Annotated in this window: 50 protein-coding genes; 20 read left to right on the forward strand and 30 right to left on the reverse strand. The window is 72.8% G+C overall.

The window, feature by feature from the left end:
- The 4 genes from ORI94_RS02240 to ORI94_RS02255 form a co-directional block, all read right to left on the reverse strand.
- A partial coding sequence (locus tag ORI94_RS02240) for an NAD-dependent epimerase/dehydratase family protein (protein WP_323056020.1) occupies positions 1-130 on the reverse strand: 130 nt, incomplete at its 3' end.
- Between the two features lie 142 nt (positions 131-272).
- Positions 273-1,310 (reverse strand): glutamine synthetase, encoded by a 1,038-nt coding sequence (gene glnII / locus ORI94_RS02245; RefSeq protein ID WP_266071982.1) that lies wholly within the window; start codon positions 1,308-1,310, stop codon positions 273-275.
- A 414-nt stretch (positions 1,311-1,724) separates the two neighbouring features.
- Positions 1,725-2,399 carry a hypothetical protein gene (locus ORI94_RS02250; protein ID WP_266071983.1) on the reverse strand — a complete coding sequence of 225 codons (675 nt, stop codon included), beginning with the start codon at positions 2,397-2,399 and terminating at the stop codon, positions 1,725-1,727.
- A gap of 113 nt (positions 2,400-2,512) precedes the next feature.
- Positions 2,513-2,872 carry an arsenate reductase family protein gene (locus tag ORI94_RS02255; RefSeq protein ID WP_266071984.1) on the reverse strand — a complete coding sequence of 120 codons (360 nt, stop codon included), beginning with the start codon at positions 2,870-2,872 and terminating at the stop codon, positions 2,513-2,515.
- A gap of 230 nt (positions 2,873-3,102) precedes the next feature.
- Between ORI94_RS02255 and ORI94_RS02260 the strand changes: the two genes are divergently transcribed.
- Positions 3,103-3,411 carry a hypothetical protein gene (locus ORI94_RS02260; RefSeq protein ID WP_266071985.1) on the forward strand — a complete coding sequence of 103 codons (309 nt, stop codon included), beginning with the start codon at positions 3,103-3,105 and terminating at the stop codon, positions 3,409-3,411.
- A 57-nt stretch (positions 3,412-3,468) separates the two neighbouring features.
- On the opposite strand, the gene ORI94_RS02265 is transcribed toward ORI94_RS02260, so the two are convergent.
- Positions 3,469-3,729, reverse strand: coding sequence for a hypothetical protein (locus tag ORI94_RS02265; protein ID WP_266071986.1), 261 nt, complete (start codon positions 3,727-3,729; stop codon positions 3,469-3,471).
- A 116-nt stretch (positions 3,730-3,845) separates the two neighbouring features.
- Here ORI94_RS02265 and ORI94_RS02270 point away from each other — a divergent pair, with 116 nt between their 5' ends.
- Entirely contained in the window at positions 3,846-4,313 is a 468-nt protein-coding gene (locus ORI94_RS02270; protein ID WP_266071987.1) for an ankyrin repeat domain-containing protein, read from the forward strand.
- A 56-nt stretch (positions 4,314-4,369) separates the two neighbouring features.
- Here the strand turns inward: ORI94_RS02270 and glnA are convergent, their stop codons facing one another.
- The gene (glnA, locus tag ORI94_RS02275) at positions 4,370-5,779 is read right to left on the reverse strand and encodes a type I glutamate--ammonia ligase (protein WP_042173482.1); all 1,410 of its coding nucleotides are present in this window, start codon (positions 5,777-5,779) and stop codon (positions 4,370-4,372) included.
- 265 nt (positions 5,780-6,044) lie between these two features.
- On the opposite strand from glnA, the gene ORI94_RS02280 reads away from it, so the two are divergent.
- The gene (locus ORI94_RS02280) at positions 6,045-6,515 is read left to right on the forward strand and encodes an RDD family protein (RefSeq protein ID WP_266071989.1); all 471 of its coding nucleotides are present in this window, start codon (positions 6,045-6,047) and stop codon (positions 6,513-6,515) included.
- Between the two features lie 96 nt (positions 6,516-6,611).
- On the opposite strand, the gene ORI94_RS02285 is transcribed toward ORI94_RS02280, so the two are convergent.
- The 4 genes from ORI94_RS02285 to lipB form a co-directional block, all read right to left on the reverse strand.
- On the reverse strand, positions 6,612-7,313 hold the full coding sequence (locus tag ORI94_RS02285; RefSeq protein WP_266071990.1) for a DUF4191 domain-containing protein: 702 nt from the start codon (positions 7,311-7,313) through the stop codon (positions 6,612-6,614).
- A gap of 55 nt (positions 7,314-7,368) precedes the next feature.
- A complete protein-coding gene (locus ORI94_RS02290) occupies positions 7,369-7,572 on the reverse strand; it encodes a hypothetical protein (RefSeq protein WP_266071991.1) in 204 nt (67 codons plus the stop codon).
- Between the two features lie 285 nt (positions 7,573-7,857).
- Positions 7,858-8,823 (reverse strand): lipoyl synthase, encoded by a 966-nt coding sequence (gene lipA, locus ORI94_RS02295; protein ID WP_266071992.1) that lies wholly within the window; start codon positions 8,821-8,823, stop codon positions 7,858-7,860.
- Positions 8,824-8,963: 140 nt separating this feature from the next.
- A complete protein-coding gene (gene lipB / locus ORI94_RS02300) occupies positions 8,964-9,761 on the reverse strand; it encodes a lipoyl(octanoyl) transferase LipB (RefSeq protein WP_266071993.1) in 798 nt (265 codons plus the stop codon).
- 370 nt (positions 9,762-10,131) lie between these two features.
- On the opposite strand from lipB, the gene ORI94_RS02305 reads away from it, so the two are divergent.
- Positions 10,132-11,610, forward strand: coding sequence for a regulator (locus ORI94_RS02305; RefSeq protein ID WP_266072515.1), 1,479 nt, complete (start codon positions 10,132-10,134; stop codon positions 11,608-11,610).
- 50 nt (positions 11,611-11,660) lie between these two features.
- Here ORI94_RS02305 and ORI94_RS02310 read toward each other — a convergent pair whose 3' ends face one another.
- From ORI94_RS02310 to ORI94_RS02320, 3 genes are all read right to left on the reverse strand, one after another.
- Positions 11,661-13,055 carry an NAD(P)/FAD-dependent oxidoreductase gene (locus ORI94_RS02310; RefSeq protein WP_266071994.1) on the reverse strand — a complete coding sequence of 465 codons (1,395 nt, stop codon included), beginning with the start codon at positions 13,053-13,055 and terminating at the stop codon, positions 11,661-11,663.
- Positions 13,056-13,799: 744 nt separating this feature from the next.
- Complete coding sequence (locus ORI94_RS02315) at positions 13,800-14,702, reverse strand: TIGR01777 family oxidoreductase (protein ID WP_266071995.1); 903 nt, start codon at positions 14,700-14,702, stop codon at positions 13,800-13,802.
- A gap of 47 nt (positions 14,703-14,749) precedes the next feature.
- Positions 14,750-15,934 carry a MarP family serine protease gene (locus ORI94_RS02320; protein ID WP_266071996.1) on the reverse strand — a complete coding sequence of 395 codons (1,185 nt, stop codon included), beginning with the start codon at positions 15,932-15,934 and terminating at the stop codon, positions 14,750-14,752.
- Positions 15,935-16,218: 284 nt separating this feature from the next.
- Here ORI94_RS02320 and ORI94_RS02325 point away from each other — a divergent pair, with 284 nt between their 5' ends.
- On the forward strand, positions 16,219-17,046 hold the full coding sequence (locus ORI94_RS02325; RefSeq protein WP_266072517.1) for a peptidoglycan recognition protein: 828 nt from the start codon (positions 16,219-16,221) through the stop codon (positions 17,044-17,046).
- On the opposite strand, the gene ORI94_RS02330 is transcribed toward ORI94_RS02325, so the two are convergent.
- The 7 genes from ORI94_RS02330 to ORI94_RS02360 form a co-directional block, all read right to left on the reverse strand.
- Positions 17,013-17,531 carry a DUF4240 domain-containing protein gene (locus tag ORI94_RS02330; protein ID WP_266072519.1) on the reverse strand — a complete coding sequence of 173 codons (519 nt, stop codon included), beginning with the start codon at positions 17,529-17,531 and terminating at the stop codon, positions 17,013-17,015. The genes ORI94_RS02325 and ORI94_RS02330 overlap by 34 nt on opposite strands.
- Positions 17,532-17,575: 44 nt before the next feature.
- Positions 17,576-18,574, reverse strand: coding sequence for a helix-turn-helix transcriptional regulator (locus ORI94_RS02335; protein ID WP_266071997.1), 999 nt, complete (start codon positions 18,572-18,574; stop codon positions 17,576-17,578).
- A 103-nt stretch (positions 18,575-18,677) separates the two neighbouring features.
- The gene (gene aceE / locus ORI94_RS02340) at positions 18,678-21,380 is read right to left on the reverse strand and encodes a pyruvate dehydrogenase (acetyl-transferring), homodimeric type (RefSeq protein WP_266071998.1); all 2,703 of its coding nucleotides are present in this window, start codon (positions 21,378-21,380) and stop codon (positions 18,678-18,680) included.
- Between the two features lie 268 nt (positions 21,381-21,648).
- Positions 21,649-22,272, reverse strand: a complete 624-nt coding sequence (locus ORI94_RS02345) for a GntR family transcriptional regulator (RefSeq protein WP_266071999.1) — start codon at positions 22,270-22,272, stop codon at positions 21,649-21,651.
- A 497-nt stretch (positions 22,273-22,769) separates the two neighbouring features.
- Positions 22,770-24,632 (reverse strand): 2-oxoglutarate dehydrogenase, E2 component, dihydrolipoamide succinyltransferase, encoded by a 1,863-nt coding sequence (gene sucB, locus ORI94_RS02350; RefSeq protein ID WP_266072000.1) that lies wholly within the window; start codon positions 24,630-24,632, stop codon positions 22,770-22,772.
- Positions 24,633-24,692: 60 nt separating this feature from the next.
- On the reverse strand, positions 24,693-26,081 hold the full coding sequence (gene lpdA, locus ORI94_RS02355) for a dihydrolipoyl dehydrogenase (RefSeq protein WP_266072001.1): 1,389 nt from the start codon (positions 26,079-26,081) through the stop codon (positions 24,693-24,695).
- A gap of 495 nt (positions 26,082-26,576) precedes the next feature.
- A complete protein-coding gene (locus ORI94_RS02360; RefSeq protein ID WP_266072002.1) occupies positions 26,577-28,124 on the reverse strand; it encodes a leucyl aminopeptidase in 1,548 nt (515 codons plus the stop codon).
- 314 nt (positions 28,125-28,438) lie between these two features.
- On the opposite strand from ORI94_RS02360, the gene ORI94_RS02365 reads away from it, so the two are divergent.
- Positions 28,439-29,281, forward strand: a complete 843-nt coding sequence (locus ORI94_RS02365; protein WP_266072003.1) for an endo alpha-1,4 polygalactosaminidase — start codon at positions 28,439-28,441, stop codon at positions 29,279-29,281.
- Between the two features lie 39 nt (positions 29,282-29,320).
- Here the strand turns inward: ORI94_RS02365 and ORI94_RS02370 are convergent, their stop codons facing one another.
- On the reverse strand, positions 29,321-30,157 hold the full coding sequence (locus ORI94_RS02370) for an adenosylcobinamide-GDP ribazoletransferase (RefSeq protein WP_266072004.1): 837 nt from the start codon (positions 30,155-30,157) through the stop codon (positions 29,321-29,323).
- Positions 30,158-30,172: 15 nt separating this feature from the next.
- Here ORI94_RS02370 and ORI94_RS02375 point away from each other — a divergent pair, with 15 nt between their 5' ends.
- Complete coding sequence (locus ORI94_RS02375; RefSeq protein WP_266072005.1) at positions 30,173-30,937, forward strand: hypothetical protein; 765 nt, start codon at positions 30,173-30,175, stop codon at positions 30,935-30,937.
- Positions 30,938-31,233: 296 nt separating this feature from the next.
- Here ORI94_RS02375 and cobT read toward each other — a convergent pair whose 3' ends face one another.
- Positions 31,234-32,478 carry a nicotinate-nucleotide--dimethylbenzimidazole phosphoribosyltransferase gene (gene cobT / locus ORI94_RS02380; RefSeq protein WP_266072006.1) on the reverse strand — a complete coding sequence of 415 codons (1,245 nt, stop codon included), beginning with the start codon at positions 32,476-32,478 and terminating at the stop codon, positions 31,234-31,236.
- A 216-nt stretch (positions 32,479-32,694) separates the two neighbouring features.
- Between cobT and ORI94_RS02385 the strand changes: the two genes are divergently transcribed.
- Complete coding sequence (locus ORI94_RS02385; RefSeq protein ID WP_266072007.1) at positions 32,695-33,846, forward strand: class I SAM-dependent methyltransferase; 1,152 nt, start codon at positions 32,695-32,697, stop codon at positions 33,844-33,846.
- Between the two features lie 39 nt (positions 33,847-33,885).
- Here the strand turns inward: ORI94_RS02385 and ORI94_RS02390 are convergent, their stop codons facing one another.
- Entirely contained in the window at positions 33,886-35,085 is a 1,200-nt protein-coding gene (locus ORI94_RS02390) for a bifunctional adenosylcobinamide kinase/adenosylcobinamide-phosphate guanylyltransferase (protein WP_266072008.1), read from the reverse strand.
- Between the two features lie 162 nt (positions 35,086-35,247).
- Between ORI94_RS02390 and ORI94_RS02395 the strand changes: the two genes are divergently transcribed.
- A complete protein-coding gene (locus ORI94_RS02395) occupies positions 35,248-35,460 on the forward strand; it encodes a hypothetical protein (protein ID WP_266072009.1) in 213 nt (70 codons plus the stop codon).
- 94 nt (positions 35,461-35,554) lie between these two features.
- Here the strand turns inward: ORI94_RS02395 and ORI94_RS02400 are convergent, their stop codons facing one another.
- Positions 35,555-36,274, reverse strand: a complete 720-nt coding sequence (locus ORI94_RS02400) for a class I SAM-dependent methyltransferase (protein WP_266072521.1) — start codon at positions 36,272-36,274, stop codon at positions 35,555-35,557.
- 128 nt (positions 36,275-36,402) lie between these two features.
- Positions 36,403-37,077 (reverse strand): DUF3043 domain-containing protein, encoded by a 675-nt coding sequence (locus tag ORI94_RS02405; RefSeq protein WP_266072523.1) that lies wholly within the window; start codon positions 37,075-37,077, stop codon positions 36,403-36,405.
- Between the two features lie 215 nt (positions 37,078-37,292).
- Between ORI94_RS02405 and ORI94_RS02410 the strand changes: the two genes are divergently transcribed.
- The 5 genes from ORI94_RS02410 to ORI94_RS02430 all read left to right on the forward strand — a co-directional run bounded on the left by ORI94_RS02410 (position 37,293) and on the right by ORI94_RS02430 (position 43,935).
- On the forward strand, positions 37,293-38,087 hold the full coding sequence (locus ORI94_RS02410; protein ID WP_078878471.1) for a PspA/IM30 family protein: 795 nt from the start codon (positions 37,293-37,295) through the stop codon (positions 38,085-38,087).
- A gap of 69 nt (positions 38,088-38,156) precedes the next feature.
- Complete coding sequence (gene pspAA / locus ORI94_RS02415) at positions 38,157-38,438, forward strand: PspA-associated protein PspAA (protein WP_266072010.1); 282 nt, start codon at positions 38,157-38,159, stop codon at positions 38,436-38,438.
- A 103-nt stretch (positions 38,439-38,541) separates the two neighbouring features.
- Positions 38,542-39,813: a sensor histidine kinase gene (locus ORI94_RS02420; protein WP_266072011.1), complete on the forward strand. Its 1,272-nt coding sequence runs from the start codon at positions 38,542-38,544 to the stop codon at positions 39,811-39,813.
- 52 nt (positions 39,814-39,865) lie between these two features.
- Positions 39,866-40,552 (forward strand): response regulator, encoded by a 687-nt coding sequence (locus ORI94_RS02425; RefSeq protein WP_266072012.1) that lies wholly within the window; start codon positions 39,866-39,868, stop codon positions 40,550-40,552.
- 224 nt (positions 40,553-40,776) lie between these two features.
- A complete protein-coding gene (locus tag ORI94_RS02430; RefSeq protein WP_266072013.1) occupies positions 40,777-43,935 on the forward strand; it encodes an efflux RND transporter permease subunit in 3,159 nt (1,052 codons plus the stop codon).
- A gap of 82 nt (positions 43,936-44,017) precedes the next feature.
- On the opposite strand, the gene nadA is transcribed toward ORI94_RS02430, so the two are convergent.
- Positions 44,018-45,202, reverse strand: coding sequence for a quinolinate synthase NadA (gene nadA, locus ORI94_RS02435; RefSeq protein WP_266072015.1), 1,185 nt, complete (start codon positions 45,200-45,202; stop codon positions 44,018-44,020).
- 327 nt (positions 45,203-45,529) lie between these two features.
- Between nadA and ORI94_RS02440 the strand changes: the two genes are divergently transcribed.
- Positions 45,530-45,886, forward strand: coding sequence for a HesB/IscA family protein (locus ORI94_RS02440; protein WP_042173429.1), 357 nt, complete (start codon positions 45,530-45,532; stop codon positions 45,884-45,886).
- Between the two features lie 108 nt (positions 45,887-45,994).
- Here the strand turns inward: ORI94_RS02440 and ORI94_RS02445 are convergent, their stop codons facing one another.
- On the reverse strand, positions 45,995-48,580 hold the full coding sequence (locus ORI94_RS02445; protein ID WP_266072016.1) for a hypothetical protein: 2,586 nt from the start codon (positions 48,578-48,580) through the stop codon (positions 45,995-45,997).
- Between the two features lie 167 nt (positions 48,581-48,747).
- Positions 48,748-48,957 (reverse strand): hypothetical protein, encoded by a 210-nt coding sequence (locus tag ORI94_RS02450; protein ID WP_266072017.1) that lies wholly within the window; start codon positions 48,955-48,957, stop codon positions 48,748-48,750.
- A 130-nt stretch (positions 48,958-49,087) separates the two neighbouring features.
- Here ORI94_RS02450 and ORI94_RS02455 point away from each other — a divergent pair, with 130 nt between their 5' ends.
- The gene (locus ORI94_RS02455) at positions 49,088-50,062 is read left to right on the forward strand and encodes a carbohydrate kinase family protein (RefSeq protein ID WP_266072018.1); all 975 of its coding nucleotides are present in this window, start codon (positions 49,088-49,090) and stop codon (positions 50,060-50,062) included.
- A 297-nt stretch (positions 50,063-50,359) separates the two neighbouring features.
- On the opposite strand, the gene ORI94_RS02460 is transcribed toward ORI94_RS02455, so the two are convergent.
- Positions 50,360-51,778 (reverse strand): cysteine desulfurase/sulfurtransferase TusA family protein, encoded by a 1,419-nt coding sequence (locus ORI94_RS02460; RefSeq protein ID WP_266072019.1) that lies wholly within the window; start codon positions 51,776-51,778, stop codon positions 50,360-50,362.
- Positions 51,779-52,121: 343 nt separating this feature from the next.
- Between ORI94_RS02460 and coxB the strand changes: the two genes are divergently transcribed.
- From coxB to ORI94_RS02480, 4 genes are all read left to right on the forward strand, one after another.
- Entirely contained in the window at positions 52,122-53,114 is a 993-nt protein-coding gene (gene coxB, locus ORI94_RS02465; RefSeq protein ID WP_416237758.1) for a cytochrome c oxidase subunit II, read from the forward strand.
- Positions 53,111-54,847 carry a cytochrome c oxidase subunit I gene (ctaD, locus tag ORI94_RS02470; protein WP_266072020.1) on the forward strand — a complete coding sequence of 579 codons (1,737 nt, stop codon included), beginning with the start codon at positions 53,111-53,113 and terminating at the stop codon, positions 54,845-54,847. The genes coxB and ctaD overlap by 4 nt, the downstream gene beginning before the upstream one ends.
- The gene (locus tag ORI94_RS02475) at positions 54,844-55,242 is read left to right on the forward strand and encodes a cytochrome c oxidase subunit 4 (protein ID WP_266072021.1); all 399 of its coding nucleotides are present in this window, start codon (positions 54,844-54,846) and stop codon (positions 55,240-55,242) included. Before ctaD ends, ORI94_RS02475 begins: the two co-directional genes overlap by 4 nt.
- 176 nt (positions 55,243-55,418) lie before the next feature.
- A complete protein-coding gene (locus ORI94_RS02480) occupies positions 55,419-56,678 on the forward strand; it encodes a L,D-transpeptidase (RefSeq protein ID WP_266072022.1) in 1,260 nt (419 codons plus the stop codon).
- Between the two features lie 29 nt (positions 56,679-56,707).
- Here the strand turns inward: ORI94_RS02480 and ORI94_RS02485 are convergent, their stop codons facing one another.
- Positions 56,708-57,109, reverse strand: a complete 402-nt coding sequence (locus ORI94_RS02485) for a hypothetical protein (RefSeq protein ID WP_266072023.1) — start codon at positions 57,107-57,109, stop codon at positions 56,708-56,710.
- Between the last annotated feature and the right edge of the window lie 39 nt (positions 57,110-57,148).

Below are 57,148 nucleotides of genomic sequence, written 5' to 3' on the forward strand. Positions count from 1 at the left end.
GCGACCGCACGCCCACCACGGCCGCGTGCCGCCCCCGGTGGAAGACGGTCACCTCCCAGCCCCGCCCCAGTGCCGCCTCGACGACGGCCCGTCCCACGAACTCCGTACCACCCAGCACCAGAAGTCTCATACGCCGGACTCTGCCGGAGCGTGCGGAGCGGGGGAACAGTGATCTGCCGAGGGCAGAGGACCCGGGACCGGCGACGAAGCGAGGGGTACCCGTCCGACGGGTACCCCTCGCTTCACCGGCGGGTGCCGGGCTGTGGGACGGCTCAGACCTGGCCGGCCTTCTCCAGCGCGGTGCAGCACGTGTCGACGATCAGACGCGTCACCAGGTACGGGTCGACGTTGGCGTTCGGGCGGCGGTCCTCGATGTAGCCCCTGCCGTCCCTCTCGACCTGCCACGGGATGCGCACCGAGGCGCCGCGGTCGGAGACGCCGTAGGAGTACTCGTTCCACGGCGCGGTCTCGTGCAGGCCGGTGAGGCGGTCGTCGATGCCGGCGCCGTAGTTCTTGACGTGGTCGAGCGGCTTGGAGCCCTCCCCGAGCGACTCGCACGCGGTGATGATCGCGTCGTAGCCCTCGCGCATCGCCTTGGTGGAGAAGTTGGTGTGCGCGCCCGCACCGTTCCAGTCGCCCTTGACCGGCTTGGGGTCCAGGGTGGCGGAGACGTCGAAGTCCTCGGCGGTGCGGTAGAGCAGCCAGCGGGCCACCCACAGCTGGTCGGAGACCTCCAGCGGCGCCAGGGGGCCGACCTGGAACTCCCACTGGCCCGGCATGACCTCGGCGTTGATGCCGGAGATGCCCAGGCCCGCCTTCAGGCAGTTCTCCAGGTGCGCCTCGACGACGTCGCGGCCGAAGATCTCGTCCGAGCCGACACCGCAGTAGTAGCCGCCCTGCGCGGCCGGGAAGCCGCCCTCGGGGAAGCCGAGAGGGCGGGCACCCTTGAAGAAGGTGTACTCCTGCTCGATGCCGAAGACCGGCTCCTGCGTGGCGAACCGCTCGGCCACCTCGGCCAGGGCGGCCCGGGTGTTGGACTCGTGCGGCGTCATGTCCGTGTTCAGGACCTCGCACAGGACCAGGACGTCGTCACCGCCGCGGAGGGGGTCGGGGCAGACGAAGACCGGCTTCAGCACGCGGTCCGAGGCGTGGCCCTCGGCCTGGTTGGTGGACGACCCGTCGAAGCCCCAGACCGGCAGCCCGGCGACCGCGGTCGTCTTCTCGGAGTCCGCCAGGATCTTGGTCTTGGAACGCAGCTTGGCCGTCGGTTCCGTGCCGTCGATCCAGATGTACTCAGCCTTGAAGCTCACGGTCCACTTCCTTCGGGGCGGGTCGGGGCGCATGTGCGGGTGCTGCACGCTGCGGCGTTGCGCCACGCCGGCAGCGGGGTGCCGGGGCGCCCCGCTCGCGATGACACGCAGCCTGTCAACAGGCGATTTCCCGGCCATTGCCCGAATGTGAACCTCGTGTTACCGGCGACCGTCGTGCCCCGGACCGCGCGGTGAGCACGGCGTGGCGGGCACGACTCGCATGCGACGGGATCACGCGACGGGGCCGTACACGACAGGGAGCCCTCCCCGGCTCCCGACGGCGGTCGAGCGGGGAGGGCTCCCACCCCGGGCGCGACCGGGCCGGGGCGCGCTGCGGCGCGCCCCGCCCCCGAACGTGGTCTGCGCCGCAGGGGGTCCTGCGGGTGCTTCCGGGTTCCGGGGCCGGCCCGGGGCTCAGCCCACCTTCTCGATGAGGGCCCGGCGGATCAGGAACTTGCCGGGCTCCCGGACCTGCTCGAAGGCCGCGTCGTTGAGCAGGGCGCAACTGCCGGACACCCCGGTGACCTCGACGGTCGTGGACTTGTTGTTGTCCAGGTTGGTGACCTTGAGCCGCGTCCCGGCCGGGAACCGGCCGCTGGACGCCGCCGGGGCCCCGTCCTCGCCGGAGAGGGTGACCGTGGAGCCGTTGCACACCTGCTCGCCGGAGGCGGCGGCGCCGTCACCGCCCGGGTTCTGCGCGGCGCCGTCCCCGCCGGCCTGTTCGTCCGGGGCGGGCTGTGCGGGCTGCTCGGGCCGGGCGGGCTGGGAGTCCTGAGCCGACTCCCCCACCGTGCACCCGGACGCTTCCTGCTTGAGCTCGATCTCGGCGATGACCGCTTCGCGGTTGGCGATCCGGGCCTCGGACTGGGCGTCGGGACTGGCCCGCTGGCCCTCGATGAACCTCTGGTTGTTGCCGAGCGCGGTGGCGAGGCCCTGGCAGACCGTCGAATCGGCCGCCGACTTGGTGGTGGGCGTCTGGGAGGCGTTCGACGTGCTCGCCATGACGAAGGCGCCGCCGCCCGCCACCGTCACCGCGCTCACCAGCAGCGCGAGCTTCTTCCTGGGGCCGAGCGTTCTCCTGCGCGACATGCGCGTCTCCTGAGAGGTAGGGGAGCGTACGCCGCTACGTACGGGATCCCGAACGGAGTTGCTCAGTGTCCCGGCCGACTCTCCGAAGTGGCCTGCGTCACAAGGGGTGGTGCTCAGCGGGACAGGACGCCCCGTACCGCCTCGTCGGTGCGGGCCACGACCGCCGTGCCGTCCTCGGCGGTGATGATCGGCCGCTGGATCAGCCGGGGATGCTCGGAGAGCGCCGCGATCCAGCGCTCGCGCGATCCGTCGTCCCGCGGCCACTGCCCGAGCCCGAGCTCCTTGGCGGCGGCCTCCTGGGTGCGGGTGATGTCCCACGGCTCAAGACCGAGCCGCTCCAGCACCTCCCGGATCTCGTCCGGGCCCGGTACGTCCTCCAGGTAACGGCGGACGGTGTAGTCGGCACCCTCGGCGTCCAGCAGGCTGACGGCGCTGCGGCACTTGGAACAGGCCGGATTGATCCAGATCTCCATCCGCCCACGGTACGCCCGGCCCGGTTCTGTTCGATTTATCACCGGCCTCACGCGCCCCTTGCGAACCGGATGTTCCGCAGCCGCGATGTGCCATCTCACCTGGTCGTTCGGCGGCTGTTCCAGGTTCCCCGGATGTCGGTGCCGGGCAGTAAACTGGAAGCAGTGTTCGAGGGTGTTGCCGGGGCCGGCGTGGATCCGGTGGACACCCTGACCGCGACAGGAGGATGCCTGTGCCCGCTGCCGCACTCAAGCCGATGCCCATCCAGTCCACGGCGAAGCGTGCCGTCCCGCTCGAAACGCCCTGCGTGCCCGCGGCGAAGCGACCGCTGCCACCGGGCCGCCCGCGGGAGTGGTACGTGACGCACAACCGCCGCCTCAAGGCGATGAGGCTCGCCATCGCCCTGCTCGACTCCGGCGTCTACCTCCCCGACCAGGCCCGCAACGAGACGATCCGCGGCGCGGCCCACCTGATCGGTGTACACCCCCCGTCGGACACGACCTGCCACATGGTCCGGGCGTTCATGCGCTACAACCGCTGAACCGGTCCCGGAAGGAACCGGGCGCCCCGGCCCTCGGGGCGCCCGGCCGCTCCGCGGTCAGTACGGGCGGAAGTCGACGTAGCCGAGGAAGACGATCACTGCGGCGACGCAGCCGAGGACCACGACGGTGGAGACCCAGGACGACGACGAGCGGCGGGACGCCCCGTGCTCGGGTTCGCCGCGGAACGGGACCGGTCCGGGAGGGTCGTCCTTCCAGCGCGCGGCGAGCATGCGGGCGCGGGCCGACGGCTCCTTGTACTCGGCCGTGTCCGCCCACTTGATGTCGAACTCCCGCTCCTCGTCGTTCCTCTCGGGCATCCCCGCGACCCCTCTCGAACAGCAGTGTCAGCTTCAATCATCCCTCGCGGGGCCCGCAGGGGAAAGTGACTTCCGGCCGCAGCCGTGCACGGACGCATGCGAATACGCTCGCCCCGATGAACAGACGAAAGCAGAAGAAGCTCTCCGGGCGGCTGGTCGAGGCGGCACTGTGCGCGGAGGCCGGTACGGTGCGAGCCCTCGTGCGAGCAGGCGCCGACCCCGGCGGAACCAACGCCCACGGCACCACCCCGCTGTACGCGGCCGCCGTCGGCGGGGCCACGGAGATCGTCACCTGCCTGCTGGACGCAGGGGCGTGCCCGGACGCGGAAAGCCGTGACGAGACGGAGGGGACCCCTCTGTGTGCGGCCGCTGCCTGGGGCCATGCCGACGTGGTACGTCTCCTCCTCGCCCATGGCGCCGACCCCGGTCTCCGCGAGGACGACGGCGAGGGCCGCTCGCCCCTCGAGTGGGCCGGGAGCGGGCACCACACGGAGACGGTCGCACTTCTTCTCGCCGCGGGCGCGCGGAGCCCGGACGGGACGACGAGGGCCGCCACCCCGGCAGGCAGGCAGCGGCCCTCGTAGTGTTTCCGGCGTGCGGACGGAGAAGGCGCCGGCGGTGGGTGCCCGGCCGCCGCCGTTTACACGTCGAAGTACAGCTCGAACTCGTGCGGGTGCGGGCGCAGGGCCAGCGGGGCGATCTCGGTCGTGCGCTTCAGGTCGATCCACGTCTCGATCAGGTCCGGCGTGAAGACGTCGCCCTGGAGGAGGAACTCGTGGTCGGCCTCGAGGCGGTCGAGGACGGCGCCGAGCGAGGTCGGGACCTGCGCCACGTTGGCGTGCTCCTCGGGGGCCAGCTCGTAGAGGTCCTTGTCGATCGGCTCGGCCGGCTCGATCTTGTTCTTGATGCCGTCCAGGCCCGCGAGCAGCAGCGCCGAGAACGCCAGGTACGGGTTGCCGGAGGCGTCCGGGGCGCGGAACTCGACGCGCTTGGCCTTCGGGTTCGAGCCGGTGATCGGGATGCGCATCGCGGCGGAACGGTTGCGCTGCGAGTACACCAGGTTCACCGGGGCCTCGAAGCCCGGCACCAGGCGGTGGTACGAGTTCACCGTCGGGTTGGTGAAGGCCAGCAGCGACGGGGCGTGCTTGAGGATGCCGCCGATGTAGTAGCGGGCCATGTCCGACAGGCCGGCGTAGCCCTGCTCGTCGTAGAACAGCGGGGATCCGCCCGTCCACAGCGACTGGTGGACGTGCATGCCCGAGCCGTTGTCACCGAAGATCGGCTTCGGCATGAAGGTCGCGGTCTTGCCGTTGCGCCAGGCGACGTTCTTCACGATGTACTTGAAGAGCTGCAGGTCGTCGGCGGCCGCGAGCAGGGTGTTGAACTTGTAGTTGATCTCGGCCTGGCCGGCCGTGCCCACCTCGTGGTGCTGGCGCTCGACCTTCAGGCCGGCCCGGTCCAGCTCCAGGGAGATCTCGGCGCGCAGGTCGGCGAAGTGGTCGACCGGCGGGACCGGGAAGTAGCCGCCCTTGTAGCGGACCTTGTAGCCGCGGTTGTCCTCCAGCGCACCGGTGTTCCAGGCGCCCGCCTCGGAGTCGATGTGGTAGAAGGACTCGTTCGCCGAGGTGCTGAAGCGCACGCTGTCGAACACGTAGAACTCGGCCTCGGGACCGAAGAAGGCGGTGTCCGCGATGCCGGTGGAGGCGAGGTAGGCCTCTGCCTTCTTGGCGACGTTGCGCGGGTCGCGGGAGTACTGCTCGCCCGTGATCGGGTCGTGGATGAAGAAGTTGACGTTCAGCGTCTTGTCGCGGCGGAACGGGTCGACCCTGGCGGTCGTCAGGTCCGCGCGCAGCGCCATGTCGGACTCGTGGATGGCCTGGAAACCGCGGATCGAGGATCCGTCGAAGGCCAGTTCCTCATCGGGGTCGAACGCCTCAACAGGCACCGTGAAGTGCTGCATCACGCCCGGGAGGTCGCAGAAGCGGACGTCGACGAACTTGACGTCCTCGTCCGCGATGAACTTCTTGGCCTCGTCGGCGTTCTGGAACATCCAGCTCCTCCTACTCCCGACCGTCCCGCCGGGGTGGTAGATCGTTCGTGCGGCCAGTGCGGGCGGCCCACGCTGCCCCCGACCCTAGGGACGGGTGGTTTCTCGGGCGTGACCCATTTGTTTCGCACAAGTTAACCGGCTCATCTCTCACGGTAGACCCGGTGACGTTCCGCCGTCGCACCGCCGTCCTCCCCGGCCGGCCCCGGTCCCTGCCCGGTCCACCCCGCCCTCCGCCGGTCGTGCGGGGGCGCAGTACCGTGGTCGGGTGGACAACAGGCAGGCAATCGGATCGTGGCTCTCCGGGCCGCGCGCGGCCATGGAAGACGCCGGCGCCGACTTCGGGTACCGGGGGGAGCAGCTGGGGCTGCCGGAGGACGGACCGGGCTCCATCGCCCGCCCGGGGCGCAGGATCGGCGCCCTGGTCGTCGACTGGGCGCTGTGCGTCCTGATCGCATACGGCCTCATCACCGACGGCTACAACGGGCAGGCGACCAGCAACTGGGCGCTCCTGGTGTTCTTCGTCCTGAGCGTCCTGACCGTCGGCACGGTGGGGTTCACCCCCGGAAAGCGGCTCTTCGGCCTGCGCGTCGTCGCCGTCGGCAGCGGCCGGGTCCAGCCGGTGCGCGGCCTGGTCCGCTCGGCGCTGCTCTGCCTGGCCGTCCCCGCCCTGGTCTGGGACCGCGACGGCCGCGGCCTGCACGACCGGCTCGCCCGCACGGTCGAGGTACGCGTCTGACATACCGGCCGGCACGACGGCCGCACGACGAAGGAGGGGCGCCCGGAATCATTCCGGGCGCCCCTCCTTCGTCGCGCAAGCGCCGTGTACGGGGTCTCAGCGGGTCTTCGGGCCGCCCTTCGGGAGCTTCATGCCCTTGGGCATCGGGCCCTTCGGGAGAGGCATGTTGCTCATCAGGTCACCGAGGGCGCGCAGCCGGTCGTTGGTCGCGGTGACCTGCGGGCCCGTGAGCACGCGAGGCAGCTTGAGCATGGTCGTGCGCAGCTTCTTCAGCTCGACCTGGCCCTCGCCCGTGCCCACGACCATGTCGTGCACCGGGACGTCCGCGACGATGCGGTTCATCCGCTTCTTCTCGGCGGCGAGCAGGCTCTTCACCCGGTTCGGGTTGCCCTCGGCGATCAGCACGATGCCGGCCTTGCCGACCGCGCGGTGCACCACGTCCTGGTTGCGGTTCATCGCCACGGCGGGAGTCGTGCTCCAGCCCCGGCCGACGTTGTCCAGTACGGCCGCGGCAGCGCCCGGCTGTCCCTCCATCTGCCCGAAGGCCGCCCGCTCGGCCCTGCGCCCGAACACGATCGCCATCGCGAGGAAGGCGAGCAGGAAGCCCAGGATGCCGAGATAGATGGGGTGACCGATCAAGAAACCGATCGCGAGGAAGACACCGAAGGTGACGATTCCGACAGCCGCGAGTACAAGACCGATCTTTTTGTCGGCCCTGCGGGTCATCTTGTAGGTCAGAGCGATCTGCTTCAGTCGCCCGGGGTTCGCAGCGTCCGCTGCGGTTTCCTTCCTCGCCATGCGATGAAGTCTACGTGTCCCCAGGAGCGGGGACGACGGCAGTGTCCGTGAGGGTTCAGAGGCTGATGACGGTCGGGGACTGGTCGAGCACGCGCTGCGCCTCGACCCGGTCCCTGGCGCGGCGGCGGTCCTCCAGCACGGAGGTCCAGGCGTTGCGGCGGGCGGTGCGCTGGCCGCCGCTCATCAGGAGCGACTCGACGGCGCGCAGGGCGGTGCCGAAAGACGGGATGGCGGTGGCGCGGACGGGCGCGGCCTGCATCGTGGAGGTCCCCCTCGAAACATCATTCGGATACGGGAGTACGTGGCGTGATTCCAGGGTCACTGATTGGTGTTACCAGGGCGTGACCCGCCGGTCAAACGGACATGAAGCCGGGATTCAGGCTCCGTGAAAGCCGACGCGGCCCCGGCGTACGCCCTCATCTGCGAGGACGGCAGGGACCGCGTTCTCTCGGCCATTACTTGTCAGTAGTATCTTGTGCTCAGATTCACACGCATGCCTCACACGTGCCCGGCCCCGCCCCGGAGCGGGCGGGGTGGCACCGTGTCAGACGGCCTGCGCCGCGATGTACGTACCGCGCTTCTCGACCGCCATCCGGTACAGGCGGCCGGCACGGTACGAGGAGCGGACCAGCGGACCGGACATCACACCGGAGAAGCCGATCTGCTCGGCCTCCTCCTTCAGCTCCACGAACTCGTGCGGCTTCACCCAGCGGTCGACGGGGTGGTGGCGCACCGACGGGCGCAGGTACTGCGTGATGGTGACGAGCTCGCAGCCGGCGTCGTGCAGCTGCCTCAGCGCCTCACCGACCTCCTCGCGGGTCTCGCCCATGCCGAGGATCAGGTTCGACTTGGTGACCAGGCCGTTGTCCCGGGCGGCGGTGATGACCTTCAGGGAGCGGTCGTAGCGGAAGCCGGGGCGGATCCGCTTGAAGATGCGGGGCACGGTCTCGACGTTGTGCGCGAACACCTCGGGGCGGGAGGAGAAGACCTCCTCCAGCTGCTCCGGGACGGCGTTGAAGTCCGGGGCCAGCAGCTCGACCTTGGTGCGGCCGGTCTCGCGCGCGGCGGTCTGCGCGTGGATCTGGCGCACCGTCTCGGCGTACAGCCAGGCGCCGCCGTCCTCCAGGTCGTCGCGGGCGACGCCGGTGATGGTGGCGTAGTTCAGGTCCATGGTGACCACGGACTCGCCCACACGGCGCGGCTCGTCACGGTCGAGGGCCTCGGGCCTGCCGGTGTCGATCTGGCAGAAGTCGCAGCGCCGGGTGCACTGGTCGCCGCCGATGAGGAAGGTCGCCTCGCGGTCCTCCCAGCACTCGTAGATGTTCGGGCAGCCGGCTTCCTGGCAGACCGTGTGCAGACCCTCGCTCTTCACGAGGTTCTGCATCTTCGTGTACTCGGGCCCCATTTTCGCCCGCGTCTTGATCCACTCGGGCTTGCGCTCGATGGGGGTCTGGCTGTTGCGGACCTCCAGGCGCAGCATCTTGCGTCCGTCGGGTGCGACTGCGGACACATCGGCTCCCTAGCTTCGATTCTTCGGCGTACACCAGGGTACGCCCGTGTTTGTTGGGCCTGCCGGTCAGGCCAACCTCCGAGAGGCGGGGCCCATTCCCGGGCGCGAGGTCAGGGCCTCGGGCCCGGGAACGGGCCGGATCAGGCGCTCGCGCGGACGATCTCCCGGGGCTTGGGGTCGGCGTGCTCCAGGATGTCCCGCAGGTGGCGCTCGACGACCGGGAGCACCTCCTCGATCGTGATGTCGCGGCCCAGTTCGGCCGCGAGGGAGGTGACGCCCGCGTCGCGGATGCCGCACGGGATGATCCGGTCGAACCACTTGTTGTCCGGCTGCACGTTGTACGAGAAACCGTGCATGGTGACGCCCTTGGCCACCCGGATGCCGATGGCCGCGAGCTTGCGGTCCTCGCGGCGCTGCCCGGCGTTGGAGGGCGCGTACTCGGGGCCGTTCAGCCGCGGGTCGAACTCCTCGTCGGTCAGACGGGGGTCGAAGTCCAGGGAGAGGCCACCGGGTGCCGGGCGCTGATCGACCGGGTCGCCCAGCACCCACACCCCGCTGCGGCCCTCGAGGCGGGTGGCCGCCACGCCGAACTCCGCGGAGGCGCGGATCAGTGCCTCCTCCAGGCGCCGCACGTGCGCCACCACGTCCACCGGGCGGGGCAGCTTCTGGATCGGGTAGCCCACCAGCTGGCCGGGGCCGTGCCAGGTGATCTTGCCGCCGCGGTCCACGTCGATGACCGGGGTCCCGTCCAGGGGGCGCTCGCTGTCCTGGGTGCGCCGGCCGGCCGTGTAGACCGGGGGGTGCTCCAGCAGGATCACGGTGTCGGGCACCTCGTCGGCGAACCGCGCCGCGTGCACCCGGCGCTGTTCGTCCCAGGCCACCTGGTAGTCGACGGCCTCGGTCCCGAAACCCATTCGGACGAACCGCAACTCACTCACGGGCGAGCGCCTCCCAGGCAGTAGTAAGGAGCAGGAAAAAGCGGTAAGGCGGTGGGGCGTGAGATGCCGTAAGGCACGAAACGCACCCAAGCCACTGTACGACCGTACGGGCGTTCGCTGTTCCGGCGCCCTCGGGGCGCCGGCTGCGTCCGGCGCCGGTCCTCCGGCCGCTGTCCGGCGTCAGCCGCCGGCCGTCAGCCGCGACGTCAATCCTCACACGATCGGATGAATGCCGGTCGAAGGCTGCGACCGGGTGTTTACCCTCCGCTACATTCGCGCCGTCCAGCAGGCCATAAGAGCTGCTCATGGGCTGCTCATGGGCAATCCGGGCACCACCACGTCCGCCGGAAGGCAGGCGACCGCACCGCAGATGTCGGAACGACCCGCGCAGCGCACCCCCAACCGCCAGCTCGCCGCGCTCATCGCAGAAGCGGGGTTCTCCAACGCGGGACTCGCCCGTCGCGTGGACCAGCTCGGTCTCGAACACGGGCTCGACCTGAGATACGACAAGACCTCCGTCACCCGCTGGCTGCGCGGGCAACAGCCCAGAGGCACCACACCCGCGCTCATCGCCGAGGTCTTCACCCGGCGCCTCGGCCGCCGGCTCACCGCCCAGGACCTCGGCCTGGACGCCTGCGCCCCCGTCTACGCGGGGCTGGAGTTCGCCGCCTCCCCCGACGAGGCCGTCGACATCGTCAGCGGCCTGTGGCGCAAGGACTCCGGCAGCCACGCCGAGCTGCGCAAGATCGCCTTCACCTCGGCGGGGCTCGTCGTACCGAGCCGGGACTGGCTCATCGGCCGGGCCGACGAGAAGGTGGCCCGCGCCGAGCCGCCGGTCCGCGTCCCCGCCCAGATCCGCCCGGCGGGCGGACCGGCGGGCAAAGCGGCGGGGCGGCAGTCCGCGTTCGGCGTCCGCCGCCGGTACGCCGCCGAACGCGGCCCCGGCCAGCGGGTCACCGGCGGCGACATCGCCGCCCTGCGCTCGGTCGGCGAGCTGTTCCGCACCCTCGACGACGCCTACGGCGGCGGCCACGCCCGCCAGGCGCTGGTGCGCTACCTGGAGCACGAGTGCGAGCCGATGCTGCGCGGCAGCTACGGCGAACAGACCGGCCGCCGCCTGTTCGCCGCCGCCGCCGACCTGACCCGGCTGGCCGGCTGGACGTCGTACGACATCGGCGCGCACGGGCTCGCCCAGCGCTACTTCGTCCAGGCGCTCCGCCTCTCCCAGGCGGCCGCCGACCGGACCTACGGCGCGTACGTCCTGGTCACCATGAGCAGGCAGGCCGTCTACCTCGGCCACGGCCGGGAGGCCGTACAGCTGGCGCGCGTGGCCCAGCAGGGCGCGGGCGGCTCCACCCCGCCCCTGGTGCAGGCCCTGCTGCACGCCGTCGAGGCGCGCGGGCACGGGGTGCTCGGCGAGGTCCGGGCCTGCACCGCCGCCCTGGTACGCGCCGAACGCGCCCTGGAGAGCGCCCGGCCCGGCGACGAGGTCCCGCACTGGGTGCGCTTCTTCGACGAGGCCCAGCTCGCCGACGAGTTCGGCCACTGCCACCGGGACCTCCAGCAGTTCCGGGCCGCCGCCCAGCACGCGGAGCGCTCGCTGCAGCTGCGCGCCCCCGGTTACGCCCGCAGCCGCCTGTTCTGCCGTGTCGTCCTCGCCACCGCCCGCCTGGGCCTCGGCGAGCTCGACCAGGCCTGCCTCCTCGCCGCCGAGGCGGCCGGCCAGGCCGCCGAGATGCGCTCGGTACGGGCGGTGGAGTACGTCCGCGACTTCGAACGCCGCCTGGAGCCCTACCGCGACGCGGCCCCGGCCCGCGTCTACCGGGACAGGATCGCGGCGTACGGCTGAGCGCCGGGGGTGCCGGCGGGCGGTGTGCCGGGCACCGCCCGCCGGGACGGTCAGGCAGCCCGGGCCGCGGGGAGGGGATCGGCCGTGTGCAGGGGGCGGTCCGCGCCCAGGTCCGCCAGGATCGCGGCCGAGGCACGGCGGCCCGAGTGCAGGGCGCCCTGCACGGTGCTGGTGTCGCGGTGGTCGCCGCACACGTACAGGCCCGCCAGCAGCCGTACCGGGCGGCGCAGATCGTGCGGTGGGGGCGTCGCCGGCACGGCGTCGGCGGTGTGGTGGACCGCCAGGGTCTCCCAGCGTGCCGTCGACATGCCGTACAGCCTGGACAGGTGCACGCGCACGCCCGTGTCGACCTGCGCCCCGGGCGGTCCCAGGACCGTGGACGACACGAGCGTGCGGCCGGCCGGGGCCCGGGACGGGTCGACCCGGCTGACCACCGCCGTGTGCGCCACCGGGCCGCCCCGGTCGGCGTCCAGGAGCAGCGAGGCCCCGGTCTGCGGCGGCTCGTCGGTCGCGTGGTGCACCACCGTCACGGGATGGAAGTCCGGCACCCGCAGGCCCGGCAGCAACTGCGCGGCGGCGCGCGCGTCCGTCGCGATCAGCACCGCGCGGCAGCGGAACTCGCCGTGCTCGGCGGTGGTCACCGACGTCGTCGAGACGGAGGTGACCCGGACACCGGTGTGCAGCGTGCCCGGCGGCAGGCTCCGGGCCAGCAGTTCCGGGAGTGCCTCCGCGCCGCCCTCCGGCAGGCACAGCCGCCCGGACGCGAAGGCGCGCAGCGCGAGATCCGCGCACCGGCTGGACGTGGTGAGGTCCGGGTCGCACAGCAGCGCGGAGAGCAGCGGACGGAGGAAGCCGTCGACGGTACGGGCCGGCAGGCCGCGGGCCGCCAGCGCCTCGGCCGCGGTCAGCTCCGGCCGGGCCAGCAGCCGCTCCACCGGGGTACCCGCGAGCCGGGTGAACGCGGCACCCAGCCGGGCCTGGTCGACGGCGGTGCCCAGCGGGGCACCGGCCCGGCTCCGGGGAGCGGAGACCTGCCGCCCGGGGACGGCCACCGGCCTCCTGGGCGCCGCCCCCGGGCGGGGGGCGCTTGCGAGGGCGCGCACCGCATGGAGCGCGCCCTTTGCACCCCTCGCGCCGATGGGCAGGCCCGCGCGGTGGTGCCGTCCGTCGCTGTGCAGCAGGACCCCGGGTGCGAACGGGCGCAGCACGAGCCCGTCCAGGCCCGCGGCCGGCCGCAGTTCGGGATACGCCGTGGACAGCAACTGCCCGGTTCTGTCGAGCCGGAAGCCGTCGATCTTCTCCGTGGCCATCCGGCCGCCCACCGCGGGGGCGGCCTCCAGGACCACGGTGGTGACTCCTGCACTGGTCAGTCGTCGCGCCGCGGAGAGTCCGGCGGTCCCGGCCCCCACGACGACGACGTCCGCCTGGTACGCGGGCTCAAGCACGTGCCCCTCCTCGAGGTTGCGCGGACGCTGGAGACGTCATGCCTCCAACAGGCCCCAGGAATAACCGAGTTCTGCTCGAGGTTAGGACCGGGAAGGCGCGTGGGGAGTCGCGCATCGACAGGGGCACGGGCGCACGCCGGTCGCATGCGGCCTCCGGACGTGCCCCTCACGGCCACCGAGGCCGCCCCGAGCCCCGGCCGTCCCACGCCCACGGCACCGGGTCCCCTCGGTACCGCACCCCAATCCGGCCACCCCAACCCGGTCGCCCCCGCCCGGCCGTCCGCGCCCGGCGCTTTCCGCCCGGTGTCCTCAGCCCGGCGCCCAGCACCCGGTGTCCTCAGCCCGGCGTCCGGCGTCCGGCGCTCGGTGTCCTCAGCCCGGCGCCCAGCACCCGGTGTCCTCAGCCCGGTGTCCTCAGCCCGGCGTCCGGCGCTCGGCGTCCGGCGTCCGGTGTCCTCAGCCCGGCGTCCGGCGTCCGGCGCTCGGTGTCCTCAGCCCGGCGCCCAGCACCCGGTGTCCTCAGCCCGGTGTCCTCAGCCCGGTGTCCGGCGCTCGGTGTCCGGCGCTCGGTGTCCGGCGTCCGGTGTCCTCAGCCCGGCGCTCGACGTCCGGCACCCGACGTCCTCACCCCGGTGCTCGGCGTCCTCCGTCCGGCGTCCGGTTGCCGATGTCCTCCGCACGGCTGCCCGGCGCTGTCTCCCTCCGAAGGGCGTCGACGCCGGCACCCGCCGGGCCCCCGCCCCGTCACAGGGCCGCGCGGATCGTCCCCTCGATGTCCGGGAACGCGAACCGGAACCCCGACTCCAGCAGCCGCGTCGGCAGCACCCGGGCGCTGCCCAGCACGTCCTGGGCCATCTCGCCGAGCACCCTCCGCAGCACCGGCGCCGGTACCGCGAGCACCGTCGGCCGACGCAGCACGCGCCCCATCGCCTCGGTGATCTCACGGTTGGTCGCCGGGTGCGGCGCGGTCAGGTTGAACGGCCCGGAGAGCCCGTCGGTGTCGAGCAGATGGCGCAGGGCGGCCACCTCGTCGTGCAGGGCGATGTACGACCAGTACTGGCGCCCGTCGCCCAGCCGTCCGCCCAGCCCGGCCCGGAACAGCGGGAAGAGCCTGCCCCACGCACCGCCCCCGCGGGCCACCACGAGCCCCGTCCGGGCGAACACCGTCCGCACGCCCGCCTCCCGGGCCGGTGCCGCGGCGGCCTCCCACTCGACGCACAGCTCCGGCAGGAAACCCGAGCCCGCCGGCGCGCTCTCGTCGACCGCCCGGTCACCGGTCTCGCCGTAGTAGCCGATGGCGCTGCCGTTGACGAACACCCGCGGCCGTACGTCCCGCTCCAGACCGGCGACCGCCTCGGCGAGCGCCGCCGTGCCCCGCACCCGGCCGGTGCGGATCCGCTCCTTGTACTCGGGTGTCCAGCGGCGGTCGCCCACCCCGGCACCGGCGAGATTGACCACGGCGTCGCACCCGGCGAGCCCGGCCGCGTCCACGGACCCCCGTTCCGGGTCCCACCGCACCTCGTCCTCGGTGCGGGGTGTCCTGCGCACCAGGCGCACCACCGTGTGCCCGTCGGCGGTCAGGGACCGTACGAGTGCGCCGCCGATGAGGCCGGACGCACCGGCCACCGCGATTCGGGAAGATTCCATGGGTCCATCCTGCCCCGCGGCCCGGACACCACGGCGGACCCGCCGCCCTACGACGTCACGAGCTCCCCGGTGCCCACCGGTGCCGTCGCGTCGGCCGCGCGCTCCGCGTCCTCGGCGACCTCGGCCGCGGTCAGGACGTAGCCGGTCTCCGTGTCCGAGGTGGACCGGGCGAACACCACGCCGAAGACCCGGCCGTCGGTGGTCAGCAGCGGTCCGCCGGAGTTTCCGGGGCGCACGGTGGAGCGGATGGAGTAGATCTCGCGGGTGACGACCCGGTCGCCGTAGATGTTCTGCCCCCTCGCCTGCACCCGGTTCGCGACCGTCGCCGCCTGGAGGTTCAGGTCGCCGTCCTGCGGGTAGCCCGCGACGACCGCCGAGTCGCCGCGGCCGGCGTCCTCGACGAACCGCAGGACGGGCGCCCGCAGTTCGGGCACGTACAGCACGGCCACGTCCTTCTGCGGGTCGAACAGCACCACCCGGGCCGCGTACGCCCGCCCGACGCCGCCGACCCGCACGGTCGGCTCGTCGATGCCGGCGACCACATGGGCGTTGGTCATCACGCGCTCCGCCGCGTACACGAAGCCGCTGCCCTCGCGGCCCTGGAGACCCGCGACGCCCTCGATCTTCACCGTGCTCCGCTGGGCGGCCCGGGTGGCGGCCGCGGTGACGCTGTCGCCGGAGGGCTCGGCGACCTCGGCCGTCGACTCGTTCTCGAACGGGTTGAAGACCCGCGGGAAGCCCGCCTCGGTCAGCGCGGAGGTGGCCCGTGAGAACCAGGCGGGAGTGGTGTCCGGCATCACCTCGTGGACCGCGCCGAGCAGGCGCGAGTCCCGGATCGCGGAAGTGATCAGCGGGGACGAGGAGGCGCCGAGGACGGACGCGAGCACCCAGGCCACGATCAGCACGGCCACCGAGTTGGCCGCCGCCCCGCCGATCCCGTCCGCCACCCGCAGCGGCCCCCGGTCCAGCTCCCGCCGCAGCCTGAGCGCCACCCGGCCCGCCGCCTCATGGCCCACGGCCGCCGGCAGCAGCACCGTGAGCAGGGCCGTCACCGTCGCCCCGGTCGTCCCCGGGGTCACCAGCTCCATCACCCAGGGCAGAATCCACACGCCGACGACCGCACCGCCCACGAAACCGGCCAGCGACACGCAGCCGGCCAGCAGGCCGCGCCGGTAGCCGGACGCCGCATAGGCCAGGACGACCAGCACCAGCAGGATGTCGAGCAGGTCCACGCACGCCGCCTTTCTCTCGGGCCCTCTCCCCCGTGGGGGAGGGGCCCGGTGATCAGCCACGCGCGAGTGACCACCGGGAAGCGGCCGCACGCGCGGGTACCCGGAAGAACGCCGGAGACCCGGACGATGGTTCCACCGGTCGGCACGGCCGCGTCGCGGGGCGGCCCGGTCCGCCCCAAAGTGAAGCCATGCGTGCCCTCACGAGACCGAGGGGAGCGCGGCTGCGCCGTGCTTCCCGGATACCCGGCGGAGCCGGCCGCACGGGCCTGCCCGGAGCCGTCAGAGTGCTGCTCGGCTGTCTGCCGGGCGTCGCCGCGGCGGTCGCCCTGGTGCTGTGCGCGTACGGCGTCGAACGGGCCGCGGAACCCTCGTCCGCCGCGGTCACCGCCCGCAAGGCGGCCGCCCACACGGCGCCCAGGCCGCCCATCGTGTCGAGAGCGGCCTGGGTGGGCGACGCCGGCCGCGAACAGCCGCCCCCGCGCTACGACGACGAGGTCGTCGCCGTCTTCGTCCACCACACCGACTCGCCCAACGACTACGACTGCGCCGAGGCCCCCACCCACATCCGCAACGTCTACGAAGGGCAGACCAGCGCCCGGGAGTGGGACGACATCGGCTACAACTTCGTCGTCGACCGGTGCGGCACCATCTACGAAGGCCGCGCCGGCGGCACCGACCGCCCCGTCACCGGGGCCCACACGCAGGGCTTCAACCACCGCACCACGGGCATCGCCGCGCTCGGCACCTTCACCGCCGGGGTGCCCGTGCCGCACGCGATGGAGCGCGCGATCGCCGAGCTGGCCGCCTGGAAGCTCGGCCTGTCCGGCACCGACCCGCGATCCGACGTCCGGCTGGTCTCCAGCAACGGCCGCAGCAGGTACGCGGCCGGCACCACCGCCATGCTGCCCGCCCTCGCGGGCCACACCGACGGCTTCATGACCAGCTGTCCGGGCGCCGCCCTGCAGGCCCGCCTGCCGAAGATCAGGGAGAGGGCGGCGGAACTCCAGAGCCGCCGGCCGGGTGCCGGACACCGGCAGGAGGAACAGGAGGAGGCTCAGGGCCGGGCTCAGGGCCGGGCTCAGGGCCGGAACCGGTCCCAGAGGCGGGGATAGCGTTCGGCGAGCCGGGTGTCGTCCTCGAAGTCGACCGGCGTGCCCTCGGGCTCGACCGGGCCGGCGGGGAGGTCCAGGTCGGGGGCCATGATGCCGGTGAGCTGCTCGTACGCCTCGTCCGCCGCGTAGCCGAGCTCCTCGCCGTCGCCGTCGATCTCCTCGTCGAAGTCGTCCAGCAGACCGGCCAGGGAATCCGGGTCGTGCAGCGCGCCCTCGAAGACCTCTCGGCCCTGGCCGATCAGCCAGCACCGGAAGAAGTCGAAGGCGTCGTCGCTCGCCCCGTCGAGGAGCACCCAGGCGGCGCCCCACAGGTCCCAGCGGTAGGCGCGGTGGTAGCGGGACTCGAAGTGCCGGGCGAAGTCGAGGACCGCCTCCGGGTCCAGCCGCGCGAGCCGCTCCACGAGCAGGTCGGCCTGCTCCTCCGGATCGCCCTCGGCGTCCTCGCGGGCGGTGTCGACCAGCTCCCAGAACTCCGTCTCGTCCATCACGCGTCAAGCATCGGCCCTGGAACCACCGGACGCACCCCGGATCACGCGGACCGCTCCGGCCCGTACAGCAGGGCCAGCCGTACGGCCTGGGCGGCGAACCACTCCCGCAGCGACGCCGGCGCCAGCACCTCCGCCTCGGGGCCCAGCGCCGTGAGCTGGGTGCGGGCGACCTCCTCGGACTCCACCGGCAGGGTCACCGTCACCCATCCGTCACCGCCCCCCTCACCGTCGGCTCCGGCCGCCTCGGCCAGTGCCTCCCGGGCGGCCACCGGGTCCACGGCGTGCGGCAGCGCGCGCATCCCCTCGGGCGACAGCCGTACCACCACCTCCGTCCGCAGGATCGAGCGCGCGAACTGTTCCGCCCGCTCCTCCCAGAACGCGGGCAGGTCGAACTCCGGGTCGCGCTCGAAGCGTTCCGTGCCCGCTCCGACCAGCGCGAACCGGTCGACGCGGTACACCCGGAAAGTCCCGTGCCCCGGCACCCGCGCGCACAGGTACCAGACACCCGCCTTGAGCACGAGCCCGTACGGCTCCAGCTCCCGCTCCACCTCGGTGGCCCCGCGCCGGTAGCGCGCGACGACCCGGCGGTCGTCCCACACCGCGTCCGCCACGGTCGGCAGCAGCTCGGGCGCCGGCACCTCGCAGAACCAGTTCGGGGCGTCCAGATGGAAGCGCTGGGCCGCCGTCCGCGGAGCGTCCCGCAGGGACGGCAGCAGTGCCGCCGACACCTTCAGCCGGGCCGCGGAGGCCGTGTCCTGCAGCCCCATCTCGCGCAGCGCGCCCGGCACCCCGGACAGGAACAGCGCCTCCGCCTCACCGCGGGCCAGCCCCGTCAGCCTGGTCCGGTAGCCGCCGACCAGCCTGTACCCGCCGGTCCGTCCCCGGTCCGCGTACACCGGCACCCCGGCCTCGGACAGGGCCTGCGCGTCCCGGGTGACGGTCCGCTCCGACACCTCCAGCTCGCGCGCCAGCTCGGCGGCGGTCATGGAGGGCCGGGACTGGAGCAGCAGCACCATCTTGATCAGCCGGGCAGCGCGCATGGCGCCCATGATGCAGCAGGAGGCCCCCGCCGCGGCGGGGGCCTCCTGCCGTCGAACCCGAGGAACCCCTTGGTCCTACGGAGTCCTGCAGGTCCTGCAGTTCCTACAGGCCGTACTTCTCGCGCGCTTCCTTCACGGCCGTCACCTGTACCTCGCCGCGCCGGGCGAGCTGTGCCAGCGCCGCGACGACGACGGACTCGGCGTCGATCCCGAAGTGGCGGCGGGCCGCCTCGCGGGTCTCGGAGAGGCCGAAGCCGTCGGCGCCCAGCGAGGTGTAGTCCTGCTCGACCCACTGCGCGATCTGGTCGGGGACCTGGCGCATGTAGTCGGAGACCGCCAGCACCGGACCCTCGGCACCCTGGAGTGCCTGCCGGACGTACGGCACCCGCTCCTCGCCGCGCAGCAGCGCCTCGTCCGCCTCCATGGCGTCCCGGCGCAGCTCGGTCCACGACGTCGCCGACCACACGTCGGCCGCCACGCCCCACTCCTCGGCGAGCATCCGCTGGGCCTTCAGCGCCCAGTGGATCGCCGTACCGGAACCGAGCAGCTGGATCCGCGCCGCGTCGGCCGCGGGGGCGAGCCCGGCCGACTCCGCCGTGTTGAAGCGGTACAGGCCCTTGAGGATGCCCTCGTCGATCCCGGCGGCCGACGGCTTGGCCGGCTGCGGGAGAGGCTCGTTGTAGACCGTCAGGTAGTAGAAGACGTTCTGGTCCTCGCCCGGGGCCGCCTCGCCGTACATCCGGCGCAGACCGTCCTTGACGATGATGGCGATCTCGTACGCGAAGGCCGGGTCGTAGCTCAGCGCGGCCGGGTTGGTCGCCGCGATGACCGGCGAGTGGCCGTCGGCGTGCTGCAGGCCCTCACCGGTGAGCGTGGTGCGGCCGGCGGTGGCACCGACGAGGAAACCGCGGCCGAGCTGGTCGCCGAGCTGCCACATCTGGTCGGCCGTGCGCTGCCAGCCGAACATCGAGTAGAAGATGTAGAACGGGATCATCGCCTCGCCGTGCGTCGCGTACGACGTGGAGGCGGCGATGAAGTCGGCCATGGAACCGGCCTCGGTGATCCCCTCGTTGAGGATCTGCCCGTTCTCGGCCTCCTTGTAGTACATCAGCTGGTCGCGGTCGACCGGCTCGTACGTCTGGCCCTTGGGCGAGTAGATGCCGAGCGACGGGAAGAGCGACTCCATGCCGAAGGTGCGCGCCTCGTCGGGGACGATCGGCACCCAGCGTCTGCCGGTCTCCTTGTCGCGGACCAGGTCCTTGACCAGGCGGACGAAGGCCATGGTGGTGGCCACGTTCTGCGAGCCGGAGCCCTTGTCGAAGGCGGCGAACGCCTTGTCCGCCGGGGCCGGCAGCGGGGCGACGGGGTGCACACGGCGGGCCGGGGCCGGACCGCCGAGGGCCGCGCGCCGCTCCTGGAGGTAACGGACCTCGGGGGAGTCGGCGCCCGGGTGGCCGTAGGGGACCACGCCGTCGACGAAGTCGCTGTCCTTGATCGGCAGTTCGAGGCGGTCGCGCATCGCCTTGAACTCGTCCACCGACAGCTTCTTCATCTGGTGGTTGGCGTTCTTCGACGCGAAGCCCTCGCCGAGCGTGTGGCCCTTGACCGTCTGGGCCAGGATCACGGTCGGCGCGCCCGTGTGGGAGAGCGCGGCGCGGTAGGCGGCGTAGACCTTGCGGGCCTCGTGGCCGCCGCGCGAGAGGTGGAAGCACTCGACGATCTTGTCGTCGCTCAGCAGCTTCGCCATCTCGACGAGCGCCGGGTCCTTGCCGAAGAAGTCCTCGCGGATGTAGGCGGCGTCGCGGGTCTGGTACGTCTGGACCTGCGCGTCGGGCACCTCGCGCAGGCGGCGGACCAGCGCGCCGGTGGTGTCCAGCCGGAACAGCTCGTCCCAGGCGGTGCCCCACAGGCTCTTGACCACGTTCCAGCCGGCGCCGCGGAACTGGGCCTCCAGCTCCTGCACGATCTTGAAGTTGGCGCGGACCGGGCCGTCGAGCCGCTGCAGGTTGCAGTTGATGACGAAGGTCAGGTTGTCCAGGCCCTCGCGGGAGGCGAGGGTGAGCGCGGTGGTGGACTCCGGCTCGTCCATCTCGCCGTCGCCGAGGAACGCCCACACGTGGGAGTTCGACAGGTCCTTGATGCCGCGGCTGGTCAGATAGCGGTTGAACCGCGCCTGGTAGATCGCGGAGATCGGGCCGAGGCCCATCGAGACCGTGGGGAACTCCCACAGCCACGGCAGGCGCCGCGGATGCGGGTAGGACGGCAGCCCGTCGCCGCCGGCCTCGCGGCGGAAGTTGTCGAGGTGCCCCTCGGTCAGCCTGCCGTCGAGGAAGGCGCGGGCGTAGATGCCGGGGGAGGCGTGGCCCTGGATGTAGAGCTGGTCGCCGGAGCCGTCACCCTCCTTGCCGCGGAAGAAGTGGTTGAAGCCGGTCTCGTAGAGCCAGGCCGCGGAGGCGAAGGTGGCGATGTGGCCGCCGACGCCGTACTTGCTGCCGCGGGTCACCATCGCCGCCGCGTTCCAGCGGTTCCACGCGGTGATGCGGGACTCCATCGCCTCGTCGCCGTCCACGGCGGGCTCGGCGGCGGTGGGGATGGTGTTGACGTAGTCGGTCTCGAGAAGCTGCGGCAGCGCCACGCCGGCGCCCTCGGCGCGCTCCAGCGTACGGCGCATCAGGTACGCGGCCCGGTGCGGTCCGGCGGCCTTGGCGACGGCGTCGAGGGAGGCCTGCCATTCGGCGGTCTCCTCGGGGTCGCGGTCCGGGAGCTGGTCCAGCTCGCTCGGCTGGATGGCCTTGGGGTCGGTCATGTCGCCGCCTTCCTCAGTCGAAGGGGGTTCCCTCATCGGTAAGGGTTCGGGGGTGCCCTTGGTCTTTGGCAGGACAGGGCTGGGGCTCTGGTGGAGAGCCCGCAGGCGACCATAACCCGCTGATCGATGATCGATCAAAGGGTTCAGGTGAAAATCTCTTGATTTCAAGAAAGTCGGCACGCGGTGCCCGGGCAAGTGGCACCGAGTGACGCGAAGGAGGCGGTGTTCTCGCAGGTGGGCAAGGGTCTCCGGAGCTCCCTCGACGGGCTCACGCCCGGGGCGCGCACCCCAGCACGTGGGCCTTCACGATCTCCGCGATCCGGGGGTCACGGCGGCGGAACGCGGCCACCAGGTCCTGGTGCTCCTCCGCGTACGACTGCTGGACCGTGCCCAGCCAGCGGATGGACAGGGCGGTGAAGACCTCGATGCCCAGGCCCTCCCAGGTGTGCAGCAGCACCGAGTTGCCGGCCGCGCGGACCAGCTCGCGGTGGAAGGCGACCGTGTGCCGCACCTGGCCCGTGCCGTCGGCGACGCGGTCGGCCTCGTACAGCGCGGCGACGTGCGGCTCCAGCGCCGAGCAGTCCTCCGCCAGCCGCTCCGCGGCCAGTTCCGCGGCGATCGCCTCGAGACCGGCCCGCACCGGGTAGCTCTCCTCCAGGTCGGTGGCCGAGAGGTTCCGCACCCGGACGCCCTTGTTGGGCGCCGACTCGATCAGCCGCAGCGACTCCAGCTCGCGCAGCGCCTCCCGCACCGGCGTCTGGCTGACCTCGAGCTCCGTCGCGATCCGTCGCTCCACGATCCGCTCGCCCGGCTGCCAGCGCCCGCTGATGATCCCTTCCAGGATGTGCTCGCGGATCTGCTCGCGCAGCGAGTGGACGACGGGCGCGGTCATGAGGGCTCCTTGAACAGGACTCGTGAATCCGAGACAGCCGCCCGACGGGCCCCGTCGAGGGGCGGCGGACGGGCGACGGACAGGACCCTTGAGGGCGATTGACCCTTAGACAATACGGCTGTGACACCGTCCGGGAGGGGCGCACAGGGCGCTTTCAACCAGGTGAGACGAGGCTTACACAGCGCACACGCCCCAGCCCGCTACGGATGCGCCCGGACCCGCCCGGCCCGCGCGACAGGGCCCGCCGATCCCGCCCGGCCCGCGCGAACCGGCCCGCCCGGTTCGCTGCAGCGGGCCCGCCTGCCGGGCCGGCGCCCCCGAGGCCGGCGTCACCCGAGCTCCCACGGCTCGAGCCGCCCGGATGCGAAGCGCGGCGTACCGGGCACCGCTCACCAAGCCCGGGCACCGAGCTCCGCACACGACGGTGCCCCCGCCCGGAGACTTCCGGACGGGGGCACCGGTGACCGGGGTCGGCGCCCCGGTTCAGCGGCCGTGGATCACAGGCCGAGCTCGACCTCGAACTCGCCCGCCTCCAGGATCGCCTTGACCGAGTTCAGGTAACGGGCCGCGTCGGCGCCGTCCACCAGACGGTGGTCGTAGGAGAGGGTCAGGTACGTCATGTCGCGGACGCCGATGACCGTGCCCTCCTCCGTCTCGATGACGGCCGGGCGCTTGACCGTGGCACCGATGCCGAGGATCGCGACCTGGCCCGGAGGCACGATGATCGTGTCGAACAGCGCGCCGCGCGAACCGGTGTTGCTGATGGTGAAGGTCCCGCCGGACAGCTCGTCCGGAGTGATCTTGCTCGCCCGGACCTTGCCCGCGAGGTCGGCCGTGGCCTTGGAGATACCGGCGATGTTGAGGTCACCGGCGTTCTTGATGACCGGGGTCATCAGGCCCTTCTCGGAGTCCACCGCGATACCGATGTGCTCGGTGTCGAAGTAGGTGATGGTCCCCTCGGCCTCGTTGATCCGGGCGTTGACGGCCGGGTGGGCCTTCAGCGCCTGGGCCGCGGCCTTGACGAAGAACGGCATCGGGGAGAGCTTGACGCCCTCACGGGCCGCGAACGCGTCCTTGGCCCGCGTGCGCAGCTTCATCAGCCGCGTGACGTCGACCTCGACGACCGAGGACAGCTGCGCCTGCTCGCGCAGCGCCTTGACCATGTTGTCGCCGATGACCTTGCGGATCCGCGGCATCTTCACGGTCTGACCGCGCAGCGGCGACGCCTCGAGGACCGGGCCCCGCTTGGCGGCCGGGGCGGCCTGCGGCGCGGGAGCCGCCGCCGGGGCGGCCTTCGCGGCCTCGGCCGCGGCGACCACGTCCTGCTTGCGGATCCGGCCGCCGACGCCGGTGCCCTTGACCGTGGACAGGTCGACGCCGTGCTCGGCGGCGAGCTTGCGCACCAGCGGGGTCACGTAGGCGCCCTCGTCGGTCGGCTGGGCGGCGGCGGGAGCCGCGGCCGGAGCCGCCGGCGCGGGGGCCGGGGCAGCCGGCTGCGGAGCCGGAGCGGCCTGCTGCGGGGCGGGGGCAGGTGCCGGAGCGGCCTGCTGCGGCGCCGGAGCCGGAGCCGGGGCGGGCTCGGGCTCGGGCTGCGCCGGGGTGGGCTCCGGCGCCGGCTCGGGCTGCGCCGGGGCGGGCTCCGGCTCGGGCTGCGCCGGGGCGGCCGGAGCCTGCTCGGCAGCCACCGGAGCGGCTCCCGGAGCGCCGATGACGGCGAGCTTGGCGCCCACCTCGGCGGTCTCGTCCTCGCCGACCGTGATCTCCAGCAGCACACCCGAGGTGGGCGCCGGGATCTCGGTGTCGACCTTGTCGGTGGAGACCTCGAGCAGCGGCTCGTCGGCCTCGACGCTGTCACCGACCGACTTCAGCCAGCGGGTGACGGTGCCCTCGGTGACGGACTCGCCGAGCGCGGGCAGGACCACGTCGGTGCCCTCGGCGGAGCCGCCGCCGGCGGCGGCCTCGGGGGTGGGAGCGGGCGCCGGGGCGGCCTGCTCGGTGGACGGGGCGGCCTGGGCCGGCTCGGGAGCCGGTGCGGCGGGCTGTTCGGCCTGCGGGGCCGGCTCGGCGGGCTGCTCGGCGGCGGGCGCCTCGGCCGCCGCCGGGGTGGCGTCGGCCGCGCCGGTGCCGTCGTCGATCAGGGCCAGCTCGGCACCGACCTCGACGGTCTCGTCCTCGGCGACCTTGATGGAGGACAGCACGCCGGCGGCCGGAGAGGGGATCTCGGTGTCGACCTTGTCGGTGGAGACCTCGAGCAGCGGCTCGTCGGCCTCGACGCGCTCGCCCTCGGCCTTCAGCCAGCGGGTGACAGTGCCCTCGGTGACGCTCTCGCCGAGCGCCGGAAGGGTTACGGAAACCGCCATGGTTTCGGTTGCTCCTTAGAAGTGCGGAAGTCTGTGTCGTCGCGCCCGTGACCGAAGAGGTCAGTCGTGGGAGTGGAGGGGCTTGCCCGCGAGGGCAAGGTGGGCCTCGCCGAGCGCCTCGTTCTGCGTCGGGTGGGCGTGGACCAGCTGGGCGACCTCGGCAGGCAGCGCCTCCCAGTTGTAGATCAGCTGTGCTTCGCCGACCTGCTCGCCCATACGGTCGCCGACCATGTGGACGCCGACCACCGCACCGTCCTTGACCTGGACGAGCTTGATCTCGCCCGTGGTCTTGAGGATCTTGCTCTTGCCGTTGCCCGCCAGGTTGTACTTCAGGGCGACGACCTTGTCCGCACCGTAGATCTCCTTGGCCTTGGCCTCGGTGATGCCGACGGAGGCGACCTCGGGGTGGCAGTACGTCACCCGGGGCACGCCGTCGTAGTCGACCGGGACGGTCTTCAGACCGGCCAGCCGCTCCGCCACCAGCATGCCCTCGGCGAAGCCGACGTGCGCGAGCTGGAGCGTCGGGACGAGGTCACCGACCGCGGAGACGGTCGGGACGTTGGTCCGCATGTACTCGTCGACCAGGACGTAACCGCGGTCCATGGCGACCCCGGCCTCCTCGTAGCCGAGGCCCTGCGAGACCGGGCCGCGGCCGATGGCGACGAGCAGGATCTCGGCCTCGAACTCCTTGCCGTCGGCGAGGGTGACCTTCACGCCGTCCTGGGTGTACTCGGCCTTCTCGAAGAAGGTGCCCAGGTTGAACTTGATGCCCCGCTTGCGGAACGCCCGCTCCAGCAGCTTCGAGCTGTTCTCGTCCTCGACCGGGACGAGGTGCTTGAGGCCCTCGACGATGGTCACGTCGGTGCCGAAGGACTTCCACGCGGAGGCGAACTCGACGCCGATGACGCCGCCGCCCAGCACGATCGCGGACTTCGGCACACGGTCCAGGACGAGGGCGTGGTCGGAGGAGATGATCCGGTTGCCGTCGATCTCCAGGCCCGGCAGCGACTTCGGCACGGAGCCGGTCGCCAGCAGGACGTGGCGGCCCTGGACCCGCTGACCGTTCACGTCGACGGAGGTCGGCGAGGACAGCCGGCCCTCACCCTCGATGTAGGTCACCTTGCGGGAGGCGATGAGACCCTGCAGGCCCTTGTACAGGCCCGAGATCACGTCGTCCTTGTACTTGTTGACGGCCGCCATGTCGATGCCCTCGAAGGTGGCCTTCACACCGAACTGCTCGCTCCCGCGGGCCTGGTCGGCGATCTCGCCCGCGTGCAGCAGGGCCTTGGTGGGAATGCACCCGTTGTGCAGGCAGGTACCGCCGACCTTGTCCTTCTCGATCAGGGCGACGTCCAGGCCCAGCTGCGCCCCGCGCAGGGCCGCGGCATAACCACCGCTGCCACCGCCGAGGATCACTAGGTCGAAAACAGTGCTGGCGTCGTTCGCCACGTCACGTCCTCCATGCATGTGCGCCACGCCGGTCTCCAGTGACCGGTCGGCGGCTGGTGTCCGGCCGCTCTTTTGCCTTCGGCCCTTCGGTGGGGCCCTGTCCTGCCGAGCCCTATCCTCGCACTTGTCGACGCGGAACGAGACGCGGGGCGGCGGTGTGAGACGCCCCACGTTCGAACGTCCGCCCGCCGCAGGCGTGGTGAGCACGTGCGAGGCCCGGCACGACACGCCCCCGAAGCACCCGGGCCGGCCTGGACGGGCCGGCCCGGGGGGACCCGCGCGTGACGGCGGGGCCCCGCCCCGCTCGGGACACTGCCGGCGCGTTCCGTGACGGGCCACGAGGGGCGCGCTCGCCCCGCCGGACCGCCGCCCGGGCGGCGTGCCGCCGGGACGAACGTCCCCGTCGTGTCCTTGGGGCCCGGCCGATGTGGGCCGGCCGCTTCGCCCACGGCGTCCGCGCGGGCACGGGGCCCGCCGGCGACCGGACCGGACGGCTCAGCCCAGTTCGCCGGCCGCCGTCTGCTCCGCGAGGCGGACCAGCGTCCGTACCGCCGAGCCCGTACCGCCCTTGGGCGTGTACCCGAAGGGGCCGCCCTCGTTGAAAGCCGGCCCCGCGATGTCGAGGTGGGCCCAGGTGATGCCCTCGCCGACGAACTCGCGCAGGAAGAGACCGGCGACCAGCCCGCCGCCCATCCGCTCGCCCATGTTCGCGATGTCGGCAGTGGCCGAATCCATCCCCTTGCGCAGGTGCTCCGGCAGCGGCATCGGCCAGGCGGGCTCGCCGGCCTCCTCGGCGGCCTCCAGCACCGCGGCGCGGAAGGTGTCGTCGTTCGCCATGATGCCGAAGGTGCGGTTGCCCAGCGCCAGGACCATCGCGCCGGTCAGCGTCGCCACGTCCACGATCGCGTCCGGCTCCTCCTCCGAGGCGGCCCACAGCGCGTCCGCGAGGACCAGACGGCCCTCGGCGTCGGTGTTGAGCACCTCGACCGTCTTGCCGCTGTACATGCGCAGCACGTCACCCGGGCGGGTGGCGGAACCCGACGGCATGTTCTCGGCCAGCGCCAGCCAGCCGGTGACGTTGACCGCGAGGCCGAGGCGGGCGGCGGCGACGACCGCCGCGAACACGGCGGCGGCACCGCTCATGTCGCACTTCATCGTCTCGTTGTGCCCGGCCGGCTTCAGCGAGATGCCGCCCGAGTCGTACGTGATGCCCTTGCCGACGAAGGCGAGGTGCTTCTTCGCCTTCGCGGAGGTGTACGACAGCTTCACCAGCCGCGGACCCGACGCCGAGCCGGCACCCACCCCGAGGATGCCGCCGTGGCCGCCCTTGGCCAGCGCCTTCTCGTCGAGCACCTGCACCTTGATGCCGTGCTCCTTGGCCGCGGCCTGGGCGACGGCGGCGAAGGCCTCGGGATCGAGGTCGTTGGGCGGGGTGTTGACCAGGTCACGGGCCCGGTTGAGCTCCTCGGCCACCGTGGTGGCCCGTGCGACGGCCGCCTTGAAGGCCTTGTCGCGGGACGGCACGCCGGCCAGCACGACCTCGGCGAGCGGCGCCTTGCGGGCCTTCTTCCTGCCCTTGCCGCCGTTGTCGGAGGTGTTCTTGTAGGCGTCGAAGGAGTACGCGCCGAGCAGCGCGCCCTCGGCGACCGCGCCGGCGTCGGCGGCGTCCGTCATCGGGAGGGCGAAGACGGCCTTCTTGGAGCCGGACAGGGCGCGGGCGGCCACGCCGGCCGCCCGGCGCAGTGCCTCGGTGTCGGGAGCGGCGTCCTTCTCGGGCTGGGTGCCCAGGCCCACCGCGACCACGAGCGGCGTCTTGAAGCCGGTCGGCGCGGGGAGCTTCGTCACCTCACCCTCGGCGCCGGACGCGCCGAGGGTCTCCAGGACGCCGGTGAGCCTGCCGTCGTAGGCCTTGTCCACGGCTTCGGCGCCCGGTACGACGACCGGGCCACCGGCCGCGGACGCAGTGCCCTTGGCGACACCGATCACGATCGCGTCGGCCCGCAGGCCGGGCAACGCGGCGGTGCTGAGAGTGAGAGCAGTCACGGTGGTGATTTCTCGCTTCCGATGTGAAGTTGCTGTGGCCGAAAGGTGTGGGTCGACCGAACCCGGCGCCGACCCTAACGGCGACCTGACGGTACGGTCTCGGCGGGGCCTTCCCCGGTACGGCGACACTCCGGACGAGACTACGCGCGTCTGCGTGTCCACTCCCTCACGCGGGTCTTTATCGATCGGTGATGTGGCGGCCGTCTCCGGGACCCGGCCGCGGACCGCCGGACGACGGCGGAACACCCCGAGACGCCGCCCCGAGCCACCGCCCCGAGCCACCGCCCCGAGACACGACCTCTGAGACGAGACCCATGAGACGACACGCAGGACCGCCCGGCACGCCCTTCGCTCTCACCCTCGCTCTCGCTCTGTGCGCGCTGCTGCTCGCGGGCTGCACCGGCTCCGGAGCCCCCGCCGGCGCCGACGGGGGCTCCGGGCGGACCGGGGACCCCGGTTCACGCTGGCAGCCGCGTCCCGGTACCGGCTGGCAGTGGCAGCTCAGCGGGCGCCTCGACACCTCGGTCGACGTGCCGGTCTACGACATCGACGGGTTCGACCACTCCGGGGACACGGTCGCGCGGCTGCACCGCGACGGCCGCAAGGTCATCTGCTACCTGTCCACGGGGGCCTGGGAGGACTTCCGCCCCGACGCCGGGGACTTCCCCGACGAGGTGATCGGCCGCGGCAACGGCTGGGAGGGCGAGCGCTGGCTCGACATCCGGCGTACCGACGTCCTGGAACCGATCATGGCCGAGCGGTTCGACATGTGCCGCGACAAGGGCTTCGACGCGGTGGAGCCGGACAACATGGACGGCTACCGCAACCGCACCGGGTTCCCGCTCACCGCCGCCCACCAGCTCCGCTACAACCGCCTGATCGCCCGGCTCGCCCACGAACGCGGCCTGGCCGTCGGCCTGAAGAACGACCTGGACCAGATCCCGCAGCTGGTCGGCGACTACGACTTCGCGGTCAACGAGCAGTGCGCCCAGTACGGCGAGTGCGCGCGGCTCACCCCGTTCGTCGAGGCCGGCAAGGCCGTCTTCCACGCCGAGTACGAACTGCCCACCGACCGCTTCTGCGCCGACTCCCGGCGGCTGAAGCTGAGTTCCCTGCTGAAGAAGTACGAACTGGGGGTCTGGAGGCAGGCCTGCTGAGGCCGGTGCCGGGCGCGCCGGGGGTCCGGCGGGGGCCGCTCAGCCCAGCGCCGCGACGACGAGGGCGGTCGTCGCCGCGGTCTCCGTCAGCGCGCCGAACACATCGCCGGTGACCCCGCCGAAGCGGCGTACGCAGTGCCGCAGGAGGAGTTCCGCGACCGCGGCCGACAGCAGTACCGCGAGGACGCCGCGGACGGCGCCGTCCGCGCCGAGGAGGGCGCCCCCGGCCGCCGCCGCGCCGGTCACCGCGAGCGCGACGGCCGTCGCCCCCGGCCGCGGCACGACCCCGGCGACCGCGGCGCCCAGCCCTTCCGGGCGGGCGGGCGGCACCCCGGTCCGGGCGGCGAGGGTGAGGACGAGCCGGGCCGCGACCGCCGCGACCACGGCGGCGAGCGCACCCCGGGTCCAGGAGCCGTCGTACGCCCGGGCCAGTGCGGCCACCTGGGCCAGCAGTACGAGGACGAGGGTGAGTACGCCGAACGGGCCGATGTCCGACTGCTTCATGATCCGCAGCGCGTCCTCGGCCGGCTTGCCGCTGCCGAGCCCGTCCGCGACGTCGGCCAGCCCGTCGAGGTGCAGCCCTCGCGTGAGCACGGCGGGTACGGCGACGGTGGCGACGGCGGCGAGGGGCGCGCCCGCGCCGAGGAGCAGCAGCAGGAGCCCGGCGGCGGCTGCCGCGGCGCCCACCACCAGCCCGGCGAGCGGGGCGCACAGCATGCCGCCGCGCGCGGCCGGGCGGTCCCAGCGGGCCACCCGGACCGGGAGCACGGTCAGGGTGCCGAAAGCGAAGCGGAGACCGTCGGACAGCGAGGCCGGGAAAGGTGCGGACACCGGCGCAGGGTACCCGGTGGCCGGCGGGGCGCCCCGGGCAGCCATGGATAAAGTGCGCTTATGGGACATTGGCTGCAGCGGAACATCATCGAGCCGGGGAAGCTGCCGCTGCTCCTCGCCCTCACCGCCTTCGTCCTCACCTTCGTGATCACCCGGACCGTCACCCGGCTGATCCGGGCCGGCAGGGGCCCCTTCGGCAACGTGAAGGCGGGGGGTCTGCACATCCACCACGTCGTGCCCGGCGTGATCCTCACCGTCGTCGGCGGCTTCGGCGCGGTGGCGGGCGGCCGGCACGGCTTCGGGTCCGCGCTCAGCGCGGTCGTCTTCGGCGTCGGCGCCGGTCTCGTCCTGGACGAGTTCGCGCTGATCCTGCACCTCGACGACGTCTACTGGACCGAGGCGGGCCGGCAGAGCGTCGAGGTGGTCGTCCTCACCGCCGCGATGGTCGGGCTGGTGCTGTCCGGTTTCTCGCCGTTCGGCGTCGACGACCTGAGCGAGGACGAACTCCAGAACCGCGCGGGCGTCGCCCTGAACGTCGCGGTCAACTTCCTCTTCTCACTCATCGCCCTGAGCAAGGGCAAGACGAGGCTCGCCGTGTTCGGCGTGATCGTGCCCCTCGTCGCCGTGATCGGCGCGCTGCGTCTGGCCCGTCCCGGCTCGCCCTGGGCGAGACGCTTCTACCGGCACAGGCATCGCGCCCGCGCCCGGGCCGTCCTGCGCGCCTACCACCACGACCTCCGCTGGTCGGGGCCCCGCCGCACCCTTCAGGACTGGATCGGCGGCACACCCGACCCGGACCCGCCCCCACCGCTCGAACGCGGCTGACGGGCCGGGAGCTTGCTCCCGGCGCGGCCCTCCGTCCGGTGAGGGCGCGGGCCGCCCGGGACGTCCCCCGGGGGCGAAGCCGGCTGCGCCCCCGGCACCGGCGCGGCGTCCGCGGTGCCGGGGCTGCCGCCGGGGTCGCTGCCGGGGCCGGCGAGTGCCCGGCGGAAGGGCGCCTGCCACCCTGGCGGTCGGCTCGCCGCGTCCGGTGCGGGGCAGGGCTCGTGCCCCGCCGCGTCGGGCGCGGGTGACGCGGCGGGGTGTTGCTCCGGGCGATCGCTCGGGTGGGGGGTGTGGGGCTACTCGGGCTTCGGCGTCGGGGCCGGCTCCGGCTGCCCGTCGGTCGTCGGCTGCCCGTCGGCCGCCGACGGCTGTGAGGGCGCCGGCGTTCCCGAGGTCTCCGGCGTTCCCGACGTCTCCGACTGCCCGGGCCGGTCCGCTTCGGCCGGACTGCCCGAGGGTGTCGAGACGTCCGGGGGCCCTGAGGCCTTCGACTCCTCGGGGTGTTCCGGGAGTTCCGCGGCCAGGGCGGCCGCAGCCTGGACCAGGGGGAGGGCCAGGAGGCCGCCGGTGGCCTCGCCCACGGTGACGCCGTGGGCGAGGAGAGGCTCCAGCGCCATCCGGTCCAGCGCCTTCGCCTGGCCCGGCTCACCGCTGTCGTGCGAGGCCAGCCACCAGTCCGGCGCCCGGAACGCGATCCGCTGCGCCACCAGCGCGCACGACGCCGTCACGACCCCGTCGAGCACGACCGGCATCTTCCGTACCGCGGCCTGCAGCAGGAAGCCCGTCATCGCGGTGAGGTCGGCCCCGCCCACCGTCGCCAGCAGCCGCAACTGGTCGCCGAGCACCGGCCGGGCCCGCCGCAGCGCGTCGCGGATCGCCGCGCACTTGCGCATCCAGGCCAGGTCGTCGATCGCCACGCCACCGCGCCCGGTGACCACGGACGCGTCCGTCCCGCACAGCGCGCCCACCAGCACGCCCGCCGCCGTGGTGCCGCCCACGCTCACATCGCCGAGCACCACCAGATCCGTACCGGAGTCGGCCTCCTCGTCGGCCACCGCGACCCCGGCCCGGAACGCCGCCTCGGCCTCCTCCGGTGTCAGCGCGTCCTCGACGTCGATCCGTCCGCTGCCGCGCCGCACCCGGTGCCGTACGACGTCCTCGGGCAGGGCGTCCGGTTCGCAGTCCAGGGCCATGTCGACCACCCGCACCGGCACCCCGAGCCGCCGGGCCAGCACGGACACCGGGCGGCCGCCCTCCAGCACCTCGCGCACCCGTTCCCCGGCACTGCCCGCGGGCCGCGCCGAGACCCCCAGCCGGGCGACCCCGTGATCTCCGGCGAAGAGGACGACCCGCGGCCGTTCGACCGGCCGCACCGGCACCGCGGACTGCGCGGCGGCCAGCCACTCACCCAGCTCGTCGAGACGGCCCAGCGCCCCGGGCGGCACGATCTGGCGCTCGCGGCGAGCCTCCGCGTCACGGCGTACCCCGCCGTCCGGACGCTCGATCAGATCGGTGAAGTCGTCGAGATTCAGCGCGCTCATTCGCCGAACAGTACCGGCCCGGATCGAACACGCCGGAGCCCCGGGGCCCGTCGCCGGCGTCACCCGGGCCGCGCCGCCGGCATCCCGCCCGCCGGACGACGCCACCCCGGCGTCATTGCGCCCGGGATCGCCATCCGATCCGTAACGTTTTGCAAGGGAATGTCATCACCTGGCCCTTCGAACCCTCCCCGCCCGCCCCCTCACCCGGAGCCGCCCATGTCCGTGCCCGACGCCCCCGACGCACCCGCCGCCCCGCCGCCCGCCGCCCCACCGCCCGTCGCCCCCGGTGCCCCGGTCGTTCCCGCACAGCAGGCCGCCTCCGTACGGGTGCACGAGGCGCGCCGCGCGGACTGCCCCTGGTGCGGCTCGGCGCGGCTGTGCAACCGGCTGCGCACCGGCGACCTGCGGCGACACCGGCCGGGCCGGTTCACCGTCGACGCGTGCCGGGACTGCGGGCACACCTTCCAGAACCCCCGCCTCACCGCCGAGGGTCTGGCCTTCCACCGGCGGGCGCTGCGCGGGGCCCCCCGGGACGCCGTCACCGACGCCGTCCTCGCGCTGCGCGACGCCCCGCGCCGCCGCCGGGCCACGGCCCGCGCGATGCTGCGCTTCGGTGAACCGGAGAGCTGGCTGGACGTCGGCACCGGACACGCCCGCTTCCCGGACACCGCGCGGGAGTTCTTCCCGTACACCGCCTTCGACGGCACCGACCTCACCGCGCGCGTCGAACGCGCCCGCGTCCTCGGCCGTGTCGAGGAGGCCCACATCGGCGCGCTGACGGACCCGAAGGTGCGGGCCCGGGTGGCGGCCCGCTACGACGTCGTCAGCCTGCTGCACCACCTCGAACACACCACCGACCCGCGGGCCGAACTCCACGCCGCCCTGGACGCCCTGCGCCCCGGCGGCCATCTGCTCATCGAGACCCTGGACCCCGGCAGCGCGTTCGCCGCCCTGTTCGGCAGCCGGTGGCTGTCCTACGACCAGCCCCGGCGGCTGCATCTGCTGCCCCCGCGCAACCTCCGGGCCGAACTGGAGTCGCTCGGCTGCACGATCGTCACCACAGGCTCCGGTGGATCCGGGCCCACCGGAGCCGGCGCCAAGCACCGTCCCGTGTACGTTCCGTACGACCTGGCCGGCGCCGCCGCGCTGGCCCTCTCCCACGCCCTGCCCGCCCCGGACACCCCCTGGCGCGCGATCCCGCCGACCCCGTTCCAGCAGCAGGCACGCGCCGTACTGCTGCGCGCCGGCGCCCCGCTGGTCGCCGTCGCGGCGCTGGCGGACCTGGCGCTGGCGCCCGTCCTGCGGCACACCCCGTTCGCCAACGCGTACCGGATCGTCGCGCGCAAGCCGGCGAAGCCGCCGAACTGACCCCGCCCCCGGCCCTTTTCAGGCTCCGGCCCTCGTGGCTCACCCCCGGAGCACCAGCGCCTGGCCCGCCACCACCAGCAGCACCTGCTCGCACTCCTGCGCGAACGCCGCGTTCAGCCGCCCGAGTTCGTCCCGGTACCGGCGGCCGGACGCGGTGGCGGGGACGATGCCCGAGCCCACCTCGTTGGACACGGCGACCACGGTCCGCCGGGTCGCGCGCACCGCGTCCGTCAGCTCACGCACCCGCTCCCTGAGCGCCCGTTCCCCGCCGTCGGCCCACTGGGCGTCGTCCCACGCCCCCACGGAGTCCATGGCGTCCGTCAGCCACAGCGACAGGCAGTCCACCAGCAGCGGCGGCCCGTCGACCCCCAGCAGCGGCACCAGATCGCAGGTCTCCACGGTCCGCCACGACCCCGGCCGCCGCTCCTGGTGCGCCGACACCCGGGCCGCCCACTCGGTGTCCCCGTTGCGGGACCCGCCGGTCGCCACGTACAGCACCCGGGGCAGGGACTCCAGCCGGCGCTCGGCCTCCACCGACTTGCCGGACCGCGCCCCGCCCAGGACCAGCGTCCGGCGCGGCAGGTCGGGCACGTCCTCGTAGGCACCCACCTCCAGCGTGGTCCCGTCCGGTACGGCGCGCACCCCGGCCGCCGCGAGCCGGCGCCGCTCCTCCGCACCCGGCGGCACGTCGTGGTCGAGGTGTACGGCGACCACGTCCGTCGTCGCGCCCACCGCGCCCACCGCCCGCAGCCGCGCCAGCGCGTCCGGACGCCCCACGACGTCCAGCAGCACCATGGCGTACGGTTCGGCCGGCTCCTCCAGACCGGCCGGCGCCGTGCCCGGCGGCAGGTACAGCAGCCGCTGCCCGTCCGGACCGGTCACCGCGTACCCGGTGCCCGGCGCGTCCAGCGCCATCGCGCGCACCCGATGGCCCGTCAGCAGCGCCAGCTCCCGCCCGTCCGGCACCCGGCCGGGCTGCGGCAGCCCGGCCGGCACCTCGACCGCGGGGCCGTCGTGCGGATGGGAGAGCAGCACCTGGCGCACACCGCCCAGCGAACGCCCCGCGCGGGCGGCGGCGAACGCCACACCCGGCATCAGGTCCAGCAGCAGCGAGCCGTCCACGAGCAGCGAGGTCGCCGCGCGCGCGTACGGACCGGCGGCCAACGCGCAGGCGGCGCAGGGACAGTCGGGGCGGGGCAGGCCCGCGGGGGCACCGGTGCCGAGCAGAGTGAGTTCCACGGACCCGATTTTCGCCCCTCCCCACGCCTCCTGCGCGCCCGACCGGGCACTGTCACCGATGATCCACCGAATCATCCGCCGGACAGGCTCTAGGCTCTGCTCCAGGAGCCGGACCGTGATCCGGCTCCTGTCGTGCAGGTGCTCATACCCACGGAGGCGTACATGGCGGCATGGACGTGGCGGTTCGAGAAGGCCGACGGGACGCAGGTCGAGCCCGCGGTGACCCCGGAGGACTTCACCACGCAGGGGGACGCCGAGTCCTGGATCGGGGAGAACTGGAAGGCCCTGGCGGAGGGCGGCGCCGACCAGGTGCGGCTGCTGGAGGACACCACGGAGATCTACGGGCCGATGAGCCTGCACGCGGAAGAGGCGTGAACCCACGGGCATGAGAACCCGGACGTGAGAACCCGGGCGAGGGCGACGCGGCTCTCCGGGCGAGGGCTCCGGCCCCCGCCCGTCCCCCGGCCGCTCAGCCCCGTACGCCGCACAGGTGGAGCAGCGACGCCACCCCGCGGTAGGGGTCCGTCCGGCCGGCCCGCTCCTCGACCGCGAGGAGCGCCGCCAGGTCGTCGGGACAGCCGGGGGTGTGCGCGACCCGGGCTCCGTCCACCGCCGTGTCCGTGAAGACCCGGACCCCGTACCAGGTGTGCAGCGGCGCACCGAGCCCCGCGAGGGTAGCCGTCAGGTCCGTCAGCCGGTCGGCCCGCACCTCGAGCCCCGAGCCGTCCATGTGGCACGCCGAGTCGAACGCGGTCAGCGCCCCGGCCCAGTCGCCGCGCAGACCGGACCGCATCGCCGGCGCGTCGCCGTTGCGCACCAGGAGCGACAGCAGGCCGCCGGGAGCGAGCATCCGGGCCAGCCCCGCCACCAGCGGGTCCGGCTCCGCCACGTACATGAGCACGCCGTGGCAGAGCACCACGTCGAAGCTGCCCGGCAGGAAGTGCACCCCGGTGTCCCGGCCGTCGCCCTCGATGATCCGCACCCGCTCGCGGATGCCCTCGGGCTCCCCGGCGAGCACCGCGCGCGCGGCGGCGATCAGCTGCGCGTCCCGCTCCAGACCGGTCACCTGGTGGCCCGCCCGCGCCAGGCGCAGCGACTGCGGGCCCCGGCCCATGCCGACATCCAGCACGCGCAGCCGCCGTCCGACCGGAAACCGCCCCACTATCTGTTCGTCGAGCTGCCGGGCCAACAGCTCCTGCTGCACGACCTCCCGCAGGCTCCCGGGCGGCCCGGCCGCCCCGTTCACCCCCGGAGCGGAGGGCGGGACCTGCGCGGGCACCGCGGCGGGCGCCGCGCCGTCGGCGAACGGCGTGGTGCTCAGGGCCGTTCCCCGCGCTTGACCTGGGGCTTGGGCAGGCGCAGCCGGCGCATCTGCAGCGAGCGCATCAGCGCGTAGGCGACGGCGCCGCGGCGCTTGTCGTCGGGGAAGCGCTCGGCCAGCCGCTTCTTCAGCCGGAAGCCGGTCACGAGGGAGTCGAGCACGATCAGCACGATCACGACGAGCCACAGCAGCAGCGCCACGTTCTGCAGTTGGGGCACCCGGATCATGCTCAGCACCAGGATGATCACCGCCATCGGCAGGAAGTACTCCGCGATGTTGAACCGCGAGTCGACGTAGTCGCGCGCGAACCGGCGCACCGGCCCCTTGTCGCGGGCGGGCAGGTAGCGCTCGTCGCCGCTGGCCAGCGCCTGGCGCTGGCGCTCCATCGCGGCCCGGCGCTCGTCACGCTGCCGCTTGGCGGCCTCCTTGCGCGTCATCGACGTATTGGCCACGCTGCGCCGCTGGGTCTGCGCCTGGCTGCGCTTGGGCGTGGGGCGGCCCTTCGGGGCCTCCGGGTGGCGGGTCTGAGTGGAGTCGGTCACCGTCGCCTTGTCGGCGTGGGCCTTCTCTTCCTTGGCACGGCTACGGAACACAAAACCCAAGGGTACGGGGTGTACGGGGTTGGACCCCAGCCCCGGGGGGAACGATCCGGCAACACCACGCGTCTGCAGAAGTACGGAAGGGGCGTTGTGCGCGACTTGGGTGCGTTGTCCGCCGGCACCCGGGGATCACCTACTCCCTGCGCCGGACCGGGAGGAGGCGCAGTCGTCCTTGGGGATGAGCACATCCGCCCCCGGACAGTGCGGTAATGGATGCAGGGCCCGTACTGTGGGTTCTGTCGCAGAAGTGTGAGCCGGAGTCCGTCAGAAGGGGGCGCGCGAAGCCCATGAGCGGTGTCATGAAGCGTATGGGGATGATCTTCCGCGCGAAGGCGAACAAGGCCCTGGACCGGGCCGAGGATCCGCGCGAGACCCTCGATTACTCGTACCAGAAACAGCTGGAGCTGCTCCAGAAGGTCCGTCGGGGCGTCGCCGACGTGGCGACCAGCCGCAAGCGCCTGGAGCTCCAGCTCAACCAGCTGCAGTCCCAGTCCTCCAAGCTCGAGGACCAGGGCCGCAAGGCGCTGGCGCTGGGCCGTGAGGACCTCGCCCGCGAGGCCCTCTCCCGCCGCGCCGCCCTCCAGCAGCAGGTGACGGACCTGGAGACGCAGCACGCGACGCTCCAGGGCGAGGAGGAGAAGCTCACCCTCGCGGCCCAGCGGCTCCAGGCCAAGGTCGACGCCTTCCGTACGAAGAAGGAGACCATCAAGGCCACGTACACGGCGGCGCAGGCGCAGACCCGGATCGGGGAGGCCTTCTCCGGCATCTCCGAGGAGATGGGCGACGTCGGGCTGGCGATCCAGCGGGCCGAGGACAAGACCGCCCAGCTCCAGGCGCGGGCCGGCGCCATCGACGAGCTGCTCGCCTCCGGTGCCCTCGACGACCAGTCCGGCATGCGCAAGGACGACATCCAGGCCGAGCTGGACCGGCTCTCCGGTGGTACGGATGTGGAGCTGGAACTGCAGCGCATGAAGGCCGAGCTGGCCGGAGGCTCCTCCACGGAGAAGCAGGCCATCGAGGGCGGCAGCGAGCAGTCCCGGTCGCAGCAGCCGCAGGACACCCCGAGGTTCGACAAGCAGTGACCGCCGCACGGGACACCGGCCCGTGCCGATGACGAGTGAGGCCCCCGCGCGGGTGCCCAGGAGGCCGACATGATCGTACGGATCATGGGGGAGGGGCAGGTGGCTCTGGCCGAGAGTCACCTCGCCGAGCTGGACAAACTCGACGAGGAACTCCTCGTCGAGATGGACAACGGCGACGGCCCCGGCTTCCGCCGCACCCTCACCGCCCTGCTGAACAGGGTCCACGAGCTCGGCGAACCGCTGCCGGTCGACGCGCTGGAACCCTCCGACCTCATCCTCCCCTCCCCGGACGCGACCATCGAGGAGGTCCGGGAGCTGCTCGGCGACGACGGCCTGATCCCCGGCACATGACACCCCGGCCCGCCAGGCCGCCCGCATCCGTACCGTCCCCATCGGTACCTCCCGCATCCGTACGTCCCCCGTACGCCTCCGCGACGCCGTACGGTGAACGGCTGTGAGCACCTTCCAGCGGGCCCGGTGCCGGCTGCGCGCGCACCCCTTCGCTCTGGACGCGGCCCTGGCCGCGGGCGTCCTGGCGTGCATGCTGGCCGGCTCCCTCGTCGACCCGCACGGCCCTGACGGCGTCACCTGGACGCTGCGCGCCCCGGACCTGCTCAGCCTGGTCCTGATGGTGCTCGCCGGCGCCGCGCTCTCCTTCCGGCGCCGCGCGCCCCGCGCGGTCCTCGGCTTCACCGGTGGCGCCTCCCTGGTGGAGTCCGTCACCGGCGACCCCCGCGCCCCGGTCGCGATGTGCGTGGTCGTCGCGCTCTACACCGTCGCCTCCACCACCGACCGCCCCACCAGCTGGCGGGCCGGCCTGCTCACCATGACCGTCCTCACCGCTGCCGCCATGATCGCCGGCCCGCTGCCCTGGTACGCCCAGGAGAACCTGGGGATCTTCGCCTGGACCGGGATCGGCGCCACCGCCGGGGACGCCGTCCGCAGCCGCCGCGCCTTCGTCCAGGCCATCAGGGAACGTGCCGAGCGGGCCGAACGCACCCGGGAGGAGGAGGCCCGCCGCCGCGTCGCCGAGGAACGCCTGCGCATCGCCCGCGATCTGCACGACATCGTCGCCCACCACATCGCGTTGGTCAACGTCCAGGCCGGGGTCGCCGCCCATGTCATGGACAAGCGGCCCGACCAGGCCAAGGAGGCCCTCGCCCACGTACGCGAGGCCAGCCGCTCGGCGCTCGGCGAACTACGGGCCACCGTCGGCCTGCTGCGCCAGTCCGGCGACCCCGAGGCCCCCACCGAGCCCGCCCCCGGCCTCGACCGTCTCGACGAACTCGCCGGCACCTTCCGCAGCGCCGGCCTGCGCGTCCTGGTCGCCCGCGAGGACCAGGGCCCGGACCACGCCCCCGCGCTGCCCGCCGCCGTCGACCTGGCCGCCTACCGGGTCGTCCAGGAGGCTCTCACCAACGTCCAGAAACACGCCGGCGCCGAGGCGAAGGCGGAGGTCAGCGTCGTCCGGGTGGGCCCGCACCTCGAGGTCACCGTCCTCGACGACGGCACCGGCGCGGTTCACCCCGACGCCTCCGGCGTCTCCGCCTCCGCCACCTCCGCCGCGAACGGCGACGGCGGCGGCCACGGCCTGCTCGGGATGCGGGAACGCGTCACCGCCCTGCGTGGCACCCTCACCACCGGCCCCCGCTACGGCGGAGGCTTCCGCGTCCATGCGATCCTGCCCGTCGAGTCCCGCACGTCCGCGGCCCGGGGCGGCTCGTGACCCGTCCGCAGCGCGGGACGGCTGCCCGTGACCAGCACTCCTGGGGGAACCCGTGACCATCCGCGTCCTGCTCGCCGACGACCAGGCCCTGCTGCGCAGCGCCTTCCGCGTGCTCGTCGACTCCGAGCCGGACATGGAGGTGGTGGGCGAGGCGTCCGACGGCGCCGAGGCGGTCCGCCTGGCCCGCGAACAGCGCGCGGACATCGTCCTGATGGACATCCGGATGCCCGGCACCGACGGCCTCGCGGCCACCCGCCTGATCAGCGCGGACCCCGAACTCGACGGGGTCCGTGTGGTGATCCTGACGACCTTCGAGGTCGACGACTACGTGGTGCAGTCGCTGCGGGCCGGCGCCTCCGGCTTCCTCGGCAAGGGCTCCGAACCCGGCGAACTGCTGAACGCCATCCGGATCGCCGCCGAGGGCGAGGCGCTGCTGTCCCCGGCCGCCACCAAGGGCCTGATCGCCCGTTTCCTCGCCCAGGAGGGCACGGCCGACGGCGCCGACCGCGACCCGGCCCGCGCCCGACGGCTCGACTCGCTGACCGTGCGGGAACGCGAGGTGCTGGTCCAGGTCGCCGGCGGCCACTCCAACGACGAGATCGCCCAACGACTGGAGGTCAGCCCGCTGACCGTCAAGACACACGTCAACCGGGCCATGTCCAAGCTCGGCGCCCGCGACCGGGCCCAACTGGTCGTGACCGCCTACGAGTCCGGTCTGGTCCGCCCGAGGACGGACTGAACGCGACCGCGCGTACTGCGGCGGGAGTAGTCGGCGCCCGGAGGAACGGGACCTCGGGCCTACGGATCGACCCCACCGATGCGCCACTGTGTAGAGCGCGCACCCGGCTCGGTCCGGCCGTGCCCCGCCCGTGCCCGTGACCGTGTGTCAGGCGGCGCCGGCGACCGCACTTCCGACCGCTCACAGACGTTCACAGACGCTCACAGAAGAGAGATCCGTAACCCATGTCCTGGCTGGCCAGATTCAGCCTCGCGCAACGCGCGCTGATCGGTCTCATGTCGATCATCGCGCTCGTGTTCGGGGCGATCGCGATACCTCAGCTCAAGCAGCAGCTGCTGCCCACCATCGAACTGCCCATGGTCTCCGTGATCGCCCCCTACCAGGGCGCGTCCCCGGACGTGGTGGAGAAGCAGGTCGTCGAGCCCATCGAGAACAACCTGGAGGCCGTCGACGGCATCTCCGGTGTCACCTCGACGGCCAGCGAGGGCAACGCCGTGATCATGGCGTCCTTCGACTTCGGCAACGACACCGAACAGCTCGTCGCCGACGTCCAGCAGGCCGTCAACCGGGCCCGCGTCCTGCTTCCCGACGACGTGGACCCGCAGGTCGTCGCCGGCAGCACCGACGACATCCCGACCGTGGTCCTCGCCGTCACCTCCGACGAGGACCAGCAGGCCCTCGCCGACCGGCTCGACCGGACCGTGGTCACCGGGCTCGAGGGCATCGACGGCGTCGGCCAGGTCACCGTGGACGGCGTCCGGGACCTCCAGGTCACCGTCACCCCCGACGACGCCAAGCTCGCCGACGCCGGTCTCACGGCGCAGGCGCTCACCCAGGCCCTCCAGGCGGGCGGCGCGACCGTCCCGGCCGGCTCCTTCGACGAGGACGGCGCCAACCGCACCGTCCAGGTCGGCGGCGGCTACACCTCGCTCGAGCAGATCGAGGACCTGATGGTCCCCGGACAGCCCGGTGAGGGCAAGCCGGTCCGCCTCGGCTCCGTGGCCGAGGTCGAGCAGCAGGAGGCCAGGACCGACTCCCTCACCCGCACCAACGGCGAGCCCAGCCTCGCCGTGGTCGTCACCATGGACCACGACGGCAGCGCCGTCGCGATCTCGGACGCCGTCGAGGAGAAGCTGCCCGACCTGCGCGAGTCCCTCGGCTCGGGCGCCGAACTCACGGTCGTCAGCGACCAGGGCCCGGCCGTCGCCAAGGCCATCGAGGGCCTGACCACCGAGGGCACCCTCGGTCTGGTCTTCGCGGTCCTGGTGATCCTGGTCTTCCTCGCCTCGATCCGCTCGACCCTCGTCACCGCGGTGTCCATCCCGCTGTCCGTCGTGCTCGCGCTGATCGTGCTGTGGACGCGCGACCTGTCGCTGAACATGCTGACCCTCGGCGCGCTGACCATCGCGGTCGGCCGGGTCGTGGACGACTCCATCGTCGTCCTGGAGAACATCAAGCGGCACCTCGGCTACGGTGAGGAGCGCCGTGAGGCGATCCTGGGCGCCGTCCGCGAGGTGGCCGGCGCGGTGACGTCCGCGACGTTCACCACCGTCGCCGTCTTCCTGCCGATCGGCCTGGTCGGCGGCATGGTGGGCGAGCTGTTCGGCTCCTTCAGCATCACCGTCACGGCGGCGCTGCTCGCCTCCCTGCTGGTGTCGCTGACGGTCGTCCCCGTCCTGTCGTACTGGTTCCTGCGTCCCCCGAAGGGCACCCCCGAGGACGCCGAGGAAGCCCGCAGGCTGGCCGAGGAGAAGGAGGCGAAGAGCCGCCTCCAGAAGTTCTACGTCTCCGTCCTGCGCTTCGCCACCCGGCGCAGGCTGGCCAGCATCGCCATCGCGGTCGTCGTCCTGATCGGCACGTTCGGCATGACCCCGCTGCTCAAGACCAACTTCTTCGACCAGGGCGAGCAGCAGGTCCTCACGGTCCGTCAGGAGCTGGAGCCCGGCACCAGCCTCGAGGCGACCGACGCGCAGGCCAGGAAGGTCGAGAAGCTGCTCGGCGACACCGAGGGCGTCAGGGACCACCAGGTCACCATCGGCTCGTCCGGCTTCATGGCGGCCTTCGGCGGCGGCACGGACACCAACCAGGCCAGCTACCAGGTGATGCTGGAGGACTCCGCGTCCTCCGAGGACGTGCAGGAGCGCCTCGAGAAGGGTCTCGCCGGACTCGACGGCATCGGCACCACCACCATCGCGGGCGGCGACGGATTCGCCAGCCAGGACCTGAGCGTCGTCGTCAAGGCGGCCGACGCGCAGGTGCTGCGCAAGGCGACCGACCAGGTGCAGGAGGCCGTGGCCTCGCTGGACGACGTCACGGACGTGACCAGCGACCTGTCGCAGAGCGTCCCGCGGATCTCCGTGGAGGCCACCTCCCGTGCCGCCGCGGCCGGGTTCAACAGCCAGACGCTCGGCGCGGCCGTCGCCCAGGCGGTCCGGGGAACCCCGGCAGCCAAGGCGGTCCTCGACGACACCGAGCGCGACGTCGTCATCCGCTCGGCCGAACCGGCCACCACCCTGGCCGAGCTGAAGAAGCTGCGCCTGGGCCCGGTGGAGCTGGGCGACATCGCCACCGTCGAGCTGAAGGACGGCCCGGTGTCCATGACCCGGATCGACGGCCAGCGCTCCGCCACCGTCACCGCCCGCCCGACCGGTGACAACACCGGTGCGGTCAGCGCCGAGCTCCAGACGAAGATCGACGCGCTCACCCTCCCGGCGGGCGCGACGGCCGAGATCGGCGGTGTGTCCGAGGACCAGGACGAGGCGTTCGCCAACCTGGGCCTGGCGATGCTCGCGGCGATCGCGATCATCTTCATGCTGCTCGTCGGCACCTTCCGGTCGCTCGCCCAGCCGCTGATCCTGCTGGTGTCCATCCCCTTCGCGGCGACGGGCGCGATCGGCCTGCTGATCGTCACGGGCACCCCGATGGGCGTCCCGGCGATGATCGGCATGCTGATGCTGACCGGCATCGTGGTCACCAACGCGATCGTGCTGATCGACCTGATCAACCAGTACCGCGCCCAGGGCCACGGCGTCGTCGAGGCCGTGATCGAGGGCGGCCGGCACCGGCTGCGCCCGATCCTCATGACGGCCCTGGCGACGATCTTCGCCCTGCTCCCGATGGCGCTCGGCGTCACCGGTGAGGGCGGCTTCATCGCCCAGCCGCTGGCCGTGGTGGTGATCGGCGGCCTGATCACGTCGACGGTGCTGACCCTGCTCCTGGTGCCGACGCTCTACGCGATGCTGGAGCTCCGCAAGGAGCGGCGCGCGAAGAAGAAGGCGCTGAAGAAGGGCACGGCGGACGAGGAGCCGAAGACGTCGGAGACGTCCGGGGAACCCGGTGGGTCCGCCGGACCCGCGGGCGACCCGAAGCCGGCGCAGGTCTGACCTGCTCGCGCCCCGCACAACGGCGACGGCCCCCCCGGAACCGCGGGGGCGGCCGGGGCCGCGCCGGTCACCGCACTGCGCGTCACGGCAGTGCGAGCATCCGCTCCAGGGCCAGCTTGGCGAACTCCTCGGTCTCCTTGTCCACCTCGATGCGGTTGACCAGGTTGCCCTCCGCCAGCGACTCCAGGGCCCACACCAGGTGGGGGAGGTCGATGCGGTTCATCGTGGAGCAGAAGCAGACCGTCCTGTCCAGGAAGACGATCTCCTTGCCCTCGGGGGCGAAACGGTTCGCCAGCCGGCGCACCAGGTTCAGCTCCGTGCCGATCGCCCACCTGGAACCGGCCGGGGCGGCCTCCAGCGTCTTGATGATGTACTCGGTCGACCCGACGTGGTCCGCCGCGGCCACGACCTCGTGCCGGCACTCGGGGTGCACCAGGACGTTGACGCCCGGAACGCGCTCGCGCACGTCGTTGACCGAGTCCAGGCTGAAGCGGCCGTGCACCGAGCAGTGGCCGCGCCACAGGATCATCTTCGCGGCCCGCAGCTCGTCCGCCGTCAGTCCGCCGTTCGGCTTGTGCGGGTTGTAGACGACGCAGTCCTCCAGGGACATCCCCAGGTCCCGCACCGCGGTGTTGCGGCCGAGGTGCTGGTCGGGGAGGAAGAGGACCTGCTCGCCCTGCTGGAAGGCCCAGTCGAGGGCGCGCTTCGCGTTGGAGGAGGTGCAGATGGTGCCGCCGTGCCTGCCGGTGAAGGCCTTGATGTCGGCGGAGGAGTTCATGTACGAGACGGGTACGACCCGGTCGGATATCCCGGCCTCGGTCAGCACGTCCCAGCACTCCGCGACCTGCTCGGCGGTGGCCATGTCCGCCATGGAGCAGCCGGCCGCGAGATCCGGCAGGACCACCTTCTGGTCGTCGCCGGTGAGGATGTCCGCGGACTCGGCCATGAAGTGCACACCGCAGAACACGATGTACTCGGCCTGCGGGCGCGCGGCGGCCTCCCTGGCCAGCTTGAACGAGTCGCCCGTGACGTCGGCGAACTGGATGACCTCGTCGCGCTGGTAGTGGTGGCCGAGCACGAAGACCTTGTCCCCGAGCTTCTCCTTGGCGGCGCGGGCGCGCTCCACCAGGTCCGGGTCGGACGGTGAGGGGAGGTCGCCGGGACACTCCACACCGCGCTCGCTCCTCGGGTCGGCCTCCCGGCCGAGGAGCAACAGGGCGAGGGGCGTCGGCTGTACGTCGAGCTCCTGGGTCTGGGCGGTGGTCACGACACGCACCCTTTCTGTTCTGCGGTCGGCCGGGCCCGTGAGGACCGGACCGGCGGGACAAGCGGGACACCGGTTCGACTTTTCGTCGAATTGACGCTATCTATCATAACCGGCTCGCGTCGGTTTGACGACGGCCATAGCGTCCATGTGACGTGAATCCCGGCGGCGGCTCGCGCATTCCCCGCCCGGGCCGTTTTCCGCTCGACGGGGCGTGTGCGAGCATGAAGACGGAGCCGAGAGAACACGTTCCCGGCCCGGAATGAATCCGCGGCCCCGTCGGTTGCAACCGTCGGCAAGCAGTCTCCGTACAACCCGGGAGAGATGTAGATGTCCGTATCGGACGAGACCACCACCGCCACCGACGGCATCATCGTGACCGAAGCCGCCGCGGCCAAGGTCAAGGCGCTGCTCGACCAGGAAGGCCGTGACGACCTCGCCCTGCGCGTCGCCGTCCAGCCCGGCGGCTGCTCCGGCCTGCGCTACCAGCTCTTCTTCGACGAGCGTTCCCTCGACGGCGACGTGGAGAAGGACTTCGACGGCGTCAAGGTCGTCACCGACCGGATGAGCGCCCCGTACCTGGGCGGTGCCACCATCGACTTCGTCGACACCATCGAGAAGCAGGGCTTCACCATCGACAACCCGAACGCCACGGGCTCCTGCGCCTGCGGCGACTCCTTCAGCTGAGCGGTCCCCGACTCCGCTCCGGGACCCGTTCCCGGGCGGCGCGCCGGCACCACGGAGGCGGCGGCCCCGTCCGGACGGGGCCGCCGCCTTTGGGCCTTCAGCCCCTCGTCACCCCTTCGAGGGCGGCGCGGGCAGCCGCGCGCCGTCCTTGCGCAGCGGCACCGGCTCACCGTCGGCGTCCACCACCTCGCGGGCACCCAGCGGCGCGTCGAGCCGCACCGTCTGCTGGTACTGCTTGGCGATCAGGATGCAGACCTCGTCCGGCCAGGGCGTCTCGGTCACGGTGACCGTGACCCGGCCGCCGCTCTCGCTCGCCGCCGCCGCGTAGTCGGCGCACACCCCGCCGGTGAAGGTCACCGTCAGCTCGTCGCCCTCGGCGGTGTAGCCCTCGACGGCCACCTCGCGCGCCGTCGGCGACGAGGTCGGCCGGTCGCCGTCCCCCGGCCTTGCCGGTTCCGTGCTCGATTCCCCGGACCGCGCCCGCGGGGCGAGGTATTCCGGCTCGACCGCCGGATACGTCACCGTGCCGCCGTCCTGCGCGTCCGTCGGCCGCACCTCGAACAGCCAGGACGGCACGAGCGCCTGCTGCCCGTCCACCGCGTGCGCGGCCAGCCCGAACACCGCCCCCTCGACCACGACCGTGTCCTCGGCGGGCAGGCGCGACGCCGTGACGCACGGCTCCTGCCGCTCCTGCCGGTCGCCGTCCTCCAGCGGTACGGGAGTGGCACAGCCGCCGATCTCCGCGCGCCCGCCGGCGCCGAGTGCGGTGTTCAGCAGTTCCAGCGCCTTTTCGGCGCCCACCACGGGGTACGTGTCCGCCTTCGCCGGCGTCGACAGCCGGCCGCTGCCGCCGACCACCTCGCCCCCGGCGCCGACGACCACGCCGGTCGTCCAGCCGTGCGTCGGCAGACCGCCGACCTCCGGCTCCGCGTTCACCACCCGCTTGACGCCCGTGACCTGGCCGGCGTCGAGTTTCGCGTCGTCCTGGCCCAGCGCCTTCAGCACGGGCGCGGCGGCCTTCTTCGCGGCCTCCTCGCTCACCGCGGGGGCGTCGCCGGCCGACGGGGCCTTGCACGCCCCGCCCTTGCCCGTACAGGCGTCGGGGCCCGGCGTGTACCGGCTGAACGTCCAGGTGCCGGGGGCGCCGCGGTCCACCCGCAGGGTGGGCCCACTGCCGTCCTTGCCGCCGATCCGCCAGGCCTCGCCCTCCGCCACCGGCTTCCCGCCGATCCCGAGCGCCTCCGCGAGCCCGGCCACCTGCGCCTCGGTGACCTGCCCCCGGGCGCGGTACACCGGCGCCGTGTCGGGACCGTCGGGGAGAGGACCGTCGGCGCGGTAGGCGGCGCCGTACGGGTTGGGCTCACCCGGCGCGATGCCGTGCCCGCCGCCCCCGGGGTAGGCGTCGAGGGCGAGCGGCGGGGGAGTGCCCTCCCCGTCGGCCCCCGGAGCCGTGCCCCCGCCGTCCGGCCCGCCGGAGGCGCCGGCGGCGAGATACGCCCCGCCGCCCCCGACCAGCAGCACCGCCGCGGCCACCGCCGCCACCAGCCCCGGCGACCGCCGCCGCCCGGCTCCGTGCCCGTCGCCGCCGGGTACGCCGGCGGGGGCCGCGCCGGCACCGTGGCCCCCGCCGGTACGTCCCTCGTCCGCGCCCGGCACCGGACCGTCGCCGCCGGCTGCCCGTACGGGTGAGGCCCCGGCCGTGCCGGTCTCGCGTTCCCCGGCCGCCCCTCCGGATGCGGGCGCGTCGGGCCCGGAGACCCCGGGGGCCGAGGCTCCGGCCTCCGGTTCTTCGGCCACCGCGGCCCCGCCCCCGCCCCGGGGGGCATCCTCCACGGACCCGCTCCCGGCGGCCCGGCCCGCGCCGCCGTCCGTCTTCGCGGCGTCGGGCTGTGAGCCTCCGGGGGCCGGCACCCCGGCCTCCGGGCTCTCGGCCCCGCCGCCGTGCGCCCTCCCGGGCGTGCTCTTCGGTGTCTGGTCCCCGGCTTCGCCGGCCTGCGCGGCATCGCTCGCGGCGGCTGCGGAATCCGGCGTCGGGACCTCGGCGTCGTCGGCCCCCGGCGCCTCGGACGCGGTCGCGCCCGCGCCCTCCGGGGCCGACGACGCGTGGGCGTCGGCGCGTACGGAACCGGTCTCCCCGGCCCGGGTTCCGGAGGCGTCCGCCCGCACTGCCCCGGATTCCGCGCGGGGTACGCCCGCGTCCGTGTCCACAGGTTTCGGCGCGGACGGCGTAGACGCCGCGGACGCGCCGGCGGGCGAGGAGCCGGCCTGCGCGTCCCCGGCGGGCGGAGCTTCGGGCGTGGGGTCTTCGGGTGCCGCATGCTCACCCCGGCCTCGGGGGGCCGCCGCGGATCCGCTCTCCGGGCCCCCGCCTTCGGCGTCCCCCGTCGCCGCGCCGGCTGTCCTGCCGGTCGTCGTGTCCTCGGCCTGTCCGGGGGTGGCACGGGGGTTTGCCGCCTCCGGGGCCCCTTCGTGCCCGCCCCCCGGCGCCCGGCCGCCTTCCGCCTCGGCGCCCTCCCGCTGCTCCCCGGCCCCGTCAGCGGGAGCTTCGGAGGCGGGGCCGGGCGCGGCGGCGGCGTCCCGGGAGCGGACGCCCCGCGGGGCGTCCGCTCCGTCGGCCGAAGCGCCCCCGGTGTCGCGCGCGCTGCCGAAGGCCCGTGCCTCGGCGTCGTCGTTGTCGGGTCGCTCGGTGTTCACCGCATCGCTCCTTCGGCTGCACAGCTGTCCCTGAAGACCCTGCCCGGTCGCACCCGGACTGCTGAGGGGTCGTATCCCGCGTCCCCTTTACGGGGGACAGCGATGGGACGCAACGGAGGAGCGCACGGTTCCCCGGGCGCCGGTCCGGCCGCGGAGAAATCCGGTGTTCAGTCCCCGTACTCGGACATCGCGTCCAGCAGCCGGGCGGAGGACGAGGGCACGGACACGCCGTGGATCAGGGACGGAGGGACCGGGCGGGCGGAGCCCCGGTCCGGTGCCGTCCAGCGGGGAGCCATCCGGGCGCAGTCGCCGCGCAGCGACGCCAGGTCGCCTTCCAGGTCGGCCTGAGTGGGGGCATGGACCTTGAGGTTCGTCATGTCGGCACCGTACGCAGGCCGCGGGTCACGACGAAAGATCTACTATCGGGTAGTTTTGTCGGTCTTCAACGAGCGGCGTCCACCCGATAGCGTGGACCGTCAATCCCCCTCCCTCAGGAGAGTCCACGCCGTGCGCATCGCAGTCACCGGCTCCATCGCCACCGACCACCTCATGACCTTCCCCGGCCGCTTCGCCGACCAGCTCGTCGCGGACCAGCTGCACACGGTCTCGCTGTCCTTCCTGGTCGACAACCTCGACGTACGCCGGGGCGGCGTGGGCGCGAACATCGCCTTCGGCATGGGGCAGCTCGGCACCCGGCCGATCCTGGCCGGCGCCGCGGGCTTCGACTTCGACGAGTACCGGGCCTGGCTGGAGCGGCACGGCGTCGACACCGGCTCCGTCCGTATCTCCGAGACGCTGCACACCGCCCGCTTCGTGGTCACCACGGACGCCGACCACAACCAGATCGGCTCCTTCTACACGGGCGCGATGAGCGAGGCCCGGCTGATCGAGCTGAAGGCCGTCGCCGACCGCGTGGGCGGCCTCGACCTGGTCCTCATCGGCGCCGACGACCCGGAGGGCATGCTCCGGCACACCGAGGAGTGCCGCACCCGGAACATCCCGTTCGCCGCCGACTTCTCCCAGCAGATCGCCCGGATGAACGGGGAGGAGATCCGGATACTGCTGGACGGGGCGACCTACCTCTTCTCCAACGAGTACGAGAAGGGGCTCATCGAGAGCAAGACCGGCTGGTCCGACGCCGAGATCCTCGGCAAGGTCGGCCACCGGGTCACCACCCTCGGCTCCCGCGGGGTGCGCATCGAGCGTGCGGGCGAGGACCCCATCGAGGTCGGCTGCGCCCAGGAGGAGCGCAAGGCGGACCCGACCGGAGTGGGCGACGCCTTCCGCGCCGGGTTCCTGTCCGGCCTGACCTGGGGTGTCTCGCTGGAGCGTGCCGCGCAGGTCGGCTGCATGCTCGCCACCCTGGTCATCGAGACCGTCGGCACCCAGGAGTACGAGCTGAGCCGCGCCCACTTCATGGAGCGCTTCGCCCGGGCCTACGGCGAAGAGCCCGCGGCAGAGGTGAAGAAGCACCTGGCCTGAGCCACCGGGGGTGCACGACCTCCGGCGGGTCACCGGGCCCCGGGGCCACCGGTCCTCGAGGTTCCGGGTTCCCGCGGCCCCCGGTCCTCGAGGGCCGGTGTTCCCGCGGACGCTGTCGGCGCATTCCGCGACGGGCCACGAGGGGCGCGTCCGTCCCACCGGGACGTCCGCCCGGGCGGTGTGCCGCCGGGGCGGACGTCCCCCTCACGGCCTCGGGGCCGGCCGGCGTCGGCCGGCCGACGCGTCAACAGCCTCCCCACGAGGGTTCCGGGGTCCCGAGGGCACCGGTGCCGCCGTTCACGAGACCCGGCGGACCACATGGGCCGAGCCTCGGTCCGCCGGCTCCTCACCCACGTACTCCTGCCCCCGCATCTCGCACCACGCCGGGATGTCCAGCCGGGCGGCCTCGTCGTCCGCGAGGACCCGCACCGTGCCGCCCACGGGCACGTCGCCGATCACCCGGGCCAGCTCGATCACCGGGACCGGGCACCGCCGGCCCAGCGCGTCCACGACCAGTGCGCCGGCGGCCGCGGCCGCGCCGCTCCCCTCGCCGTCCCGCTCCGCGCCCCGTACGCCCCCGGCCGTCACCGGCGCGCCCAGCTTCTCCCGCACCCCGGCCACCACCCCCGGCAGGACCGTCAGGAACCGCTCGACGTCCTCGGCCGGTGTCCCCGGCGGCAGCGAGACGCGGACGTTCCCCTCGCTCAGCACCCCCATCGCCCTCAGCACATGACTCGGGGTGAGCGTGCTGCTCGTGCACGACGAACCCGACGACACGGAGAAGCCGGCGGCGTCCAGCTCGTGCAGCACCGTCTCCCCGTCGACGTAGAGGCAGGAGAAGGTGACGATCCCCGGCAGCCGCCGCTCTGGATCGCCGGTCACCTCCGCCTCCGGCACCAGCGCCGGCACCCGCGCCCGGATCCGCTCCGTCAGTTCCCGCAGACGGGCCGCCTCCTCGGCCGCCTCGGCGCGCACCGCCCGCAGCGAGGCCGCCGCGGCCACCACCGCCGGGATGTTCTCGAACCCGGCCGCCCGCCCCGACTCCCGTTCGTCCGCCGGCCCCTGGGGGGCGAACCGCGTCCCCTTGCGCACCACGAGCAGTCCTACACCCGGCGGGCCGCCCCACTTGTGGGCGCTCGCCGTGAGCAGCGACCAGTCGCCCGCCACCGGCCCCCAGCCCAGCGACTGGGCCGCGTCCACCAGCAGCGGCACACCCGCAGCCCGGCACGCCCCGGCCACCTCGGCCACCGGCTGCACCGTCCCCACCTCGTGATTGGCCGACTGGAGACAGGCCAGCGCGGTGTCCGGCCGCAGCGCCCCGGCGAACGCGTCCGGGGCCACGGCACCCGTGCGGTCCACTCCGACCTCGGTGACCGAACCGCCCCGCGCCTCGTGGACCTCAGCTGCGTGGAGGACAGAGGAATGTTCGACCGCTGACACGATCAGGTGGCGCCCCACGCGTCGGCGCCCGGCCAGCGCCCCCTCGATCCCGGCGTGCACCGCCCGCGTGCCGGACGGCGTGAACACCAGCTCGTCCGGACGGCACTCCACCGCCTCCGCCACCGCCTCGCGCGCCGCGTCCAGCAGCAGCCGGGCCCGCCTGCCCTCCCGGTACAGCCGTGCCGGATCGGCCCACCCCTCGTCCAGCGCGGCCAACAGGGCCTGACGGCCGACGGGATGGAGCGGAGCGGCGGACGCGGCGTCGAAGTAGGACATACGGCAACGGTAAGCCGCGGGCCCGGCCGGGAGGGGCGGGGGAGGGCAGGACAGGGCGTGTGGAAGGTGAGGGGGCGTGCGCGCCCCGGAGCCCTCCGTGCCTGCCGGGCCAGGCCGTTACCGGCGCACAAGCCGCACTCCCGGCCATTGGGCGCGCCTTCCCACCCCTTCGGGGTGACGGGCGGCGCGTATGCCCCCCTCCCCGCGAGCCCCCGGAAGGCGTCGGCTAGGGTTTGGTCCGCATAAACATCCAAACCCCTGCCCGACGCAGGGCGGCGACCGACCAGCGAGAAGGCCAGGCCGCAGCCGTACAGCGCGGGCGAGACTCTCGGGAAGGCGCTACGTGAGTCCCAACGGCTCCGACCTCCCCCACTGCCTGAAGGGCGTGGGAGGTACCCCCAAGCTGCGGCGCCCGATGCGGCGGAAGCTGCTGCAGGCACTGACCGCGGGCCTGGTCCTGGCAACCGCCACCGGTTGCACGTGGGAGGACTTCCCTCGCCTTGGTATGCCCACCCCCACCACGGAAGAGGCTCCCCGGATCCTCTCCCTCTGGCAGGGGTCCTGGGCCGCCGCGCTCGCCATCGGCGTGCTGGTGTGGGGTCTGATCCTGTGGAGTGCTTTCTTCCACCGGCGCAGCCGCACCAAGGTCGAGGTACCTCCGCAGACCCGGTACAACATGCCCATCGAGGCGCTGTACACCGTGGTTCCGCTCATCATCGTCTCGGTCTTCTTCTTCTTCACGGCCCGTGACGAGTCCGAGCTCATGAAGCTCCAGGCGAAGCCGGACGTCACGGTGAACGTCGTCGGCTTCCAGTGGAGCTGGTGCTTCAACTACATCGAGAACGTCGAGGGTTCCACCGGCGACGCCAGGACCGCCAAGGAACTCGACGGGGTCCCGGACCGCTACAAGGAGGCCTTCCCGGCCGACGCCGGCGGTGTCAACGACTGCGGCACCCCCTCCACGCGGAACCCGCAGACCAACAACCCGGGCCCCACCCTGTGGCTGCCCGAGGGCAAGCGGGTCCGCTTCGTCCTGACCTCGCGGGACGTCATCCACTCCTTCTGGGTGGTGCCGTTCCTGATGAAGCAGGACGTCATCCCGGGGCACCCCAACGCCTTCGAGGTGACCCCCAACCGCGAGGGCACCTTCCTCGGCAAGTGCGCCGAGCTCTGCGGCGTGGACCACGCCCGGATGCTGTTCAACGTGAAGGTCGTCTCCCCCGAGCGCTACGAGCAGCACCTCCAGGAGCTCGCGGAGAAGGGGCAGACCGGTTACGTGCCCTCCGGCATCGAGCAGACGAGCCACGAGAAGAACCGGGAGGCGAACATCCTGTGAGCATCCTCAATGAACCCCAGGGTGCCGCAGCGTCTGTGGGCTCCTACGAGAGCGAGCAGCCGGTCCGGCGCAAGCAGCCCGGCAACGTGGTCGTCAAGTGGCTCACCACCACCGACCACAAGACGATCGGCACGCTGTATCTGGTGACGTCGTTCGTGTTCTTCTGCATCGGCGGCGTGATGGCGCTCGTCATGCGCGCCGAGCTGGCCCGGCCGGGCCTGCAGGTCATGTCGAACGAGCAGTTCAACCAGGCGTTCACGATGCACGGCACGATCATGCTGCTGATGTTCGCGACGCCCCTGTTCGCCGGCTTCGCGAACTGGATCATGCCGCTCCAGATCGGCGCGCCCGACGTCGCCTTCCCGCGGCTGAACATGTTCGCCTACTGGCTCTACCTGTTCGGCTCGCTCATCGCGGTCGGCGGCTTCCTCACCCCGGACGGGGCCGCCAGCTTCGGCTGGTTCGCCTACTCCCCGCTGTCGGACGCCATCCGCTCGCCGGGTGTCGGCGCCGACATGTGGATCATGGGTCTGGCGTTCTCCGGCTTCGGCACGATCCTCGGTGCGGTCAACTTCATCACCACGATCATCTGCATGCGCGCTCCCGGCATGACGATGTTCCGCATGCCGATCTTCACCTGGAACGTGCTGCTGACCGGTGTGCTGGTCCTGCTCGCCTTCCCGGTGCTCGCGGCGGCGCTGTTCGCGCTGGAGGTGGACCGCAAGTTCGGGGCGCACATCTTCGACCCGGCCAACGGCGGGGCGCTGCTCTGGCAGCACCTGTTCTGGTTCTTCGGCCACCCCGAGGTGTACATCATCGCGCTGCCGTTCTTCGGCATCGTCTCCGAGATCATCCCGGTCTTCTCCCGCAAGCCGATCTTCGGCTACATGGGACTGATCGGCGCGACCATCGCGATCGCGGGCCTGTCGGTGACGGTGTGGGCGCACCACATGTACGTCACGGGCGGTGTGCTGCTGCCGTTCTTCTCGTTCATGACCTTCCTGATCGCGGTCCCCACCGGTGTGAAGTTCTTCAACTGGCTGGGCACCATGTGGAAGGGGTCGCTGAGCTTCGAGACACCGATGCTCTGGTCGGCGGGCTTCCTGGTGACCTTCCTCTTCGGCGGTCTGACGGGTGTCATCCTGGCCTCGCCGCCGCTGGACTTCCACGTCTCGGACTCGTACTTCGTGGTGGCGCACTTCCACTACGTGGTGTTCGGCACGGTCGTCTTCGCGATGTTCGCCGGCTTCCACTTCTGGTGGCCGAAGTTCACCGGCAAGATGCTCGACGAACGGCTCGGCAAGATCACCTTCTGGACGCTGTTCGCCGGCTTCCACGGCACGTTCCTGGTCCAGCACTGGCTGGGTGCCGAGGGCATGCCGCGCCGTTACTCGGACTACCTGGCGGCCGACGGCTTCACCGCGCTGAACACGGTCTCGACCATCGCGTCGTTCCTGCTCGGCATGTCGATGCTGCCGTTCTTCTACAACATCTGGAAGACGGCCAAGTACGGCAGGAAAATCGAGGTCGACGACCCGTGGGGCTACGGCCGTTCGCTCGAATGGGCGACGTCGTGCCCGCCGCCGCGGCACAACTTCACCTCCCTGCCGCGGATCCGCAGCGAATCCCCGGCGTTCGACCTGCACCACCCGGAGATCGCCGCGCTCGACCAGCTCGAGAACACCGGTCACGGTGAGAAGGTCCTCTCCGGTGGCAAGGAGGCCGGCAAGTGAAGATCCAGGGCAAGATGTTCATCTGGCTGAGCGCCTTCCTGCTCGCCGTGGCGGTGGTCTACGGCGTGTGGGCGAAGGAGCCGGTCGGCACCACGGCCCTCTTCCTGGCCTTCGGCCTGAGCATCATGATCGGCTTCTACCTGGGCTTCACCGCCCGGCGGGTCGACGTGGGCCCTCAGGACGACAAGGAGGCGGACGTCGCCGACGACGCCGGCGAGGTCGGGTTCTTCAGCCCGCACAGCTGGCAGCCGCTCGGTCTCGGCCTGGGTGGCGCGATCGCCTTCCTGTCCGTCGCCGTCGGCTGGTGGCTGATGTACTTCGCGGCACCGCTGATCCTGATCGGCCTCTGGGGCTGGGTCTTCGAGTACTACCGCGGTGAGAACCGCACCCAGTAGGACGCGCCGGCGGTACGCACCCGCAGGACGTGGGGCAGACGACACGACGCAGGGCCCGGACACTCCCTCGGGAGTGTCCGGGCCCTGCGTCGTGTCTGCCGCGTCTGCCGCACTACGTATCACTCGTTCGAGTCTTCCGGCGCGCCGCAGTTGACGAGTCTCCCTAGCGTGAACTCATGAGACGTGATCCGCGAAACCGCACTGCCGTCGGCTGCGCGCTGCTGGTGATCGCCCTCGGCGCGGGCGTCACCGGCTGCTCCTCCGGCGGCGATCCGCTGTCCGCCGAGCCCTACGACGCGACGGACCGGATCAGCTTCAGCGGCTCCTCCGAAGGGGAGAAGGCCGACCCCGACAAGCCCCTGGAGCTCGTCGCCGAGGACTCCGGGGAGCACATCACCGACGTCACGGCCGTGGACGCCGCGGGCCGCCACGTGGCGGGCGAACTCGCCGCCGACGGCAGCCGCTGGCACAGCACCTCCCCGCTCGCCGCCGACGCCGACTACACGGTCCGGGTCAGCACCGAGGACGAGGACGGGGCGCGGGGCCGCAAGGTCCTCACCTTCACCACCGGCAAGCCCGCCGCCGCCAAGAGCCTCGGGGTCACCTTCGGCCCCGGAAGGGGCACCTACGGCGTCGGCCAACCGCTCACCGCCGAGCTGACCGCGCCGGTCCGGGACCCCGCCCAGCGCGCCGTCGTGGAACGCGGCCTGAAGGTGTCCTCCACGCCCGCGGCGGACGGCGCCTGGCACTGGGTGGACGACAAGCTGCTCCACTTCCGCCCGAAGGACTACTGGCCCGAGAACGCCACCGTCAGGATGCGCAGCAACCTGGAGGGCATCCGGATCGGCGACCGGCTGAGGGGCACCAGGACCGCGTCACTGACCCTCAGAACCGGCGACCGGGTCATAGCCGTCGCCGACGTCGCGGCACACCGGCTGAAGGTCTACAAGAGCGGCGAGGAGGTCAGGACGATCCCCGTCACCGCCGGCAAGCCCGGCTTCGAGACCCGCAACGGCGTCAAGGTCGTCCTCGCCAAGGAACGCCTCGTACGGATGCGCAGCACCAGCATAGGCATCGCCGAGGGCTCCTCCGAGTCGTACGACATGCCGGTCCACTTCGCCACCAGGGTGACCTGGAGCGGCGAGTACGTGCACGCCGCCCCCTGGTCCGTCGGCTCCCAGGGCTACGCCAACGTCAGCCACGGCTGCGTGGGCATGAGCACCGGCGACGCCGAGTGGTTCTTCGACACGTTCGGCCAGGGCGACCTCGTCGAGGTCGTCAACTCGGACGGCGACACCATGGAACCGTTCGGCAACGGCTTCGGCGACTGGAACCTCAGCTGGGACCAGTGGCGCGAGGGCAGCGCCCTGACGGGCGGCACCGGGACCGCTCCCGCCTCCGAGGAGAAGGCACGCCTGCGCCCCCAGTCGGCGTGAGCACCGGCGGGCAGGCTCCAGGACAGGCCCTAAGCGTTCAGGGCGTGCTTCTCGCGCAGCAGGGAGGCGAGGGCCGAGGCGAACTCCACCGGCTCCACCGGCAGCGTCACGGCGGCCTCCGCGCGGCTCCAGGTGGCCAGCCAGGCGTCCTGGGGACGGCCGATGAGCAGCAGCACCGGCGGGCACTGGAAGATCTCGTCCTTGATCTGCCGGCACACGCCCATGCCGCCCACGGGAGTCGACTCGCCGTCCAGGACGCAGACGTCGATCCCGCCCCGCTCCAGCTCCTTGAGGACGGCCGGGAGGGTCGCGCACTCCACGAACTCCACGACGGGCACGTCCGGGGCGGGCCGCCGGCCGGTGGCGAGCCGCACCTGCTCCCGGGTGCCGGAATTGTCGCTGTAGACCAGCACCGTGGCGGTCGCCTGCATTGTTCCTCCACGCTTGTGAGGGGGCACGGCATCGTCGGG

The sequence above is a fragment of the Streptomyces sp. NEAU-W12 genome (assembly GCF_026242095.1).
Taxonomy (GTDB): domain Bacteria; phylum Actinomycetota; class Actinomycetes; order Streptomycetales; family Streptomycetaceae; genus Streptomyces.

Coding starts and splice junctions, on each gene's coding strand:
- ORI94_RS02250 (WP_266071983.1), bottom strand. CDS start 2,399: ATGTCGCGCAGGAGAACGCTCGGCCCCAGGAAGAAGCTCGCGCTGCTG.
- ORI94_RS02255 (WP_266071984.1), bottom strand. CDS start 2,872: ATGGAGATCTGGATCAATCCGGCCTGTTCCAAGTGCCGCAGCGCCGTC.
- ORI94_RS02265 (WP_266071986.1), bottom strand. CDS start 3,729: ATGCCCGAGAGGAACGACGAGGAGCGGGAGTTCGACATCAAGTGGGCG.
- ORI94_RS02270 (WP_266071987.1), top strand. CDS start 3,846: ATGAACAGACGAAAGCAGAAGAAGCTCTCCGGGCGGCTGGTCGAGGCG.
- glnA (WP_042173482.1), bottom strand. CDS start 5,779: ATGTTCCAGAACGCCGACGAGGCCAAGAAGTTCATCGCGGACGAGGAC.
- ORI94_RS02285 (WP_266071990.1), bottom strand. CDS start 7,313: ATGGCGAGGAAGGAAACCGCAGCGGACGCTGCGAACCCCGGGCGACTG.
- ORI94_RS02290 (WP_266071991.1), bottom strand. CDS start 7,572: ATGCAGGCCGCGCCCGTCCGCGCCACCGCCATCCCGTCTTTCGGCACC.
- ORI94_RS02305 (WP_266072515.1), top strand. CDS start 10,132: ATGTCGGAACGACCCGCGCAGCGCACCCCCAACCGCCAGCTCGCCGCG.
- ORI94_RS02315 (WP_266071995.1), bottom strand. CDS start 14,702: ATGGAATCTTCCCGAATCGCGGTGGCCGGTGCGTCCGGCCTCATCGGC.
- ORI94_RS02330 (WP_266072519.1), bottom strand. CDS start 17,531: ATGGACGAGACGGAGTTCTGGGAGCTGGTCGACACCGCCCGCGAGGAC.
- ORI94_RS02335 (WP_266071997.1), bottom strand. CDS start 18,574: ATGCGCGCTGCCCGGCTGATCAAGATGGTGCTGCTGCTCCAGTCCCGG.
- aceE (WP_266071998.1), bottom strand. CDS start 21,380: ATGACCGACCCCAAGGCCATCCAGCCGAGCGAGCTGGACCAGCTCCCG.
- ORI94_RS02345 (WP_266071999.1), bottom strand. CDS start 22,272: ATGACCGCGCCCGTCGTCCACTCGCTGCGCGAGCAGATCCGCGAGCAC.
- sucB (WP_266072000.1), bottom strand. CDS start 24,632: ATGGCGGTTTCCGTAACCCTTCCGGCGCTCGGCGAGAGCGTCACCGAG.
- ORI94_RS02365 (WP_266072003.1), top strand. CDS start 28,439: ATGAGACGACACGCAGGACCGCCCGGCACGCCCTTCGCTCTCACCCTC.
- ORI94_RS02370 (WP_266072004.1), bottom strand. CDS start 30,157: ATGGCTGCCCGGGGCGCCCCGCCGGCCACCGGGTACCCTGCGCCGGTG.
- ORI94_RS02375 (WP_266072005.1), top strand. CDS start 30,173: ATGGGACATTGGCTGCAGCGGAACATCATCGAGCCGGGGAAGCTGCCG.
- cobT (WP_266072006.1), bottom strand. CDS start 32,478: ATGAGCGCGCTGAATCTCGACGACTTCACCGATCTGATCGAGCGTCCG.
- ORI94_RS02385 (WP_266072007.1), top strand. CDS start 32,695: ATGTCCGTGCCCGACGCCCCCGACGCACCCGCCGCCCCGCCGCCCGCC.
- ORI94_RS02395 (WP_266072009.1), top strand. CDS start 35,248: ATGGCGGCATGGACGTGGCGGTTCGAGAAGGCCGACGGGACGCAGGTC.
- ORI94_RS02410 (WP_078878471.1), top strand. CDS start 37,293: ATGAGCGGTGTCATGAAGCGTATGGGGATGATCTTCCGCGCGAAGGCG.
- pspAA (WP_266072010.1), top strand. CDS start 38,157: ATGATCGTACGGATCATGGGGGAGGGGCAGGTGGCTCTGGCCGAGAGT.
- ORI94_RS02430 (WP_266072013.1), top strand. CDS start 40,777: ATGTCCTGGCTGGCCAGATTCAGCCTCGCGCAACGCGCGCTGATCGGT.
- ORI94_RS02440 (WP_042173429.1), top strand. CDS start 45,530: ATGTCCGTATCGGACGAGACCACCACCGCCACCGACGGCATCATCGTG.
- ORI94_RS02450 (WP_266072017.1), bottom strand. CDS start 48,957: ATGACGAACCTCAAGGTCCATGCCCCCACTCAGGCCGACCTGGAAGGC.
- ORI94_RS02460 (WP_266072019.1), bottom strand. CDS start 51,778: ATGTCCTACTTCGACGCCGCGTCCGCCGCTCCGCTCCATCCCGTCGGC.
- ORI94_RS02480 (WP_266072022.1), top strand. CDS start 55,419: ATGAGACGTGATCCGCGAAACCGCACTGCCGTCGGCTGCGCGCTGCTG.
- ORI94_RS02485 (WP_266072023.1), bottom strand. CDS start 57,109: ATGCAGGCGACCGCCACGGTGCTGGTCTACAGCGACAATTCCGGCACC.